Genomic DNA, 57323 nt, shown 5'->3' on the forward strand with positions numbered 1-57323 from the left:
CATTGGCGCCATCGATAATGACAGCCGGAGTGGCAATCCCGATACGAAATTTGTGGAAGACGCCATCGCCGCTTTGCAACAGGGTAAAGAACCCGATCCAGCCACGACCAAAGCAGTTGGCTGCGCGGTCAAATGGAAAAGCACATAAGCGTGCATTCGTTCAATCCACCAACGGCAACAGCAAACAAAACCGGGTGCCCCGCTCCTGCTCACTATCGAATGTGAGGAGTCCGCGTTGTGCAAGCGCATACTCGTTGCAAAGAAATAATCCAAGCCCAATGCCACGCTCGTTGTTTGTACCGTACGTGGACCGTGTCTTTAACGAAAACAAACCCGCCTGTTGTTCCTTGGGTATACCGATTCCGTTATCTTCGACAACAATCTGGCAATAGGTGTCAGACTGCGTAACAATGACCCGGATAAGCCCGCCCGGCAGTGTAAACTTAATGGCATTGGCAACGAGGTTTCGGACGATCAATTGAAGCATATCGCGATCTATCAGCGCGTGCAGCGCACCGTCGATGTCAGCGCCCAGCGTAATGCCCTTCTGGCTGGCATAAATCTTTTGAATATCAATAACTGGTTGAAGTACATGCTGTATATTATTGCGTACCAGTTCCAAACGGAATCCGCGCAACTGGCTTTGGGACCATACTAACATATTTGAAAGCATTTCTTGCGAGCCGTGCAGCGCATTGGCCAGCCCACGTTCCACCTGCTTTCGCTCATCCGGCGTAAGCCGATCACTGGCAATCAAACGGACGTAGCTATGTAGGGAAGATAAAGGCGCCTGTAGATCATGCGAAATGATGGAAAATAGCTTGAGTTTTTCGTCATTCAATCGCTCGAGTTCAATCGTTTTCTGCTCGGCTGTCCTTTTTTCCTTGTTGTAAGCTTCCTTAAGGTAAAATAGGCTAAAGAAACTGACGACAATACCTGTTCCGTAAGTGAACGCGATATCGATAAATAAGGCCTTTTCATCTGCATAGGAAACCCGAATCAGTTCGGGATGATGATATTCAATCAACAACAAGCTAAATACGACAAGCAGACAAAGCGCCACCCAAAGACCATACAGTTTTTTTGGCGAAACGATGATGATGAGTATAAACGCCAGCATGAATGACAGCAGTGAGGCACCGCGAATCCCTGCGCTGAAGAAATAATTGACTGCAAACAGAAAAACAACCAAGCCCGATGATATCGCTACACTCAGCACCATCCGTCGCTGAAAACGAGCCAGGTAATAGATGTATACAAGGATCAAGGTAAGAACGGCAAAAATGACGGCAGTCGCCTCCAATCCAGAAAAATAGTTGAAGGGAATATTGAAAGCCATAATAAAAATGGCAATCAGGCAAATCGAATTGAATAGCCGGTTTTCCAGGGTCAATATCGCCCGGTTACCGATTAAAAAACTAAGGTATCGACTAATATATCCTGCTACTCTTTGAAGAAGTTTAGAGGTCATCGTACAAAAGTACGCAAAGTAATTGAAGAAATTTTTTATTTCATAGGTTAATGGATGGCAGTCCGACCGATCAAATAAGCGCTTATTTCGAAAGAGATTTTTTTTATAGAATATATAAGTATCGGTTTAAACCACAGTCAATAAATATGACACCGAGCAAACGCTATACGTTGCAATATCATTTAAATATTACGACCTTTGTAACGTAGCGGGTTGGGTAGCTAAGTAGTTATCGGATTCGGACACATTTAAATGCGCAACGGATGGTAACAATAACAGAAAAAGCAAAGCAACGTATCCTTGACATCATGGACAAAGAAAGCTATGATGGTACTTATTTCGTGAGGGTAGCAGTGGAAAGCGGCGGTTGCTCAGGATTAAGTTATAGATTGAACTTCGATAACGAAGAAAAGAAGGGCGACCAGCTCTTTGAAGACAAGGGCATCAAGGTCTGCTTGGATATAAAATCTTACCTGTATTTGGCGGGCACTGAACTGGATTATTCGGATGGCCTCAATGGAAAAGGGTTTGAGTTTCATAACCCCAATGCCTCACGCACATGCGCTTGTGGCGAGAGCTTCGCGGTGTGAAGCTTTTTATCCAGTTATCTTAATGCAAATAAATCGTCTACGCCCAACAGTCTGCGGCAGGTAAATCCTTCGGCATACTTCGCTCCGATATATTTACCGTATTCCCTCGCCCGGCCCTCGATGTATTCCAAGAAATCGGGCTTTGAAATGTAGGTTTCAGGCTCGTCAGACGTATATCCGTCGTTGTAGAACTGGGATTGAAACGCCTTGATCGCACTGATTTTACCCTCCCACTGATCCGTGACGTCCACGACGATATCCGGCTTAATGTAGTAATCCTGGATCAATTGCAGTACCATGCGCGGACGATGTGGGGATTGAGTAACCCGGCCATCAGCGGTTTCTATTTTACGTAGACCTGCTAAAAAGACCGAATCGTTAATGAGATCACCTGCCCGTCCATGGTCGGGATGCCGGTCATACAGCGCATTGGAAATGATGATGTCTGGTCGATATTTGCGTATGGATTGGATGACCTGCAATTGATGCGCGTCGTCATTACGAAAAAAGCCATCGCGGAAGCCCAGGTTTTCCCTGATTGATACCCCCAGCTTCGCGGCTGCATCCTGCGCTTCCACATCGCGGGTTTCCGGTGTTCCGCGGGTACCTAACTCCCCTCGTGTCAAGTCAACGATTCCAACCTTCCTGCCCATTGCCACATGTTTAAGAATCGTGCCTCCACAACCCAACTCGGCGTCATCAGGATGAACGGCAATGACCAAAATATCCAATTTATTATTATTTCCCATAGTTATGTACACAATGATTTCGGCCCAAAATTAACGAAGTATTCAAAAATACCGATAGGCAGGCCGCTCCAGGCTCCGGATAATATTCTCTATTTCGAAATCCTCCTCCGCGTTATACGTGCTTTTGAGGTTATGCCCAAATACGCGGGCAACGGACTGGTAGAAAAAAGCGGTGACCCCACCTCTTAATTCCTTGACCACCTCATAGCTGGAATTGCCTGTTTGACGGTCGATGAGCTTAATCAGTATCTCTCCCTGTGAGATGGTCAGGTTTTTCACTTCCCGATTAAACATGTCTTTGATTTCCTTTTCACAAGCTTTCACCAATCGCTTTTGCTCGCGCCGGTTGCCGGTCACGGCCAAGTCACGATAAAGCTGCTGATACCTGCTCTGCGCGTATTTTGCATACGGCAACACCTTGATTACGTTGTAACGCAGCCTCAGGTAACGCGCCTTATCTTCCGGGCTTTTGAAAATACGTTTGCGCGTCACGTCAACTTCAGGTATCAACATCCATGGCAGGCGCTCTCCCTCCACTTCGGTTGTGGGCACAAGCCGGGGTTGCGGCCGTTGGGCCTGCGATCGCCCGGAAAGCGTATCTTGCGCCATCACGCTACTTACAAGTAACACGGCTCCTACAAATAACACCACTCGGAAGCAACCCATTTTATGCAATATTCAAAATTATCCGTATATTTATATGATTAAACAAAAAGACGAAAAACGCGTCCAATAATCCATTACGGATATACAAACTTAGACAAAGTTGCTTTTATATACAATTTATAATCATGTTAAATAGAAAAGCAACTTTGGCTGTCTCTCCGCTACAACTGAGAGACAACTTTTATGGTGGAAATATAGAAATTATCAACAACAACGGTGATAGGTATGAAGGAATTGGTGATTGATTTAGAGGCAGAGCGCAAAGAAATACGAAAACGGTACCGCGCACTATTACGTGCATGCAAGCCTACATTGCAACGGGGCGACAAGCAGATGATACGTAAGGCATTCGACATGGCTTTGGAAAGCCATAAAGACATGCGACGCAAATCCGGGGAGCCGTACATCTACCACCCCATTGCTGTGGCCCAAATCGCCGCGGAGGAAATCGGATTGGGTACCACGTCTATCGTTTGCGCATTGTTGCACGACGTCGTGGAGGATACGGACATCACCCTAGAAGATATTGAGCGTGATTTTGGCAAAAAGGTAACCCGCATTATTGATGGATTGACCAAAATATCCGGCATATTTGACCCCAATAGCTCCATGCAGGCCGAAAATTTTCGGAAAATGCTACTGACGTTGGCGGATGATGTCCGCGTTATTCTCATCAAGCTGGCCGATCGGTTGCATAACATGCGTACGATGGATTTTATGCCCCGCGACAAGCAGCTGAAAATCGCATCCGAAACGTCATACCTCTATGCGCCGTTGGCCCACCGCCTCGGCCTCTACGCCATCAAGTCCGAATTGGAAGACCTTTCCATGAAATATACGGATCCGGACACCTATAAATTCATTGCCAAGAAGCTGAATGAAAAAAAGGCAGAACGGGAACGTTTCATCCAGAACTTCGTGGAGCCCATCAAGGAAATACTGAATGAGCAAGGGATTAGGGCCTCGGTCTTCGGCAGGCCGAAGTCCATCTATTCGATATGGAACAAAATGCGCAAGAAATCCATCCCTTTCGAGGAGGTATACGACCTGTTTGCCATCCGCGTCATCATCGATTCCGATCCGGAAAACGAGAAAGCCGATTGCTGGAAAGCGTACTCTATTGTCACAGACCTCTATCGCCCCAACCCCGATAGGTTGCGTGACTGGGTTTCATCACCAAAGGCCAATGGCTACGAATCGCTGCACACCACAGTAATGGGGCCAAAAGGCCAATGGGTGGAAGTACAGATCCGCACCGTGCGGATGAATGAAATTGCGGAAAAAGGATTTGCGGCACATTGGAAGTATAAAGAGTCCAATTCCGACAGCGGACTCGACCAGTGGATACAGAAGGTAAGGGAGATTTTGAGTAATCCTGAACCCAATGCCATGGATTTCCTCGACGATTTCAAGATGAATCTCTTTTCGGATGAGATTTTCATCTTCACGCCCAAAGGCGCACTGATCCAACTTCCGCATAATGCAACGGCACTCGACTTTGCGTTTGAGATACACTCCGATCTCGGCGCCAGTTGCATCGGTGCCAAGGTAAACCACAAATTGGTACCCTTGAGTCATAACCTGCAAAATGGCGACCAGGTGGAAATCATTACCTCCAGCAAGCAAACACCCAAGGAGGACTGGCTCAACTTTGTAGTCACAGCGAAAGCTAAATCCAAAATAAAATCGGCACTTAAGGAAGAGAAAAGGCGGGTCGCCGAAGATGGCAAGGAAATCCTGGAACGAAAGCTCAAATCGATAAAAATCACGTACAACACCGAAAACATTAATAAGCTGACGGCCCACTTCAAATTCCCGTCATCGCAGGATCTGTTTTACAATGTGGCCAAGGGAGAGATTGACATCAAAAATCTCAAGGAATTCGCGGCCAATGAAAAAAACGCCGGGCAACAAAATGGGCAGCAATTCAATTCACATATTAGCGGACTGGTTGAAAAAATCAATAAAAAGGATTACGAAACACTCTTGATCGGTGATGACCTGCAGAAAATCGACTACACGTTATCCCCATGTTGCAATCCCATTCCGGGTGACGACGTTTTTGGTTTCATTACGGTGAATGATGGCATCAAAATACACCGAACCAATTGCCCCAATGCGGCCAAATTGATGGCAAACTACGGTTACCGCATTGTAAAGGCGAAGTGGACCTCCCAAAAGGAGCTGGCTTTCCTTACCGGGTTGCATATCGTGGGCATCGATGACGTGGGGCTTGTAAACAAAATCACCAAAGTCATTTCGGACGATTTCAAAGTAAATATCCGTTCCATCATGATTTCCAGTAATGATGGTATTTTTGAAGGATCTATTATGATTTTTGTAAATGATACCGCCCATTTGGAAACGCTCATTAGGCACCTAAAGCAAATCAAAGGAATTACGGGAATCACCCGTTTTGATTCCGCTTAATTGACGGGGTTTACCAACTTGGATATCCAACCAATTATATGTAAATTTGTACGTTTAACTTTCGGATGATGACTCAAACGGAGAATTACCAAACGGTAAAAAAGATTTTCGAAGCGTACCTGGAAAATAAAAGTCTGCGCAAGACACCAGAACGTTATGCGATTCTGGAAGAAATCTATTCCAGAAACGACCATTTTGATGTGGAGTCGTTATATATCCACATGAAAAACAAAAAATACAGGGTGAGCCGGGCTACGGTGTACAATACCCTGGAATTGCTTGTTTCTTGTGATTTGGTAACCAAACACCAATTTGGCAAGAACATGGCACAATTTGAGAAATCATACGGGTACAAGCAGCATGACCACATTATCTGCATCGAATGCGGTAAGGTCGTCGAGTTTTGCGATCCACGGATCCACCAAATCCAAAGCATGGTGGCTGAGCTCTTGAAGTTCGAAATCAAGCACCATTCACTCAATTTGTATGGTGTGTGTAATGACTGCGCTGCCAAAAAAGATCCTGTACGGGATGTGTCTGCCCCGACGAAAAGCGAGCTGGTGGAAACCCATTGAGCGCTGGCCTTGCAGTACCGCCCATCCCATATCCCGATAAGGTGAACTTGATCCCGGCTTTTCGATTTATGAAGCGGAGAATATTAAAATAATGTTAGCTTTGCGGGCGGATATGCTTACCATTTTCTCTAATAATTAATGTTTGTAATTTTTCAACGCTGATAAAACTATGCAAGTTGATGTGCTTCTGGGCCTGCAATGGGGCGACGAGGGGAAAGGCAAAATTGTGGACGTGCTTTGCCCGACTTATGATATGATTGCCCGTTTCCAGGGCGGACCAAATGCTGGACATACCTTGGAATTTGACAATCAAAAATACGTCTTGAATACCATCCCATCGGGGATTTTTAATGAAGCCACGTTGAACCTTATCGGAAACGGGGTGGTCATCGACCCCATCATCCTCAAGCGGGAACTTGATACGTTAAAGAAAAATGGCTTTGACCCGGTTGCCACAGGAAAATTGGTCATTGCCCGAAAGGCTCACCTCATCCTTCCCACCCATCAGCTGCTCGATGCAGCATCGGAAAGCAAAATGGGCGCCGGCAAGATTGGTTCTACCCTCAAGGGAATAGGCCCTACTTACATGGACAAAACAGGTAGAAACGGCCTGCGGGTCGGCGATACGACACTACCTGATTTTATGGATCGCTACCAGCGATTGGTTGAGAAACATAAATCCATCCTATCCCATTATGGAGCGATTCCTGATTTCAGTGAGCGCGAGCAAGCATTTATGGAAGCCGTGGAATTCCTGAAGACCATTCCCCATGTAGACAGCGAGCATTTGGTAAACCAATACCTCAAAGATGACAAACGCATCCTGGCCGAAGGCGCGCAAGGCACGTTACTGGACATCGATTTTGGCTCTTATCCTTTCGTTACCTCCTCTAACACGACTACTGCGGGAGCCTGTACGGGTTTAGGCATCGCCCCCTCAAAGATTGGACGGGTCATCGGCATTTTCAAAGCGTATTGTACGCGTGTAGGCGGTGGTCCCTTCCCTACCGAATTGGAAAATGAAACTGGAGAAAAACTACGCCAATTGGGTCACGAATTCGGTGCTACGACCGGGCGCGCACGCCGTACGGGATGGATTGACCTCCCGGCACTCAAATATGCAATCATGCTCAATGGGGTTACCGATCTGGTAATGACCAAGGCTGATGTGCTGAGTGGATTCGATACCATACAGGTGTGTACCCACTATATCCAAAACGGGGAGAAGATCGATTACATGCCCTATGACATCATCAGTATCGAGCCCGAACCCGTATATGAATCGTTAAAGGGGTGGAATGAGGACTTATCCGGCATTACGGAGCCTGAACAGATACCGCAAACATTACAGGATTATATCGATTATTTAGAACAGCACCTCGGTGTACCCATCACCTACCTTTCGGTAGGACCTGATCGTAAGCAGACGCTGTTATTGAGTTGATATTCCCATGGTATCATTAGCGTGCCATCTTGAGGATGGCGATACGTTTGTCCAAAAAGCACTGCAATGGGCAGCGCAGTTTGATCATGTGTGCTACCTGGACTCCAATGGCTATCGCGATAACTATGGCAATATCAATGTGTTCGTTGCTGTGGGGGCTGCTGCATCATTTTTGTCGGACGGCCAAGATACCTTCACCAAATTGCAGCGCTTCCTCGATGCACACCCCAACACTTGGGTACCTGGATTTCTGGGATATGATTTAAAAAACGAGCTGGAGGACCTTCGTTCCCAACACCCAAATCCTGCTGAATTTCCTGATGCTTATTTCTTTGTACCGCAGTATACGCTTCTTATCGGGCAATATAATGTTGAAATCAAGGGAGCTGATCCCCAGACCATCGTTCAGCAAATCGAAACAACTGAAATAACTGATGAGCCTCTGGGATTTGATGGGCGACTGAAATACCGGATGAATAGATCCACCTATTTTTCGGCCTTTGCAAACTTGCAGCGCCATATCCGTAAGGGAGATATTTATGAAGTGAATCTTTGCCAGGAATTCTTTGCGGAAAAGGCAACCCTCAATCCGTTGGGTGCTTATCGGCGACTCAATGAAGTATCTCCAACTCCGTTTTCGTGCTTTTTCAAATTTGGTGAGAAATACATTTTGTCCGCCTCACCCGAGCGCTTTCTATCTAAAAATGGAACAACCCTGCTTTCGCAACCGATAAAGGGAACGGCGCCCCGAGGTAAAAATGCCGCCGAGGATGAACAAATAAAGGCGACCCTTGCTACGAATCCAAAGGAAATCAGTGAAAATATCATGATCGTAGACTTGGTCAGGAACGACCTTACGCGTAGCGCCCAGCCAGGTACCGTGAAGGCCTCCGAGCTGCTTCAGATACATAGTTTCAAGCAAGTACACCAACTAATTTCAACCATCACCTGCCAGATAGGTGAAGGGATAAGCACTACGGAAACCATCCAAAACACCTTCCCGCCCGGTTCGATGACGGGAGCGCCGAAAATCAGTGCAATGAGATTGATTGACCAATATGAAAACAGTCGCCGGGGAGTCTATTCGGGTGCACTGGGTTACTTCAGCCCGCAGGGCAACTATGATTTCAGCGTGGTCATCCGGACGATGCTATACAACGCCGAAAATGGCTACCTCTCTTTCCATACAGGGGGTGCCATTACCGACAATGCCGATCCAGAAAAAGAATACAATGAGTGTTTGTTAAAAGGGAAAGCGCTGTTTGAAGTACTGAAAAGCCAGTAACCAATACGTGGTTATTACAGTCGGCCTACAACAACCTTTACCATCCGATCATAATCCAGGTATGTATTTGCCAGCCTAAGGATCTCATCCGGTGTGATCGTATTCACAACATTCGTATAGTAGTCGTAGTAATCCAGGCCAAGATTCGAAAAGTAAGCGTTTTTAAATTTATCGGCATGTGAGAACACATTTTCGAGGCTTCCCAATGTCGACCCCATCAGGTAATTGCGTACCAACATCAATTCGGATTCGGCGACCGGTTCCTTACGCAACTTGTTTATCTCTTTCTCGATTTCCGCAAGTGTAGCTGCCGTCACGTCAACGCCGACTTCCGAGGCGATGGTCAAGAAAGCGCCATGTTTGAGCGATGCCAGCCCCGACCCGATGTTATAGGTATAGCCTTTGTCTTCCCTGATATTGGCCATCAACCGGGAGCCGAAATAACCGCCCAACAACGTGTTGAGTACTTGCAAGCCCGGAAAATCCGGATGGGATCGCTGGATGCTTTGGCAGCCCAACCTGATAGCGGATTGCAGCGCATCCGCGCGTTCATCCACGATCAACGATCCGTCGGGGATGATGAGGGGCGATGGCGGAATATCCAACGGCGTAGCTGCTCCGCTGGCCTGCCATTCAACGCCAAAAAGTGACTCCAACCTGAGGAGTACCTCGTCTGTTACCTTGCCAGCAATGATCAAGGTGCCATTTGACGGCTGGTATTGTTGACGAAATAACGTCAAAAGCGCATCACGCGTAATCCGGTCGTAGTCTGACACATCGGGCACATAACCGTACCGCATCGATCCAAATACCGTTTTATTAAACAGCCTACGGGCAACAAAACTATTTTTCTTAAGCGATACTTGCAGCTTTTGCTTGTTGTTGCGGATATAGGTGGTCAGCTCTTTTTCAGGAAAAATGGAATCGGTGAGCACATCTTTCACCAAAGGCAGTAAACGATCCAAGTGCTTGTTGAGGGAAAACAACGTCAATGAGGATTGGTCGTAACCAACCGTCGGGATAAGGAACGCGCCATGGAAATCCACCAGTTCGGCCAGTTGTGCACTGGTATGGGTGGACGTTCCTTCGAGCAATAATTCACAGGCACACGTATTCAACAAGGCATGATGTTCATCGGCCAAAACATTCCCGAAGGCCCATTCAATCCGCACCAACTCCTGCTCTCCGGCATCGAACATAAAAACTTGCAGCCCATTCGGGAACGTGATATGCTTGGGTTCGATCAAATCAAAATCCCTGATTGGGTAGTAAACGGGAGGTGATGTTCTATCTAGCATCTTCTTGGCTTATGTAAATAAGAGTTGACGAATTTTCTTTCCTAAACAGGTGTTGCGCTTGCCGTTGAATATCCGTAGCGGAGACGGCTAGATAACGATCTACCTCGCGATTAAATTCGGCTGCATCGCCAAGTAGTTCAAAATACGCGAGATTCATCGCTTTTTCCAGGATGGCCATTTCGGCAAAAACCAGTGTCGATTCTACCTTGTTTTTCACCTTTTCCAGTTCGTAGGGTTCAATCGGGATGCTGCTGAGCCGCTCCAATTCAGACCAGATCGCGTCCTCGGCTTCCTCCGTACTTACGTTGGGCAGCAGCTTGCCCTCCACCACGAACAGATTCGGATCCAAACTCCCCGTTTGATACGCATTGATCTCGCTAAATAGTTCACGCTCCTTCACCAGCCGGCGATACAGCCTAGAAGATGCGCCGGGTGCCAACACATCGGCAATCAAATCCGTAGCATGGTAATTTTCATCGAGGCGTGCAGGACCATGGAAAGCAACGTAAATCGCGTTCTGCGGCACGCCGGCACGTACCACTTCCCGGCGGGCCTCCCGCTGTTCGGGCTCCGCCGGTAGTTGCCGGAGGTATTTCCCCGTGGCGGGAATCGGGCCAAACCATTTTTCAGCAAGCTGCTTTACCGTATCGGTATCGACATTTCCCGCTACAACCAAGCAGGCATTGGCGGGCGTATAATGTTTTGCAAAAAAGGCTTTGACATCATCCATCCTCGCTTGCTCAATATGCGCAAGCTCTTTGCCGATCGTTGCCCACCGATACGGGTGCATCTGGTAAGCCAACGGTCGCAATCGTAGCCACACATCGCCATAGGGCTGATTGAGATACCGTTGCTTAAATTCTTCGCAAACCACATTGCGTTGTACTTCGAGACTCTTCTCGTTGAATGCCAGTCCGAGCATACGATCGCTTTCCAACCAAAATGCGGTTTCGAGGTTTGCTGCCGGCAACGTGATGTAATAATTGGTGATATCGTTGCTGGTGAATGCATTATTCTGCGCACCCGCGGCCTGCGATGGGCCATCATAGTGGGGAATATGAACAGAGCCACCGAACATCAGGTGTTCAAACAAATGCGCGAATCCCGTTTGCCCCGGATCTTCGTCTCGCGCGCCGACGTCATACAATATGTTGACAACGGCCATGGGTGTAGCCTCATCTTGATGTACCAGTACGCGGAGGCCATTGGCCAATATAAATCGATCGAATGTGACCATCCTTTAATGTGAGTTGGTATCCATATAAAACGTTGTTATTGAGCTAGCCAATCTACCCCCCCTTTGAGCATTGACAAGGTAAACGCTTCGTCGCTATCCGGCTCCGGCTTGAAATCATACATCCATTGGGCGTGTGGGGGCAAGCTCATTAAAATGGATTCGATACGGCCATTGGTTTCCAATCCGAATTTTGTTCCGGCATCATACACCAAGTTGAATTCCACGTACCGTCCGCGCCGAAGATATTGCCACTGTTTCTGCTGCTCGGTATACGTCCGGTGCCGGTTTCTATTGACCAGTTCGGCATAGGTGGGCACGAATGCATCGCCCACAGCACATGAAAAATCAAAAAGATCCTCCCAGGATACCAATGTCTTTTCGGGAGTGAGCCTATCGTAGAAGATACCACCGATGCCGCGTGTCTCCGCCCGATGCTTGATGTAAAAATAGCGGTCGGCAAATGCCTTGAACTCCGCATAGAATGAAGAGCTGTACCGATCACAAATATTTTTGAGTTGCCGATGAAAATAAGACGCATCATCCAGCTGAATATAATGAGGGGTCAGATCGATGCCGCCACCAAACCACCTCACCTTTTCATTTAATTCAAAATACCGGATATTCATGTGAATAATCGGAACAAATGGGTTATTGGGATGGATTACAATGGAAACACCTGTCGCAAAAAAATCTTCGTCATCTACCTGAAATGCATTTTTAATCTGTTCGGGCAACACACCATGTACCGCTGAAAAATTTACACCGCCCCTTTCGATAAACGAACCATTTTGGATAATGCGGGTTCGCCCACCACCACCGCCCTCGCGCTGCCATAGCTCCTCGACGAAAGTTGACCCTCCATCTAGTGCCTCCAGCCCGCGGCATATCTCGTCTTGGAGGATTTTATATCGTTCAGCTATCTGTTGTTTATCCATCATTACATATTTTCGGAGTCTAATAACCCAGGGCCACATCATCCCCGCGGGGATCAGCTCCTCCTTGCAAGCTACCATCAGCCAGTACCCGTATCGCGTCAACCCTGCCAATGGCGTTCCGATTGATCAATTTGTAGCCGGTTTTAGTTAGCGAATGACGAACAGACTGGCTAATGGCATCCTTTTCGACAGCTACCTCGTCTGGCAACCACTGGTGATGAAATCTTGGTGCCGAAACCGCCTCTTGCATATCCATCTCAAAATCCACCACATTAAGGATGGTTTGGAATACCGAGGTCATAATGGTAGATCCGCCAGGCGTTCCCACTACCATAAACAATCCGCCGTCCTTTTCTAATATCGTCGGAGTCATCGAACTTAACATGCGCTTGCCAGGCTCGATGGCGTTTGCAGTACCGCCTATCAGACCATACATATTCGGAGCGCCGGGTTTGACCGAAAAATCATCCATCTCGTTATTCAGTAGAAAGCCAGCACCCGCCACCACGACCTGCGAACCGTAAGAACCATTAATGGTTGTCGTGATGGCCACCGCATTTCCCTCTTCATCGACAATGGAGAAATGCGTGGTTTCCTCGTGCTCGATTTTGGAAAGCTCACCTGCATAGATGTCACTACTGAAGGAAGCATGACTGAAATTCATATTACGCATCCGATCCGCGTTGTATGCGGAATCAATGAGCATCGCTTGGGGCACCTCGTAGTAATCGGGATCGCCGAGGTGTGTAGCCCGATCGGCATATACCCGGCGTTCGGCCTCAATCATCACGCGCATAGTTGAATCCTGTTGGAAGCCCCAATCGGACAACGGATAAGCCTCTACCGATTTGAGCATCGATATCAATGCGATCCCACCGCTCGATGGCGGTGGCATGGATACAACCCGATGTCCGCGATAGCTCGCAACGACGGGCTCCCGCCACTTGGCCTCATAGTTTTTCAAATCGTCATACGTGATGATGCCATTGCCGCTGGCCATCTCTTCAACAATCCGATCGGCGATTTCACCGGCATAAAAACCCGCTCTGCCCTTTTCACTAATCAATACCAAAGTATGGGCAAGTTCCAGCTGCACCAGGGTGTCTCCGGCTGCCCATTCGTCCGCCTTCACGAAGGCTGTCCCCTTGGGGTTATATTTTTCAAAACTTTCCTTTCTGCCGTTGAGTTCCTGCGCCTGCATGGCAGTGATGGCAAACCCATTGCGCGCCAAATGGATAGCGGGTTGTAACAGTATGGACCAATCCAGTTTCCCGTAACGCTGGTGTGCTTTCACCATGCCGTCAACGGCACCAGGTACCCCCGAGGCCAGCTGTCCACGCAAACTAAGGTCGACAATCGGATTGCCATGCTCGTCCAAGTACATATCCCTCGTGGCCGCCGCGGGAGCGGCCTCCCGGAAGTCCAGGGAAGCGAAACCAGCGTCGGCATCGCGATAAACCATAAAGCCGCCGCCACCGATGTTGCCCGCATTGGGGTACACCACCGCTAGCGCAAATTGAACCGCCACGGCCGCATCCACCGCATTACCGCCATCTTTGAGTATCTGCAAACCCACGGCCGATGCCTCGGGGTGCGCAGTAACCACCATGCCACGATGATACGTTGACGAGCGTTTGTTCTCCCGAAACGCGCCGCATGAAGTGATGGCAATCGTCAAAAAGACGGCCAGCAACTGGTATAGCCGGACGCTTCTACCGATAGGTAAATACCTCTTCATTCATTATGTTAGTTTATCAGCCAATAATTTCATTTCTGCCGAAGGTGACCGATGCTGATACAGCACATTATATACCGCATTGCAGATAGGCAGTTCGATATCATATTTCAAGCAAATCTGTTGAATGCAATTTGATGCATGATATCCTTCGGCCACCATATTCATTTCCAACTGTGCCGATTTGGCGGAATAGCCTTTGCCAATCATATTTCCAAAAGTACGATTACGGCTGAATTGAGAATAGGCGGTTACCAATAAATCCCCCAAATAAGCCGATTCTTTGATGTCACGCGCTATCGGGTGAACGACATTCACAAAATGCGACATTTCCCGGATTGCATTTGACACCAGTACGGCTTGAAAATTATCTCCAAACCCTACGCCGCGGCATATGCCGCCCGCCACCGCATAAATATTTTTAAGCACCGCTGCATATTCCGTTCCATAGATATCGTCCGAAACATTGGTTTTAATATAACGGGTGCTAATTAATGCTGCCACCGATGCCGCTACCTCCACACTCTGGGAGGCCACGGTGAGGTATGACAATTTTTCGAGCGATACTTCTTCCGCATGGCAGGGGCCACCGATAACGGCAATATTTTCTATGGGTATTTGGTATTGTTCCTGAAGGTAGTCACCGACAATCTGATTTTCGTCGGGCACAATGCCCTTGATAGCCGATACGACAATCTTTCCCGCCAGCATCTCGGCAGTGACGCCCGTCAAGGCGTCCTTTAAAAAAGCAGCGGGTGTATTCAGGATGACGATATCGCTGTGTGTGATAACCGCACAAACATCTGCGTGGATATTACGTTTAGGGATGTTGATGGTTACGGCGCTGAGGTAATTGGGATTATGCTTGTATGTACGGATATAGTCGGCCGTTTCGCCATTACGCACCCACCAGTGGACCGCTTTATCAACTTCATTATCGCCCAGCATTTTAATCATCGCTGTGGCCCAACTGCCGCTTCCGACTACCCCAACCGTTCGTTTTATTAAATCCATCGCTTACTTAATATACCGATATTGAAAATTGGTAACTGGTCAGCGCTTCTCGAATGCCTGTCGCTAACAAAAAAGCCCCTCAATTGGACATCAAGAGGCTAGTTGGTACGCCAATCAGGATTCGAACCTGAGACCGACGGTTTAGAAAACCGTTGCTCTATCCAGCTGAGCTATTGGCGCATCCAATTTCGGTGCAAATTTAGGTAAATTTGTTAGAATTGTAAACTATTGTCTTCTTTTCTCTATGTAGCGAACAAAAAAAAGCGATTACCGCTGGTTATGTACCTGATTATTTACTTGATTATCGTGCCCACTTTGATTTCAGCCGAAGGCTTTAAAAGAATGCTGTCCTGAGGGGAAATGTCGCCAAATACTTCGGTAAGACTGTCCAATCGGACACCTTCCGTTACAGGGATACGTCTGATTTCTCCAGCATTCCATGTCATGATATAGGTTCCGGACTGTGTGTTCAGCAGACTTTTACCGGGCACCCAATAGGAAGGACTATGGCGCTGTAAGGTTAGTTTTGCCTGTGCATATTCTCCCCCCTGTAATTGGCCCAAGGAATTATTGACGTCAAACTCCAATGTAAGGGAGCGGTTTTGTTGGTCGAGCAATCCAGCCGTGCGGGATAGTACAACACTGAACGTTTTTCCCGGTTGTGAACGCACCGTAAATGTAGCCTGCATATCCTGCTTTACCGACGAGGCGTGTTTTTCAGGCAGGGATAATGTCAAACGCAACCGATGTCCCTGCGCCACCATAAACAATGGCACGTTAACCCCGGTTCCTGCCATCGCACCGACAGAAACATTCCTTTCGGTAATCACACCGTCGAAAGGAGCTGTAATACGAAGGTATTGCTGCAGCTGCGAAGCATGGGCAGCTCCGGCTTTGGACGCTTCATAGGCCGATCTTGTACTTTCCATGGTGCTCTTAGCCCGGTCCAGTTCAATGTGGGCCACCGCTCCTGCTGTTTTAGCAGCATCCACCAAACGGTCATACGCCTGTTTGGCGTACAAGTAATCGCTATGTACCTTTTGCGCCATGGATTTATCAGCAAGGTATTGTTGTTCCATCTCCGGGGCTTCCAATACGGCCAAAAGCTGTCCTTTGCGCACCCGGTCGCCAAGGTCGACATGCAACTGCTTTACAAATCCCGTAACTTTAGCATATACCGCCACCTGTTCATAGGGTTTAAGTTCGGCCGGAATGGATATTTCATATTCGGGGTTGATCAACTGCACAGGAGCCGTGGGGTACGTAGCGGGCTTCACATCCGCGTTCGGCTCTTGTCCTTTTTCCTTCTCGTCTTGAGAACATGCGGCGAACAGGAATGTCAACGTGATCGTCATTGCTAGCAGTACCGCGGAAGTCATATTTTTTGAGATGTGTCGAAACATTGTCGTGTTATTTTAAGTTTTTGCTATATCGTTTGTTGTTCTGAATAATACTTGCTCGCCTTATCATCCGGGTCTAACGACGGGCTGATGATTGAGGTCCTTGACATCAGGGAAGAAAAGAAATGCGGAATCAACACCAGAATGGTTACCGTGGAGGCAATAAGTCCGCCAATAACAGCCCTGCCAAGCGGAGCCACCTGTTCTGCTCCATCGCCCACGCCCATTGCCATCGGCAGCATGCCGGCAAGCATCGCTGCGGCAGTCATCAATATCGGCCTCAATCTGGAAGAAGCTGCCAGCCTTGCCGCATTGGCGGGCTTAAGTGCCAATTGCCTCCGGTGATATTCGGCTTGGTTAACCAGCAGTACCGCGTTCGATACCGACACGCCAAGCGACATGATAATCCCCATGTACGATTGGAGATTGAGCGTACTGCCGGTAAGGACAAGCATGAGCAGACTTCCGGCAATTACCGCAGGTAATACCGATAGAATGATTAATGGCACTTTAACGGACTGATAGTACGCCGATAGCATCAAGAATATGGCAATGACCGCCACGCCTAGACCCGCCAAAAGACTACCCAATGTATCATTCAGCAACTGCAGGGTCCCTGCTGTCCAAACGGTGGTTCCGCGGGGCGGTTCTCCAGCATCTACAATAGCCCGGCCAACCGCTCCCGAAGCCGTGCCCAGATCCTTTCCATATACGTTGGCCACCACGGTTACATAACGGTTAGGTCCCTTACGGTTTACTTGTGCAGGTGTGGTAATCCTACGTATCGTTGCCACATCGTCCAATACGGGGCGGAGGCTTCCTGTTTTCAACGGTAACGAGCGCAATCGCTCTTCCGAGGCCATGATTCCCTCCGGTATCTGCACCTGCGTTTGGAATACCAATCCGGACCCCGGATCTACCCAAAGGTTCTTGTCGGTAAAACGTGTGGATGAAGTAGCCGTGACGAGACTCCGTGTAACGTCCTGCATAGTCAGTCCGAACTGCCCTGCGAGATCACGGTTGACCTCGATTTCCAATGTAGGATAGGCTAGCGCTTCGACAATACGGACATCCCTTAAATAGGGAACCTTTTTTAAGTTGGTCTCAATTTTTGACGCATGAGCAAATGCAGCGTCTACCTGGTTTGCCCCCACTTTTACTTCAATGGGTGTCATAGCTCCTTGCCCCATAATCTTTTCGGTTAGCTCCATCGGTTCAAAATTGAACCGCACTTCGGGATACTTTTCAGCAATCGAATTCCTGATGCGTTCCTTTAGGTCTTCCATCGAACCGACGTAAACATCCTGATTAACGGACACTTGTAGTAAAGCTTCATGTGAGGCACTGGTAAAAAGAAAAATGGGGTTGATCGGAGACGCGGCCGGGTGCACGCCTACAAATGCCGAGGTGATGTTCAACCCTTGATCAGGAACCTGCTTGCCGATATCCTCTGTGATATCCCTGACCAATTGCTCAGTCTTTTCAAGGCTGCTGCCCTGTGGAGCCTGTATACGCAGTTGGAAATCTCCGCTGTTTGAAACCGGCATCACATCGGTGCCGACCACGTTCAACAACATGGCGGCAATGCCCCCCGCTACCATAATGTACACAACGAAAAGTGGAAGTGATTTGGTCGACCATTTACGCATCCGGTAGGAATAATTCACCCGGAACCTTTCAAAGAACACCCGCTTTCTGGGTGCAGTGGTTTCCCTGTTGTGTTTGTTCTTCATCATCCAATTTGCCAGTATCGGCACAAAGGTTTGCGAGGCTAAAAAAGACGCCACCATTGCAAAAGCGACCGCCATGGACAAGGGCATGAACATGTCTTTTGGGATACCGGTCATAATAAAAGCAGGTGTTAGCACCGCAAGGATACAGAGCAATATCAACAGTTTGGGAACGGAGATTTCAAGAAGCGCATCCAGAATGGCGCGCTGTTTATTTTTTCCGATTTCCATATGCTGGTGGATGTTCTCAATCGTTACCGTGGCCTCATCAACCAGGATACCGATGGATAAAGCAAGGCCGCTCAATGTCATGATATTAATGGTCTGCCCAAAAAGGTGCAGTGCCGTAACCGCCGAAAGGATAGCAATGGGAATCGTGAATACCACGATTAGGGCTCCACGGGTGTCTCCAAGAAATAATAGGATCACCAATCCGGTGAAAACAGCACCCAAGATGCCCTCAAGAATCAGGTTTGACAGCGACCGTTCAATGTATTGCGACTGGTCGAACTCGTAACGGACATCCACATCCTCCGGCAGCTGTTCTTTCAGCAAGGGCAGGGATGACTTCAGATTCTCCACCACGTCCAACGTCGAAGCATCCGCCTTTTTGATGATGGGCAGGTAAACCGAACGCTTACCGTTGATTAGCGCATAGCCGACAGTCTGGTCGGCACCATCCATTACGCTGGCAACATCCCGCACATATACCGTATGGTTTTCCCTTGTTTTTACCGGTGTATTCAAAAATTCCTCCGGCCCTTTGGCGATGGAATTTATCGGAGCCATCAGGTTTTCATCGCCAATGCGGATGTTTCCGGCTGGCGAGGGAAGGCTGTTCCTGGCAATAGCTGCCGTGATGTCTTCCGGATTTAACCCGTTGGCCTGCATGGCTTCGGGATCAACATTGATGACAATGGAACGGATATTACCACCGAACGGAGCCGGAGAAGTGATGCCGGGAATTTCAACGAACATGGGTCTTATCCGGGTAATGGCAAGCGTTTGCAACTCATTGACCGAACGTTGGTCACTCTCAAACACAAGTTGGCCAACGGGAAGCGAACTGCCGTCAAATCGTACAACCATGGGAGGAACGGCGCCCGGAGGCAAAAATCCCATTGCTCTTGAAACCGACGTGGAGACCTCACCGGCAGCTTGCGCCATATCAGTTCCGGGATAAAAGGTCAATTTCATGAGGGTTAGTCCCTGCACGCTTTTGAAATCAATGTTCTTTACCCCACTTACAAATAGCAGTACCTTTTGGAACTCATTGGCCATGAAGCCATCCATATAGGATGGCGACAGCCCGCCATAAGGCATGGCGATATACACTGCGGGTAATTCCACTTCAGGAAAAATGTCTATGTTTATTTTTTTTATCGTGCTGTAGGAAAAGAAAGCTATCGCCAATAGCACGACCATGATGGCAACCGGCTTTCTTAATGCAAATCTTATCAGGTTCATGCGTAGTTATTAAAGGTTATTAAACAGAAAATTGAAATCGGCGGTGAGTTCCGCCTCGTAAGCAAGCAGCATCCAATAATCACGCGAGGCCTCGATATAGACGCTTTCTGCCTGTTCCAGCAAACGGCGTATCTGTAGGAGTTCACTCAGCGTGATAAGCCCGCTTTTATACCTCGCCAGGTACATATCGTATGCATCCTGCGATTGCTTTACAGCGAGCCCTGTTTTTCTGAGCTGCTCCTCTTGTTGCTGGATTTTTGCCCGTGATGCAGATACGTCGGCCTGTATGGATTGCTCGTATTGCGAATGGAGTAACTTCGCACTTCTTGCTTTCTTAAAAAGCTCCTCTCCTTTCAGCTTGTTGGTATAGAGATCCGTCATGTTCCAGGTGATGCCGATACCCACAAGCATATTGCTGGTGGAATTGTTAAACCCTGCATTCCAAGCACCCGATACATATCCATTGGGGTTAATACCGGTACCGCGGTAGGCATAGCCCCCTAATACACGGAAAGAAGGCAATGCCGATCTTTTTTGCGCCTCCCCGCTGAGGTTATGGTATCGTGACTGCATGTCTAATGCATCCAATATCGGATGCGAAGGGTTTCCGGTGTTTACTCCCTTTGGCTGATTTACCGCCGGATGACTGAAACGGATGACAGACGCTGTGTAATCAATGGTATCGTCGCCATACAGTTCCGAAAGCTTGATAGCTGATGCCACCCGATACCCCAACCATTTCTCACGTTCACCCAGTGCCTGCACATACGAAGCGGATGCAAGCAGGCTGTCTGCCGCAGGTATTAGGCCAGCCGCCGAAAGACCGGCCGTAATGGCCCGTATGGTGTTGAGGCGATTTACATTTTTTTCCGTCCATGTCAGTTTCGCATGGTGAAATAAAACGGCAATGTACCGTTCGGATAGTGCTTTTTTGAGGTTAAGTAGATAAGCATCCTTTTCGCTTACGGTTTTACGAAACAGGGTAGCTGCGGCCTCGCTTTCCTTGCGCAGCCTTCCAAAAGAAAACAACTCCCATTCTATGGTAGCGGAGCCGAAACTATTGGCTGCCATAGCGCTGCCGGTCAACGCATTGATCTGCCCGCTTACATTGAAGAAACCAGGCTGCGGAAAAAATGCCCCAGCACTACCTTCATAGGTACCATAAGTATGTTGTACCTGTGTTTTTACCTGTGGTAGCATTTCGCTCTTTATTGCGCGTTCATGGAGCTTTGCAGCGTCAATTGCAGAGATTTTTGCACTTACACCGGGATAGTTCCTTTCGACTGTTGGCCATAAACTGCCCAATGTATTCTCCTGTTTTAGCTGTGCATATAATGGAGATATAGCAGCGATAGCAAAGCATGTCATGATGGCGACGAAAATATGCTTTATCATATTCGTATAAAGTTTTTGAGAGGTCGCAGCCGACCTCCGATTGAAATGAAAACAATAGCAATGTTACCTAATGCCACGTCGTAGCAATTAGGAGAAAAGGAAAGTCAGAAGGGTATTAAATGATGAGTTTCTGGTACTGAAGAAAGATGGGTAAAGTACCAGGGATTTTTAGGCTTCCATAAAGGGGATGTGATTGTTCGTTGCGCCAGGTATAACCAGGCAGAAAAAGGAAAGTCACCACGAGAATGGCGATGGGTAACCAGTCATTCGTTTGAAAAGAAGTGGTTGGGGAGATTTTTGTATCCGCAGTTTCTCCTACCACGCATCGTTCTGAGCCGACGACATCGTTTTTTTTAACTAAGCCCTGTTCCGTATTAGCCGGAATACCGGCTAGGCTTTTGATGCTGCTTTTCACCGGACAGGATGTGAGCAATACCAAAACCACGACAATGCATACAAAAAGGCACCGCTGTGAGTATTCCTTGGTATTTGACAATGTCCAGTCCATCAATCCGCGAATTTAGCCTTATTTAGTTAAGGACAAAAAAAACAGCTTACCATTCATATTATTTTTACATTCTAACTATTCCTACATACTATTTTGCCCTAATAGCTTTACGGTGGGACATTCCCCACTGCAATAATTGTTCGGCTACAGGAACGAAAGACTTTCCGTATTCAGTCATGGTGTATTCTACGGTAACAGGTTTGGTGTCGTGGACAATATGTTTGACAAGTCTATTCATTTCTAAATCCTTTAACTCTTTGGATAGCATTTTACCCGAAATGCCGGGTATCCCTCTAACCATTTCCATAAAGCAATTTTTGTCATTAGCTTTTATGGTTAGGTATAGCAAAATCATCAATTTCCATTTTCCGCCCCAAATTTCGATACTATCTCTTAACGCCAACATTGCTTCATTACAATCTTCAGGCGACACATTTTTTCTCGATTTAATCTTCATTATCAATATAGTTACCTTTTGGTAATTAGTTACCAATGGTTAATCCTTTACAAAATTACACGAAATGACCCCGAACTTTGCCCACAAAACAAAATAACATGACAATTACAATTTTTGGAGTAACAGGAAGGATGCAGCAGTTGTTGGTGCAACAAGCTCTTGACAAAGGGTACAGGGTAGTCGGCTACGCACGGACACCTTCCAGAATGACAATTCAACACCCTAATCTAATCCTGAAAAAAGGAACGATGCTTGATAGAACGACAATTGAAGAGGCTATACAAGGTAGTGATGTCGTAATAGAAACAGTGGGTTGCGTGAGCGAGGGAACAAAACTCATTATTCAAGCCATGAAAAAATTCAACGTAAAACGTCTTATTGTCGTTTCAACCTCAAACGCCAGGGACGGCAAAGATTTGCCTGACAAAAAATTCACTCTGCTGCTTGGAATGACGAGAGGGGCATTGAAACTCTTGGGATTGTTCCACAGACAGTATCGTAATGCTGTTTATGAACTTCGTAAGATAGCCGGAATGGTGCGAAATTCTGATTTGGATTGGACGTTGGTAAGAGTTGCAGGGTTGACAAACAAAGCTAAATCCAACGATGTCAAGTCGGGATATCTGGGCCAAGGAATCATCAGTTTTTCTACTTCCCGTGCGGATATGGCGGACTTTCTTTTGCAACAAGTAACGGATAAAACGTACATACGGCAGGCACCAGCGATTAGTAGCTAAACAAATCTAAAAAGCTACTAGCCAAAATAAGCGTCGTGGGCATCTATCCATAGCCAGGGATTGGCTACGTCGCTCACTCCCCGCACACGTGGCCGCAGCCATCCCTTGCTGGGGGAGGCTACAATCAAAATCGAGCCATTCGCTTCGCTTATTTCTTTTTTCATTTTCTGCTTTTGTCTGAGCACACTCACAAAATTCTGAAAACGAAAAAACCCCGCTATTGCGGGGCTTTATTTGGGCTGGCGGAGAGTGAGGGATTCGAACCCCCGGTCCTTTGACAGACAACGGTTTTCAAGACCGCCGCATTCGACCACTCTGCCAACTCTCCGCCGCAAAAGTACAAACTCTGCCACATTTTGCAAATTCAATTGTACTTTTTTTGGTAACACGTACACTGTGAGGGAAAAAAACTTTTATGTTTTTGTCCAATCTGAGAAATCCGTTTGTCATTGGGGTATAAACATCAAAAATTTATTAAAATGGAAACTAGAATTAATGCATTTGAAAAAGGACAAAAAGCGCTAACGACGTTATTCGGGATCGGCAGCTATTTGCGTAAATCTACCATCGACAAACAACTATTGGAATTGGTGAATTTCAGGGTATCACAAATCAACGGCTGCGCCTTCTGCTTGGATATGCATTCCAAAGAATTAAGGGCTGCTGGAGAGACGGAGCAACGCCTCTACGGAATCAGTGCCTGGCGGGAAACGCCGTACTATACCGATCGTGAGCGGGCGGCTTTCGCGTGGGCCGAGGCGGTAACCGCCACGCACGTAGCTGACGAGGTGTATCAGCTAGCTAAATCCCAGTTCTCAGATGAGGAACTGATCGATCTTACCTTGGCCATAACGACCATCAACACGTACAATCGCTTCAATATTGCTTTTGCAACGGTGCCGGGCGGGTACGAAGTCGGCATGTTTGGCTAAAAAGTGTGAAATGAAGAGCTAATTTCCTAGCTTTATCGCACGATTTTAGCACGTATAAACCAATAGGTATGACTGATGAATGAGTTTTTATTGATTTTCCGGAGAGATTTTACCACGGCGGCGGATCAGCCTTCCGCCGAATCGTTGCAGCAGCACTACCGGGCGTGGAAAGAATGGTTCGAAAACCTTGCGGCACAGGATAGATTGGTGGGACCGACTAAGCGATGGGATGGTGCGGGAAAAGTGGTCCGAAACGCCAAAGATGTGACGGATGGCCCCTATGCAGATATCAAGGAGTCTATTGGCGGTATGCTGATCATCAAAGCCAACGACTACGATGAAGCCGCAGAAGTCGCGAAAGATTGCCCGATATTTGCCTTCGGAGGCAACGTCGAAATACGGAAGGCGCTAAGCTGACCTGTACTTCGTGGCCGCATAAGCGTTGCATAGCCAACAACCGACTCCCCTGCCCCTGGCTTGGAGTTGGTTGTTGCTTTTTTTATAGCGCTGCACTCAGCTGCCGCATATTTCCCGTGATGACCGTTTTGTCACCCGCCGTCTTGGCGAGGTCCAGTGCCGTTCTGAAATGGGCCAGTGCCTTCTTATTGTCGACATCGGTATAAAGATGCCCCAATAGTGCATAGTAAAGGTGGCTATCCAACGGCGTTAGCTTCGATGCGGCGTGGATTGCTTCTTGCTTTCCGTTCACTTTGGAAAGGGCGTAGATTCGATTCAGTGCAGCTATCGGTGAGTCTTCGATAAGCAACAGGCTGTCGTAGAGCGCAAGTATGTGCGTCCATTTCTGTACGGTGTCTTCTTTTTTGGTATGCCAATAAGCGATGCCGGCTTCTACATGGTACTTAGATAAGGCTTGCCCCGAGGATGACTGGTTCAGGAAATAACCGCCGCGTTCGATCAATTCCATATTCCATAACGATTCGTCCTGATCGGGATACAGGATGAGTTCACCGCTTTCGGTAGTCCGGGCATCGAACCTGGAAGCGTGAAAACACATGAGTGCCATCAGGGCATTAACTTGGGGGAGATTGGTGGATTCATTTTGTATGAGCAGGTAGACCAGCCGCATCGCTTCCGTACAGAAATCTTTTCGCAAGGCCACATCCTGCGAGGTGGAGTAATAGCCTTCGGAAAACAGGAGGTAAATGGTCTTCAGCACGCTATCAAGCCGATCTACGACTTCTTGCTCAGTGGGATAGGCAATGGCGATATTTTCTTCCTTTAGCTTCTCTTTGGCACGGTTTATCCGCTTATAGATGACCTCCCTATTGGTTAGGTAGGCATCGGCGATCTCATTGACGTTGAAACCGCAAAGCAGGTTGAGCGCTAAGGCAATTTGGGCGGCATGGGGATTGCAGGGATGGCAGACCGCGAAGATCATCGCCAGTTGGCTGTCCGTAATGTTTTTTTCGGAGAGGTCGACCTCGATTTCATAGCCTTGGTTTTGCGCACGGTAAGCCAATTCGGGCGTGATCTTTTGCTCATAGGTATTACTCCGCTTGAAATAATTTCGGGTTTTATTCTTTGCAACCGTATACAGCCAGGCTGTCGGGTTTTCGGGCACTCCTCTGAGCGTCCAAACCTCTGTGGCGGAAAGAAAGGTGTCACTGACAATGTCCTCTGCGATTTCGATATGTTTGATGCCAAACAGGTTACTCAGTACCGAGACAATCTTCTGGTATTCCGTTCGGAACAACCGAGGTATCAATGTTACGACGTCCATATTAAAAAATACCTGGGTAAAGGTACAAAGGCATTTTTAAAGTTTTACGGTGATCTTGTCAAACGAACGAACTAGGCTATTTCGATAGTATGTGTTACCTTTATCTGCTTCAGGAAATAGGTATCGTGAGAGATGACCAATAGTGTTCCGCGATATTCATTGATCGCCGCCGTCAGTATTTCGATATTCTGAATATCCAGGTTATTTGTCGGTTCATCCAACACGATGATATCGGGCGCCCGGTTATCGATCGTCATGCAACAGATGAGCAGTCGCATTTTTTCGCCGCCGCTCAATACGGCGCAGGGTTTTTCCCAGTCGTCCTTCGTAAACAGAAACCGGTGCAGACAGATTTTCAGCTCGTGGTCGGGGCGTGCTTCAGAATTGAATTGATGTGCTTGCTCGACAACAGTTAGCTCATTGGCGATCAACGAGTAATCCTGATCGATATAAATGACCTTGGCATCTGCCCGATGTAGCGATCCGATACGGGGATGGAGGTTGCCCAACAGCACGTTGATCAACGTGGTCTTGCCCGACCCGTTCGCGCCGTTGATGGCCGTGCGATCGCCACTTAAAACCTGGAAGCTCAACGGCTTTTTCCACAGCGGCGGCTGATCACCGTACCCGAAATTTATGTTGTCGGCTACAAGCAATCGCTTGCCTTGGTGAAGCGTTGAATGGCTGATCGCCAGCTTCATTTTGTCGATATCGGGCAAGGCGTCGCGCAGTCGCCCCAGCTCTTCGGATATAGCGCCCGTTTTTTCTGCATGGATCCCCTTCATGCGCGATGTACTTTTTTCCGCGTTGTCCTTCAGGGTTTTCATGACGATGGTGGGAAGCCCAGCCTTTTCTTGCTTTTTCTTACCGCGGGCATCCAGTTTGTGCTGCCGTTCCATGGATTCCCGTGCGGTTTCTTTTGCCTTCCGGAGCGATTTCTCGGTATTCTTAAGCTGTTGGTTCAACGCACCGGTCGCGATCGCCTTCTGCGTAGTATAGAAATCATAGTTGCCGCCATATACCGTTATACCTTGTGGGCCAAGCTCGCAAACCTTATTTAGGCGATTCAGCAATGCCCTGTCGTGGCTGACCACCACCAGGGTATGCCTGCAGGAGGTTACATAGGTATATAGTAGTTCCCTGCCAAGTGAATCCAGATGGTTGCTTGGTTCATCCAACAAAACGATATCCGGCTGGTGTATATCGATTCCGGCAAGGAATACCCTGGCCTTTTGACCGCCACTAAGGGTGCCAAGTTGGTCGCTTAGGGCTATCCCGTCTAACCCCCAATGGGCAAATGCGGCTGCACAGCGCTCTTCGATCATCCAATCATCATCGAGCGCCTCCATGTTCACTTCCGTGGCGTGACCGGCCAAGATTTCCTGTAGCGCATGTAGTTTGTCTGCTACCTGGAGGGCCTGGGCAATGGGTTGGTCATTGAACTGGCCGAAAAGCTGTGGCAGGTAGTAGGGTTTGCTAGCAGCCCGTACCTGCCCGCTCGACGGAAGCAGATGACCAGCCAGAAGCTTTAACAGGGTTGATTTTCCGACGCCATTGTTGCCGATTAACGCAACCTTTTCTTGTTTATTGATGGTGAGATTGATGCCATCAAACAATAAATCACTATTGGGATGGGTGTATGTGACACCTTGTAGGGTAAGCATGATTCCTTTCGTTAAAACGTGAGCAATTGAATAAACCTGAGCCTGCAGGTCTTTTCGCATTCCTGAAAGAAATCAAATCTTACATATACGTGCCTTTTGTTGACGATGCAAAGGTAAGTAAAAATATAATTGCATATAGAAGCAACTTTAGTTAAGTTTGCTCTCCAGCGAAAAAATCAAACAATCCGGTTGCGATTGCGTTGGCCATAACAGACAAACCCATAACGATATGATGACAACTTCTCGTCGCGATTTCCTACAAAAGTTGGCCGTGTCGGCGGCGGCCGTGCCATTCCTGTCGACTGATGTATTTGCTGGTCTACGACCCACTGCGCAGGGCTCTGTGCTACGGGTAGCACTTATGGGGCTCGGGGGCTATGCCTCGCGGGTAGCCGAGTCCATGCAGTCCTGCAAACGGGCTAAAATAACCGGATTGATCAGCGGCACCCCGGCCAAGCTAGATGAATGGGGTGCGAAATACGGCGTTCCCGAAGGGAGCCGGTATAACTATGAAAATTTCGACAAGATCAAGGATAATCCGGATATTGATGCGGTATACGTGATTACGCCAAATGCCCTCCATCACGACCAAGTAATCCGGGTGGCTAAAGCCGGTAAACACGCCATCTGCGAAAAGCCAATGGCGCTCAATGCGGCAGAAGGCGAGGAAATGATAGCGGCCTGTGCTGCTGCCGGCGTGAAATTACTGGTGGGTTATCGGCTGCATTTTGAAGCTAAAACATTGGAAGTGGTGAGAATGCGCAGCGAAGGTGAATTTGGGAAAATCAAATTCTTTCAAGGGCAATGTGGTTTTCGGATCGGCGACCCGAACCAGTGGCGGCTAGATAAGGCGCTAGCGGGTGGCGGTGCGATGATGGATATCGGTATATATGCGATAAACGGGGCTCGCTATATGGTGGGTGAAGAGCCAATTTGGGTAACCGCCCAAGAAACCAAAACGGATACGGTAAAATTTAAAGAGGGGGTGGATGAAACCATTCTCTTCCAATTGGGCTTCCCAAGCGGTGCTGTGGCCTCTTGCTTGTCTACCTACAATATGAATTACCTCGACCGCTTTTTCCTCAACGGCGAAAAAGGGTTTGCTGAGTTACAACCGTCTACCGGGTATGGTCCCATTGAAGGGCGCACGAACAAGGGTAAACTGACACAGCCCCATGTAACCCACCAAACGCAACAAATGGATGAAATGGCGGGCATTATCTTGGACGGCAATGAGCCAGTGGTACCGGTAGACGGCCTCGAAGGGCTGAAGGACCTGAAGGTAATCGATGCGATATACCGGGCTTGTGCAACAGGCGAACGGCAGGAACTGAAGCTAGTTTAGCGATTTGCTGTGGCCCGCACTGATGGCTAGCTACAGGAGCTTGGTCCACTTGCCGGACTTCTTGAAGTACTTGATAGTGCCGTAATAAACAGCCAGGATTAGCAGTATGACAATAAGCCAGGTGTTTCGGGTGGTTGTATCCCACTGCCAATGGGTGTACTTGAATACCAATATCAGCGTGATCGCTAACAGCCAGATCACTTGTGTATTGTACTCCCGCACCAGCCAGCGCCGCCATGAAAAATGCATACCGGAGATGGTTTTCCCCAACCCTACGGGATTGATCAACCACCGATGTACGCGTTTTGAATAGGCGTCGAACTGGCTACCAAACTTGTTTCTCAGAAAATGTTCCTCGGCCAAAACAATGGCTTGGTAAATAAAGAGGAAAAGCGGAATGAAAACCAATACGTATAGCAATGAATTGACAAGGATCCCCACGCCGACCAGCATCAAGATGTTGCCTACATATAATGGATTACGGCAATGCGCAAAGATGCCATTGGTGACCAATTCGTTGGCATACACTTTTTTATCCTTACCACCCCGCACAATGTAGGCCAACGAAATCGTCGCCCCGCGGATAAGCTGCCCCAAAATGGTCACAGTAAGGCCGATAAACAGGGGAAACTTGTAATAGCCAAGGCCAAAGGTCGCCTCGTCGAAAATTGATCGCGACGGAATGAAAAGCGCAAGGTAAAGGAAAATAAAGACGTAATTCCGGTACTTGAAGAAAAAATTGCCAATCTGAATCATTACAACATTAATTTTTTACGGCAATAAATCCTGAAAAATTATACCATTTAAAGAATACTTCCGTATGGCTGAAACCAGCTTCCATTAGCATCTTCATGTTTTCGCTCAGCTTATAGGGAATCAGCACATTCTCCAATGCTTCCCGTTTTTGGGAAATCTCCAATTCGCTATAATGGTTGCGACGTTTGTAATCGTAATAATAGGTAATGAAATTACGGTTGAATAGGCTGTCTTCTGCCAATATCTTTTCTGAAATAAGCAATACGCCACCCGGTTTAAGGCCTTCGTATACTTTCCTAAGCAACCTCTCCCGGTATATCGGCCGTACAAACTGGAGCGTGAGACAAAGGATTACCACCGATGCATTTTCAATTTCGAAATCTTGGTGAAGATCGGCATTTTTCAACTCATACTCCCGCGTAAGCCCGGCCTCTTTGAGCTTCTCCGCACATTTCTGCAACATATCTTTTGAGTCATCTACGCCTACAAAGCGTACCCGCCCATCCACCAGTGGATCCAAGTTGAGGAATGTGGTACCCGTTGAGCAACCCAGGTCGTAAACATTGGTATCTGCAACAGCGAATTCTGCCGCTTGTTCGATGATCATCCGTTGGATTTCGGTATAAAATGGAACGGAGCGCTCCACCATATCATCAAATGCATTGGCTACGGTTGCACCAAACTTGAAATCTGAGGGCTTTTTGATCACCTCATTGAATACATCGTCCTTTTTCTTTGTCATAAAGTTCCTAGGCTACACACCTCAGTGATTGAATGGCGACCAAAGTAGCCGCGAAATCTGGAAAGAATCTGGAAAGAATGCGCAAACGTCAATGCTCTTCCTTAAAATATACCTTGTAGTAATTCATGCCCTTTTCGTCGTCGTAACCCTTTTCGATATACTCCCTTTTGCCATGTACGTAGATGTGGAAGTTTTTATCCAATTTCAACACACTTTTATAAGTAGCCTGAGCTTTTTTCACGGCTCCACTTGAGATATCGAACTGTTCACCAAAAGGAGATTCATAGTCCGTTTCAAATTGCTGGCGATAACTGTCAAAGAGCGTAGCTGCCTTCGGGTTGCCCAACACTTCTTCTTCGAATTCTTGCTTTTTGAATGTTTCATGTTCCTTGAAGTAATCCATAGAGCGGTTTAGCAGGTCAATTTTATCGGTGCGTTCCAATTCAAACGCGTCATCCAGGCCTTCATTCACGAACTGCTTATATACCTTCAGGAAATTGCCCGTTTTGTTGAAGCCGTCGTTGCGTACGCGCACACCTAGGAAATCATCTTTCCAATATACGGCCTCCTGCTGGCGGTTGGTCTGGTCAACGACCAGCACCTTATATCCTTGGTCGCTTTCCGTATTGATGATAAGACATCCTTTATCCAATTTGTTGATATTGATCGCTTCTTGCTCATACCCCAGATGAAACATCCCCTGGGCGGGAGAAACTTTAAGAAAAGGCTCCTTGGTCTCTGATTTAAATATCCCGATAGCATCGTGGACCTCCCCTTCCAGTTGCACATCACGGAGTTGCACTACATAGAGTTCGCCCCCCTTGATATTGGGATGGTTGGATGCCTCAAAGAGGTGCTTGCCGATTTGCTGCCCGAATGCCTGAAAATCCAATTCGCCTTCAAAAAATGATTTACAAAAATGGTAGATCTCATTCAACGCCAGCGTTTCGCTGGAATGGAATAGCCGATATACCTCATTGAGCTTGGCAAATGGGCTGAGGAAATAATGCATCAATAAGGTGGCCAATAGCTCATCCTCCAAAACGAAGGGCGATTCACTAAGTACATAGAATTCGTCATTCTGCTTATTGCCTACGCGATGAATAGCTAATTGTTCGATAGTAGCGTCTGTATGGTAAAACATGTTCTTAAATGGGTTAATGCATTTCAATGATATAGTTGGATGGCCGCTTCGAAGGTGTGGCAATGCGCATCGACAATATCTCGGATCTGAACGGAATAGCCGCCGCCCATACTCACCTGCACAGGCACTCGGGCTGCGTGACAATAGCCGAACACCAATTCATCCCGCTTCCGGCAGCCCGCCTTGGTTAACGCCAGCTTGCCCAGCTTGTCGGTCGCAAGCACGTCAACCCCAGCCTGATAAAACACAAAGTCGGGCTGAACGCGTTCGAAAATCAAGGCTAAATGATATTGCAGCAACTCAAGATAAGCCTCGTCTCCCACTCCGTCGGGCAGCCCGATATCTACGTCAGACCGTTCCTTGCGAAAAGGGAAATTCCGCTCGCCGTGCATGGAAAATGTAAACACGCGCGGTTCCTCCTCAAAAAGCTGTGCTGTACCATTGCCTTGATGAACATCCAAATCGATGATCAACACGCGCTGGCGAATGGCGCTGTTGAGCAGCCAGGCCGCTGCTATCCCCTGATCGTTGAGCAGGCAAAACCCCTCGCCCCAGTCGCGCCCGGCATGATGCGTACCTCCAGCTACGTTAAATGCCACGCCGTGCGTTATCGCAAATAGGCACCCATCAACCGTGCCCTTTACAATACGTAATTCACGTTCCACCAATGGCGCGGAAAGCGGAAATCCGATACGCCTAATCATGGCAGGAGACAGGGCTACGTCAAGCAATTGGCGACAATACTCCGGCGCGTGGGCTTGGACAATGGTCGCTAAGTCTGCCGGCTCGGGCTCAAAGAAGCTGGATACCGGTACCGTTCCACGATGCAATAGTTGCGCAGGTATCAGATCGTATTTTTCCATCGGAAAGCGATGGCCCGCTGGCAACGGATGCGAATAACTGGGATGGTAAGCAATCTTGAGCAATGGACCACACGTTTGATTCGACGAAGATAGCAATTGAGTACGCCTTTTTCATACAAAGTTGTTTTATTGAGATAAAAATTCCATTTTTGGGAGTTAACAAAGATGTGATAAGCCGAACCATGGATAGTACACCAACACTCCCTATTTTATCAGCCGAAGAACAGCGTATACTGGGCTCGCTGATGGAAAAATCAAAAACCACCCCTGAATATTACCCGCTCACCCTGAACGCGTTGGTTGCAGCATGCAATCAGAAAACATCTCGGAAACCTGTGGTGAATTACGATGACAGTACGGTTGTCGCCACATTAGACTCACTCCGGAAAAAGGGATTGGTATCAACGGTTGTGGGCGGCTCCAGCCGGGTTACTAAGTACAAACACAATTTTGCAATCGTATTCCCGGTGGTTCCGGCCGAGGTGACCATCATATGCCTGTTGCTATTGCGCGGACCACAGACGCCGGGCGAACTGAATACGAACTCGGGAAGGATGCACGAATTCGAATCATTGGAGGAAGTGCAATCACTTTTGGACAACTTAGCCAATGCGGAATCTCCATATGTAAAGCAACTGCCCAAGCGACCGGGACAAAAAGAAGCCCGGTATATGCAGCTGCTGGGGGGAGGCACCATCCCGGACGAAAGCGACCTGGAGCTCAGTGATGGGAGCACATCAGCCGAACTGGCCAACCGAGTTACCAAACTGGAAACGGAATTGGCCGCCCTGCGTGCCGAATTTGACAAATTGATGCAGGAATTATCATAATTATGATGTACCGGAAGCGCACAAAAACTAAAACCAGTTAATCGTTGTTATATTTACGGAAGTTATCGATATCAACCCAGTAGTTATGGAAACAAAACCAGTAACATACACCCGCATACTCATCGCAACAGATGATAGCGAGTGTTCAAAAAAGGCGTTGCAGCATGGATACGGACTTGCCAAACTGATGGAATCGTCTGTGGCATTGATTCACGTAATCGAACCTGCCGCGCCGACCAATTATGGTGCCGATCCGCTGATGGGGCAACAACCGATCATCATCCCTGAAACCACGGAAATGCAGGAAGAAAATTCCAAAACCATGTTGGATGAGATCAGCAAAGGTCTTCAAGATGTGAAAGAAGTGTTTACGTTCAGCCGAATAGGCAACCCAAAGCAGGAGATACTTACCGTAGCCAATGAATGGGCGGCCGATCTTATCATTATGGGCACCCACGGCCGAACGGGGTTTGATCATTTTATATCAGGCAGCGTATCCGAAAGCGTAACACGCAGAGCACCTTGTCCGGTATTGGTAGTGCCCGGCAAATGTTAAATAAGGGCAAGTTCATAAACCACTAAAAAGGCCCTCCGTCGATTGAAAGAGGGCCCCTTTACATATTTTTCGAGAAACGCAGCCCCTTGCATCACTCCCCGTGCAGCCACGCCTTTTTGGCTAACAGCTCTTCTTCCGTTTCACGGATATCTTCGTCATCCACACAACAGTCTACCGGACATACCGCGGCACACTGCGGCTCGTCATGAAAACCCACACATTCCGTGCATTTATCGGAAACGATGTAATAAACTTCATCGGACAAGGCGACTTGTTCTTCGTCCGCATCAAGCGTCGTACCGTCGCCGAAATCAATAACGCCGCTCAGATTAGTACCTTCAGCAAACCGCCAACTCACCCCAGCATCGTATATTGCATTATTCGGGCATTCCGGCTCGCACGCCCCACAATTGATGCATTCATCTGTTATCTTAATTGCCATCTAACTTCTACGAAATATAATTAAAATAAAAAAACCTACTTTTGCAACTTGATGTGAAAAAGTTCACTACAAAACTAGTCGTCTTTTTGTTACCAACCAAATTTGGTCACAAATATACAACAAATCTCGTGTATTACAGCTCTTAAGATTCATATTTTGACAAAGAAACAACGTATAGAAGCTTTCGTTCAACTTGGGAAATACCTCATTTCCGGCAACCCGCACCTACGGCAAATCATCGAATCCGCCCAATACCATAACCCGTGGTTTACATTGCCCAATGTCCAGAAGGCGGTGAATGCGATTGCATTGAATTTATCGGAAGATCGGCTGCAAAAATGGCTGGCCCCCTACCCCTTTGATGATGAGTCGAATAAAACCGTTGGACTCGTCCTAGCCGGAAACATCCCGCTAGTTGGCTTCCACGACATCCTGTGTGTGCTTTGTGCGGGCTTTAACGTACAGGTAAAGCCCGCAACAGACGACCCTACAGTTACCGCACACCTACTTGAAAAACTTCAGGATATCAACCCTGCCTTTGCTTCCGAGATCCGTATTACTGAGCGGCTTAAGGATTTCGATATGGTAATCGCCACCGGCAATGATAACAGCGCCCGGTACTTTACGTATTATTTCGGCGAAAAGCCGCATATCATCCGGAAAAACCGCAACAGTGCAGCGGTACTGACCGGCAAGGAAAATGCACACGACCTCCAACAACTGGGTAACGATGTGTTTGACTATTTTGGCCTCGGCTGCCGGAGTGTCTCTAAGCTATTCGTACCCCAGGACTATGACATTTCGGTATTTTTTGATGGCATATCTTCTTTTCGCGATTGCATCAATCATCACAAATATGCCAATAATTACGATTACAACAAGTCCATTTACCTCATCAACGGCAATCCACATTTTGACAATGGATTCTTGTTGGTCAAGCCCGACGAACGGATGGCTTCGCCATTGGGAGTACTGCACCTCGAGGAATACCGAGATGCGGACTCGCTGACTAAGCGGCTGAACGCACTGCACGACCAGCTACAATGTGTAGTCAGCAGCGATCAATTGGCGATTGCTACACCGCAAGTCGACTTCGGGCAAAGCCAGCAGCCCGCGCTCAACGACTATGCGGACGGTTTGAACACGTTGGATTTTTTGGCCAAACACCGATAACCCCTTTATCTTTCACGTAATTAATACTAACTTTGCACACCATGTATCTGATCAAAGTTAAGGGTGTGGCCAAAATACCGGATTATGTCCAACTGCGTGACGATGCCTTCACTTTGCTTGCTTACTTCAGGGTAGACCGCCCTGACAAATCCTTGGAAAAATTAGGGCTGGGCAATAAAGCAGTGTACATTATGGAAGTTGTCAGGGAAATGCCTTTCGGACAAATTAAAAAAATAGAATTGTAAAACATTATGATAGGCGATACGGTAATCACACTCAAAAACGTCGATATCTACCAACCCAAGCATCTCGTACTTGCTAATGTTAACCTGAAAATCGATAAGGGCGAATTTGTATTCCTAATCGGCCAAACCGGGAGTGGCAAGAGCAGCCTGTTGAAAATCATCTATGGTGAACTACACATTGCCAGTGGTGAAGGGATGGTTGCCGGCTTCGACTTAAAAAAACTCAGTGAACGAGAAGTACCTTTCCTGCGTAGAAAATTGGGCATCGTTTTCCAGGATTTCCACCTACTCACGGACCGTACCGTAGAAAAGAACCTGGAATTTGCCCTTCGCGCCACGGGTTGGAAAGACAAAAACCTAATCACCAACCGGATGCTGGACGTGCTCGAAAAGGTAGGCCTCCGCTCTAAGCTCAAGAAAATGCCTCATGAACTATCCGGTGGTGAGCAGCAACGCGTGGTCATTGCCCGTGCTTTGCTCAATAATCCCGAAATTATCCTGGCCGATGAACCTACCGGCAACCTGGACCCCGAGACCTCTGAAGAAATCGTTTTGTTATTGAAAGAAATCAGTCGATCCGGAACTGCAATCCTAATGGCCACGCATGATTACCAAATCATCCGTAATATGCCTTCACGTATCATCAAAACGGGAGATGGCGCATTGCAAGACAATGTGTCAATATAAGCCTGCTTACATGGCGAAAGCTAGCGCTAATGCGCCATTTTGTAAGCATGGCGCGCCGCGAAACTGACAGGGTGACGGAGTTTCATAGCTGGCAATGAAATTGCGTGACCGAACTACGGTTGACAACAACAGGATGACAGCTATGGCAAAAGACAAGAACAAAAGAAATTACGATAACAACGACATAATGGGAGAAAAAGAAGCTGCTGCGCAGGAAATCCAGACGGCCGACGATGCCCAAATCGAAAAAGAAATTGATCCTGCGGCTGATGAGCCTACAGAAACACAACGATTGACTGCCGAATTGGCTGCGGCCAATGACAAGTATATGCGCTTATATGCTGAGTTTGATAATTACAAGCGCCGGATTGCAAAGGAGCGCGTCGAACTCATGCAAACCGCCGGCAAGGAAATCATTGCCAACCTACTACCGGCAATCGATGATTTCGACCGGGCGTTAAAGGCCTTTGAAACCGCTACTGAACTCGCTCCGTTGCAAGAGGGCGTGTCTTTGGTTGGCCAAAAGCTGAAGACCATCCTTACCAACCAGGGATTGAAGGAGATGGAATCGATAGGAAAACCGTTCGATGCAGAGTTGCAGGAAGCGATCACCAACGTACCGGCTGCCAGTGATGACCTGAAAGGCAAGGTAATTGACGAAATCGAAAAGGGCTACTTTTTACATGGTAAGGTGTTGCGCCATGCCAAAGTCGTTGTAGGCAGTTAACAGACAAGCAAGCATGGCAAAACGAGATTATTACGATGTATTAGGTATTTCCCGCAACGCCGATCAAGCCGAGATAAAGTCGGCTTATCGGAAATTGGCTATTAAGTACCACCCAGACAAAAATCCAGACAACAAAGAAGCCGAAGAGAAATTTAAGGAAGCTGCTGAAGCTTATGAAGTACTCAGCAACTCCGAAAAGCGGCAACGCTATGACCAATTTGGCCATGCCGGTGGTGCTTCAGGTGGTTTCGGTGGCGGTGGTATGAATATGGAAGATATATTCAGCCAATTTGGAGACATCTTCGGCGGCGGCGGCAGTCCGTTTGAAAGCTTTTTCGGTGGTGGGGGCCAACGTGGTGGTCGTCGTGTCACCAAAGGATCCAACTTACGTATCAAGGTAAAACTCACCCTGCACGAAATCGCTAAGGGTGCCGAAAAGAAAATCAAGGTAAACAAGCAAGTGGTATGTTCCACCTGCGACGGCAGCGGCGCCAAGGATAAATCTTCATTCCACACCTGTCGCACCTGCGGCGGCACGGGTGCTGTACGACGGGTTACCAATACCATTTTGGGCCAGATGCAAACAACCAGCACTTGCCCTACCTGTAATGGCGAAGGCGTAGAAATATCCGCGAAATGTACGGCATGCCATGGCGACGGACTGGTGCGTGGTGAAGAAACAATCAGCATCAACATACCTGCCGGCGTAAGCGAGGGCATGCAGTTATCCATGAGTGGAAAAGGAAATGCCGCCCCGCGTGGCGGGGTACCCGGCGACTTGATTATCCTTATTGAAGAGCTACCACATGAAAGCCTGAAAAGGGACGGAACAAATGTTATCTATGACCTGTATGTCAATTTTGTCGACGCGGCATTGGGTACTAGCGTAGAAATCCCCACCATAGACGGCAAAGCGAAAATCAAAATTGAATCGGGCACTCAAGGCGGAAAAATACTGCGACTAAAGGGAAAAGGCGTGCCTGAGGTCAACTCCTACCATAAAGGTGACCAGCTCGTGTATGTCAATGTATGGACGCCTAAAGCGGTATCGTCAGAAGAGAAAGATCTGCTCGAACGCCTGCGCAACTCTCCAAATTTCAAACCCCAGCCCGGCAGGAATGAAAAAACCTTTTTTGAACGAATAAAGGAATATTTCGAATAATAAGAGCATCGCTCCTTTAATCATATTGAGCTAAGCACCACAGTGCTTAGCTTTTTTTGTATGAACTTATGCAGACTGACATTTAATGTCAAAAAGTCAATATGAAATAAGACAACATGGCGCGGCACGTTCAAACGGTTCAAAAAACGCAATAAACATGTTAGTTAATAGCGCAATCATCGTAAAAAAAAGCTTGATTTAAGCACTGAACCTATCCATTAAGCTCGTCCAATCAAAAGCGACACCGGGATGACAAAACGGACCATTTGGTGACAAACTTTGGCATTTGTATTGCATAACTGACTTCATAAGTCAAATAGTTCAAATGCAAAAAATGAGGACTGGATGACAATAATTTTAACTAAATTTTTAATAACATCATGAAAAAACTATTTTTAACTTTAACAGCAGCCGTAGCAGTAACATTCGCAGCTAATGCACAAACCGAAAAAGGAAAGACTATCCTTGGCGGAAATGTGTCGTACGATTACACCAATGTAAAAGATGTTGACGGAAGTGTTCAGGGTTTTTCTATCTTACCTAATGTCGGCGTATTTGTTAGCGACAATGTGGCGGTTGGATTGGGAATAGGCTACGCTTGGAATCAGGAAGATGATGGCACTGAGAAAGCTAAGCTTGGGCAATTCGTGGCCGCTCCGTATGCCAGACTTTACAAAGGCGACGGCGACTTTAAGTTCTTCGGTCAAGTATCCGTTCCAATGGCTTGGGGCAACTCCAAAGTCGATGATACGAAAATTTCCAAATCAGAACATTACGGTGTTGAATTGGCACCAGGCTTTGCGTACTTCCCTACCGACAAGATCGGCATTGAATTTTCCGTACGAGGCTTGTATTATCAAAATGCCAGCACTACGCCTGAAGGCGGTAGCAAAACCAGCACCAACTCATTTGGTTTGAACGCCAATTCATTGGCCCCGAAAATCGGTGTCCAGTTCTATTTCTAAGAAATAGACACAACGGATAAAAAAGCGCCTTGGCCAACCGCCAAGGCGCTTTTTTTATATAAATTAAAGATAAGCTAATGCTTTCTTACCCGAGTTGTTGTTGTCCGTCGTTTCGCCTCGCAGAATAGAGACTTGAACCAAAAAAGAAAGGTTTCCAAACGGGGAGAATGGAAACCTTTACTAACCAATTATAAACCTAAATTATGAAGCTGCAAAGGTACTATTTATTTTACACTTTGCAAATTATTTTAACTTATTTTCAAAAACCCCACACAGTAAACAACCAATCGACATAAAGTGCTTTATACCAATCCTATACACAACTATTTATCGGTCTACCTCTCCCAAAACAATATCTATGGAACCTAATATCGCCACCAAGTCTGCAATCAGCACACCTTTCGCCAATTCCGGCAACACCGAAAGGTTGTTGAAACTTGGTCCCCGGGCTTTCACCCGTTTAGGGATATCGGTCTTTTCCTGAGTAACAAAATAGAAACCCAGTTCGCCCTTCGGGTTTTCGGCCCTCACATAATAATCCTGGGCTTTCAAGTTGACCTTTTTGGGCACGAGTGCACGCGGATCAAAATCTGCCGTGCGCTTCAGTTCCTTGGTCAACAGCGCTAAGCATTGCTCGATAATCCGTACGGACTCCCTAACTTCATCTACCCGCACCTTGAAACGGTCCCAGCAGTCGCCCAAGCGTCCAGCCTGCCCCTTACCCACCGGAATATCAAACTCAAGCTCGGGATATACCGAATATCCATCTGCCCTTCGTAAATCCCACTTGATTCCGGAGGCGCGCAACATGGGTCCGGAACAACCATAGTTGATGGCAACGTCGGCGGGCAACATACCAATATTTGCGGTTCGCGAAATAAAAATCTGGTTTTCGGTAAGGAGTTCATCCAATTCTATCAATTTCGGCTTGAAATATCGGATAAATTCGATGCAACGTTCCTCGAAGCCTACGGGCAGGTCGTAGAATAAACCACCTACCCAGATGTAATTGTATAGCATCCTTGATCCCGAAGCCCACTCCAGCATGTTCATGATATGCTCCCGATCCCGGAAACACCACATAAATGGCGTAAATGCTCCAATATCGATACCGTATGTACCTATCGCAATCAGGTGCGACGCGATGCGGTTGAGTTCACATACCAGTACGCGGATGTATTCGACCCGTTTAGGAATTTGCTTATCGATACCCAGCATACGCTCTACCCCCATTACAAAAGCATGGCTATTATTCATCGAAGCCAAGTAATCCATCCGGTCGGTAAACGGAATAGTCTTCCCGTAATTCATCGATTCCGCATGTTTCTCAAAGCAGCGGTGCAAATAGCCAAGATGTGGGATGACTTCCTTGACGATTTCCCCATCAGTAATCAACTGCAACCGCAACACGCCATGGGTAGATGGGTGTTGGGGCCCCATATTGATAATCATCTCCTCCGCTGCTATCGACTCCAACCGCGCTTCATGCGCCCGTTGTGCTTCTTGATAAAGGTTGTTCGCTACCGCTGGCATAATGTTCGCTTCTTTATTTAATCGCTATTCCATGGTATGCTTCAGCTTCCTTATAATCTTTGCGCAAAGGGTATCCTTCCCAGTCATCCGGCAATAATATCCGCCTTAGGTCGCGATGTCCTTCAAAATAGATTCCCACAAGATCAAATGCTTCCCGTTCGTGCCACTCCGCTGTTCGCCATACCTCGCTCACCGTGGGTATGACGGGAAGATTATCCAATTGCCTGTCATTTTGCACAATTACCTTAAGGGTAAGCTGCTGATTATACGGTATTGACGCTAAGTGATAAACAACGGTAAAGGTACCTGCCGTCACCCCATCATCCACCGCGCTGATACAGGAAAGGAAATCAAAATAGGTTTCTTGGTGATCCCGAAGAAACAAGCATACCTGCGGTAGGGCTTCCTTGGCTACAGTCAGTGCCGGCTGCAACACCGACTGTTCGTCAGCGATTACTATCTCCAAGCCAAACGCTGCTTCCAGTAATTCCCGTATACGTGCTATCGTTTCCATATGGTTAAGGATTATAAGGATTAGGGCGCTAGTCTTGTTATGTTCCAACCTCTTTCAAACCGCCTGTAGACCAATCGATCATGGAGTCTGCTTGCCCTTCCCTGCCAAAATTCCAAGGTATCGGGTAAAAGCCTATATCCGCCCCAATACGCTGGCCGTGGAATTGGTTCAATAGCTTTATAACGCTTCTCCAATTCAGCCAATTGTGTATCCAGCATCAGCCGATCAGGAATCTCTCGGCTCTGCGGGGAAGCGATGGCGCCCAATTGACTTCCTTTGGGCCGGGAGTGAAAGTATGCATCAGAATGCGCTGCGGACATTTTCTCCACGCGCCCCGTTACGCGCACCTGCCGCTGCAATTCCGGCCAGAAAAACAGCAAAGCCGCATAGGGATTTTCAGCCAATTCCGCTCCTTTCTGGCTTTCGTAGTTAGTGAAAAAACCGAAACCAGTCTCATCCAAATCCTTCAACAGTACAATTCTTGAAGATGGTCGACCAGAGGCCGATACGGTAGACAACGTCATCGCATTGGGCTCCATGACCTTTTTGTCTATCGCGTCGTCAAACCAATGCCGGAATTGCTCAATAGCATCTGTAACGACTTCATACTCACTCAACTCCCCCATTCGATACTCTGCCCGGATGGCTGCGATATCGGTTTGCTTCATTCGCTATTTCTTGTAATAGGTCATGGCCTCTGGTATCAACTTTTGGATATTGTTTATCCGCCGTGCATCGCTGGGGTGCGTACTGAGAAATTCAGGCGGGGCACCTCCACCCTGGGCTTGCTTTGCCTGAGCCATACGCTCCCAAAACCCGATCGCTTCATTGGGATTATAGCCGGCCATAGCCATAAAGACCAATCCCAACCGGTCGGCTTCGCTTTCTTGGTTGCGTGAATAATTCAGTAACGCAAGTTGCCCCCCTAGCCCGTATGCCGTGTTGAGCACCGATCGGGTTGTGCTGGATTTTTCTGAAGTGGCTACATCCACGGCTACTCCCCCTGCTTGCGCGATAATGGTTTGTGACATGCGCTCAGCCGAATGTTTCGCGATGGCATGGGCTACTTCATGCCCCATTACCGTAGCCAGCCCCGCTTCGTTTTTGGTAACGGGCAGTATGCCGGAATAAACCGCCACTTTCCCGCCAGGCATGCACCATGCATTGATTTGGTCCTCTTGTATCAAGTTAAACTCCCAGTCGAAATTGTACTGGTCACCGTATCCGTTTTCTTGCAGGAAACGATTCACGGCTCCTGCAATGTTTTTACCTACACGCTGCACCATTTGTGCTTGCGACGTGCTCTTGACTACTTTGGTCTTCGAATCGTTGAGTAAATCCTTATACACCAGCGCTGCTTGTTGCTGGATTTCGGATTCATTGACTAGACTCAACTGTCTCCGTCCGGTCAACGGCACGGTCGCGCACGATGCAATGACAACAAGGGTCAATAATAAACAGGAACTTTTAACGAATGCGTTCATGATATTTAAAATTAAATGCGATGGTCAATATCCACTACGCCTACATAAAGCAATATATATGCCGAATTCGCAGCGCTATTCCTTGGCCCTTTTACCAAATAAATAAACCTTCGATTCCTTACCTTTCAGTAAACGTTCTATATTTTTCTGATGGGTGATCAGAATCAATACGCAGATACACATGCCGTAAAGCAGCACCGACTTTACCGATGTATGAAACAGAAAAACAATGCTGAACGGAAAAGCAAATCCGGCACTGATGGAACTCAGCGATACATACCGCGTAAGGAGCAGCACGACAAGGAAAACGGACACACATACCAATGCGGCTTGGAAATGCACAGCCAGTATCATCCCAAACAGTGTAGCGACCCCTTTTCCACCCCTGAAGCCCGCAAAAATCGGAAACAGATGCCCTACTACCGCAATTACGCCCAAAGCTAGTTGATAATTAACAAATTGAGCAGCCGCTTGTGGACCGGTAACCGAAGGACCGATAAAATAAGCAAGATTAGTAGCCGTCCACCCTTTTAAGATGTCGATAAGCATTACGGCTACACCAGCCTTCGTACCGAGTACCCGGAAAGTGTTCGTGGCTCCTGCATTGCCGCTGCCATACTCCCGAACGTCCACGCCGTAAAAAGACTGGCCCAGCCATACCGCCGTGGGTATGGAGCCAAAACAATAGGCTAACAGGACAGCGCCGATCAAATAAATCGATATCATGAATTGCAAATTAACGAAAAAGAAGCAAAAAATAACACCTACTTTATTTAATCGACGACTTTTGCCTTTAAGCTCATATCCAAACTTTTTACGGAGTGCGTAAGCGCACCGATAGAAATATAGTTCACTCCCGCTTCTGCATAGTCACGGACATTTTCGTCGGTGATACCTCCAGATGCTTCCGTCACAAACCGGCCATTGATAAGTGCCACGGCTTCGCGCACCTGCTCGGGCCTGAAATTGTCCAGCATGATCCGCTCCACATTACCCACCTCCAACACCTGCCTGACCTCTTCGAGGTTCCGTACTTCTACCTCGATCGCTATGGGACGATCCAATGCATGACGATATTGATTTGCCCGTTCAATTGCGTTCTTAATTCCACCGGCGTAGTCCACGTGATTGTCTTTGATCAACATCATATCATACAAACCGAAACGGTGGTTTACGCCCCCCCCAATTGCCACAGCCTTTTTTTCCAAAAATCGAAGCAATGGAGTGGTTTTACGGGTATCCAACACCTCGGTACCTGTCCCTTCCAAGATAGCCGCAATCCGACGCGTGGTCGTCGCGATCCCACTCATGCGTTGCATGATGTTGAGTACAAGTCGTTCCGCAACCAAAATACTATGAATGTTTCCCTTCACCCGCAACGCAATGTCTCCCGTCTGAACAACTTGGCCATCGGTGACCATTGTAGTTATAGCGAGCGCTTCATCCACCTCGTGGAATACAGCAACTGCCTCTTCCAAGCCAGCGATGACACCTTGTTCCTTGATGATCAATTGGGCTTCGCCAACCTTCCCCTCGGGAATGGTAGACCGCGAAGTATGATCCCCGTCACCTACGTCTTCAGCAAGCGCAGCCGCGATAAAATGCCTCAGCTGCTTATTTTCTTCATGAGTCATTGGTCGTCGATAAAAAAGCTTACATGGTACACCAAGCCCGTTACGTCAGCTCGGATAAGTACATAAGCAATGCCGTTAAAACGCCGCTAAGATGGCTATTTAAAACAAAAAAGAAAGAATAAAAATAAAAATCGGATATGGGTGGTTAGTAAATTGGTTCAACGCGAAACTCGGTAACCTGAAACGCATTATCATTATTCGTCAGTTTGTAAGAAACCCGAAATGTATCCTTGGGGGTTTCAAGATTGAGTACCACGTACCTAAAATTGGGGTTTGAATCCAGTCGATGAGCGATTTTAACACTCGTAGGGGTGTTTTTCCCAAAGAAATCGCGCAGGATAATCTCCGCCTGCACGCGCGAGTAAATCCCTTCATCATTCAGCAAAGTCATGCTCACCGTAGACGAAAAATACTTAGACAGCTCCTTGGTATTTCCGCCTTTGATACACGATGCAATGTCGTCAATTACGTCATTGATATTAGCAAGGCACATTGTCATAGCTAAACACATTACTCCAGCCATCCCTGCTTTTCTGATCAATCTGATTCCCTTCACGTTCACTGTAGTTGTTTATTCAAATGTCAATTCTATTTTGGTAGCCAACAATATTATCGCTTTTGTCAGTAAAAAAGTGTAGATTTTTTTCTACAAAAGCTTTTTTTCACCATGCTTCTCGTTCACCGGACAACGTATAGCTAAAAACATGCCATCTTTTCCCTATGCCCAAAGCCCGCGCCTCCGTGAATCCGATTCCATGAAAATGCGTATATTTGCCCTGTGAACAACGAAAAGAAAATAGCGCTAATAATCTTAGATGGTTTAGGTTATGGCAAAAAGGATCAATCCAACGCTGTACTGGCTGCAAGCACCCCTTATTTAGATCAGTTGCTATCCCACTACCCCAATGCCAAACTAGAGGCCTCTGGAGAAGCTGTGGGTCTTCCGGCGGGTCAAATGGGCAATTCCGAGGTCGGCCACATGAATTTAGGCGCCGGAAGAGTGGTTTACCAAGAGCTTGGAAGAATTCACAAGGCGGTTGCCGATGGTGAGCTGGACGTAAACGAGACGTTACAGGAAGCTTTTCGGTATGCGAAAACCGCGAATAAGCGCGTGCATTTTATAGGGCTATTGTCTGATGGTGGAGTGCATGCACACACCAAGCATTTAAAGGGATTATGTAATGCGGCGAAGAATGCTGGATTGGCAAGCGATCAAGTGTTTGTACATGCATTTTTAGACGGTCGCGATACCGACCCTCGTTCCGGGATCACATATATTACTGATATCGAGCAATTTCTAACCACAAGTGTAGGAAGACTTGCTTCGGCCATTGGTCGATACTACGCCATGGATCGCGACAATCGATGGGAGCGGGTCAAACAGGCCTACGACCTCTTGGTAAACGGCGTTGGAACGCCCACACAAGACCTTGCCCAAGCCATCCAGCGTTCGTACGATGCCGGTGTTACCGATGAGTTTGTAAAACCCATCCTAAAAACAGACAACAATGGATCCGCTATTGCAACCATCCAAGATGGCGACGTAGTGATTTGCTTTAACTTCCGCACAGACCGCGGCCGTGAAATCACGATCGCACTCACGCAACAGGATTTTCCTGAATACGATATGCATCCGTTAAACGTACGTTACCTTACCATGACGACCTATGACGAAACGTTTAGGCATGTCGGTGTTCTGTTTCTTAAAGATAACCTTAGTAATACGCTTGGCGAGGTGTTGGCAGCGGGTACCAAAACACAGACCCGGATTGCCGAAACCGAAAAATACCCGCATGTGACGTTCTTCTTTTCCGGTGGACGTGAGCAGGTATTCGAAGGCGAGAACCGTATCCTCATCCCTTCTCCGAAGGTGGCGACGTATGATTTGCAGCCGGAAATGAGTGCTCAACGTGTTGCAGATGCCATCTGTGCCGATATGACCGCCAATAAGCCTGACTTCATTTGCCTCAATTTCGCGAATCCGGATATGGTAGGGCATACCGGTGTGTTCGACGCCGTCGTCAAAGCCGTTGAAACGGTTGACCGTTGCACGAAACAGGTTGTGGAATGTGGGCGCCAAGTAGGCTATACGTTCATCATCATCGCTGACCACGGAAATGCGGAATTCATGATCAATGATGACGGGTCCGTCAACACGGCACACACCACCAATCTAGTACCTTGTATCCTTATTGATGACGATTATCAAGCGATATCTGATGGCAAGTTGGGTGACATCGCACCCACTATCTTAAAGATCATGGGATTGCCCATCCCACCGGACATGACAGGGCATACGTTGATTTGATGCCGTATCCTAATGACCCAGCACCATCATATCCGACGTATGTGCCTCACCTGTGTGATTTTAGCATGGGGCGCCTCGTCCTGCAATGGGCCCAATAGCGCGTCCGTAGTCGGTTCTTCAACATCGTATTTCAGTTTGGTCGACTACTTCGACCGCGAAGCAACACGGCTGCAACAGCTCGCCCCTTCAATTGTCAAAACCGTAGCCAAAAATGGCGAACAGGAAAGTAAGGAAATCCGCATCATAGATTGGAGGGAAGAATTCGCGTTATTTATCGACGCTGACATCAACAAGCCTGCTTGGCAAAACAGTTACCATGTAGACAGCTCCAACGTATCGGCGGTAATCTATAAAAGCATAGACCCCAAATTGCGTACCGCTCAAATCACCGTCGAGAAGCAGGAAGACGGATCGGTTACGCACATTCAGATTATCAACAAAGTTAGCAATATGCTCTACCATACGGATGAAGAGCTTGACTATTACCCTGATTCCTTATACCGAATTGTCAAACGGCAAGGGGTGCGGGTCATTGGCGAAAGTGACTACACGGTGATAGGCAAATGGAAATAAAAAAGGCTATGGCATCAACCTGCCATAGCCTCTAGATTCGCCTACACCAATCAATTATTTCAGGTTATCGCGATAGACTTTAGCCTTTCTGATTTCCGTTTGAATATCCTTTTTCCCTGGGGTCATCGCCAGCACCTGTTCAAAATCCACAATGCTTTTATCGTACGCCTCAGTTGCAACCACTTTGTCGTAGTTGGCCGTACCCGCCGTTCCCCGCAAAATACCTAAATCCCGATAGGCAATACCTCTATTTTGATAATATTTTACATCGCCGTTATTTAGATCGATGGCTTTCGTATAATCTGCAATCGCCGTATTCAGCATCTTCTCCCGGTTGCCCGAACTGATCTTGGTCTCGGTTTGAACAGCAAGGATATTATTGGCCTTCCCCCGGTAATAGTATGCAGACTCATGGTCGGGCCGCAATTGGATGACTTTACCAAACGCATCCAGCGCTTTCCTATACTCTCCGATTTGATAATGCGAATACCCTAACATATACATGACATCCGGATCGCCAGCCTCGGCAGGAAGCGCTTTCTGCAAGTGGGTGGCGGCGGCCTTAAAATCACCATCAATCAGTGCTTTCTGCCCCAGCCGTACGTGGGGATTGCTGGGAGCGGTTTCCGTTGTTTGCGCTTGTGCTACTAATGTAGTGAAACACAGCATCCCGACTACAATACCACAGTTAAGCTTGTTAAAAAACATGTTTAAATAATCTCGTTTCATCACTATTAAATTATACAAATCCTTTATGCATTACCGGTTGCACGCGGCTCGGTAAGTCGCTAATATTTCCCACTACTGCAATTTCCGTGCTACAAACATAGCGATAAGCTTCGCTCCCTGCAACACCACCGTCACGGAATTTTAACTTTAAACTCCAAAACGATTATTTTATTATTTTAAGAACTGCGTTTTATCGCAAAACATACTATATTAGCGATAAATCCATATGCAACTAATCAATGTACGCAGTGCAACCGGCCTTCTTGTTCCCAAGCTGACTTTTTTGCAGTATGTATACCTTAATAATATTACTTAACAGCGAAATAGCAAAGAAGTTTACTATTGGCATAGGCATTGCAATTACTTAATAGTTATACATAGTTGAGTTAGCACAGAGTTCATGGCTGCCAATATGGCGCCACATCATAGACGAAAAGATATTCATGAGCAATTTTGATCCATTTGATTTTAACCAGGCAATCCCTATCATAAATGAAGATACTGAATTCTTCCCCTTGTTGAGCCAACAAGATGAAGATGAGATGAGCAATGCCGATCTTCCCGAATCACTTTCTATTCTCCCCCTACGAAACACCGTGTTATTCCCCGGCGTGGTCATTCCGATCACAGTAGGCAGGGACAAATCCATTAAATTGGTAAAGGAGGCATACAAAGGCGACCGCATTATCGGTGTGGTGGCGCAAGAGAACATGACGATCGAGGACCCGACGTTTGAGCAACTCTATCAGGTGGGCACCGTAGCCATGATTATCAAAATACTGCAGATGCCCGATGGCAATACGACTGTTATTATACAGGGCAAACAGCGTTTCAGATTACGTGGCCTTATTCAAAACGAGCCCTACATCAAAGCGCAGATTGAACGCTTCGAAGAGAAAAAACACAAAGCGAATCGGGAGTTCAATGCGTTGATTTCTTCCATCAAAGAGATGGCCTTGCAGATCATTCAGCTTTCCCCGCACATACCCAGCGAGGCAGGCATTGCTATCAAAAATATTGAGAGCCCGGCTTTTCTCATCAATTTCATTTCTTCCAACCTCAATGCCGATCTCGAATTCAAGCAGCAATTGCTGGAAATCGCTGATTTAGACAAACGAGCATCCAAAGTACTCGAACAACTCAATGTAGAACTTCAACTATTGGAGCTCAAGAACCAAATACAGAATAAGGTAAGGGGTGATCTTGACAAACAGCAACGGGATTATTTCCTTAACCAGCAATTGAAGACCATCCAGGAAGAATTGGGCGGCAACACGCCCGACCTGGAAATGGAAGATCTGCGCAAACGTGCTCGGACAAAAAAATGGTCTAAAGAGGTCAATGAGCATTTCGGCAAAGAACTTGACAAACTGGCCCGCATCAATCCTGCCGCGGCCGATTATTCGGTACAACTCAATTACCTGGAATTGATACTGGAGTTGCCGTGGAATTATTTCACGAAAGACAATTTCGACCTTGTTCGTGCCAAGCGTGTTTTAGATCGGGATCATTATGGGTTGGAAAAAGTAAAGCAGCGTATCATCGAATACTTGGCAGTATTGAAGCTAAAACATAACATGAAGGCCCCCATCTTATGCCTGGTTGGCCCACCGGGGGTGGGAAAAACATCACTGGGCAAATCCATCGCGAAAGCACTCGGGCGAAAATATGCACGTATGGCGCTGGGCGGGATCCGCGATGAAGCTGAAATCAGGGGCCACCGCAAAACCTATATCGGTGCAATGCCGGGACGTATCATCCAATCATTGAAGAAAGCCGGCACGTCAAATCCGGTGTTCGTACTCGATGAAATCGATAAGGTAGGGAGTGACTTCCGGGGAGATCCCTCTTCTGCGTTACTTGAAGTGCTCGATCCTGAGCAAAACAGCGCGTTTTATGACCACTATGTGGAGCTGGATTATGACTTATCCAATGTGATGTTCATTGCCACAGCTAATTCGTTGAGCAATATACAGCCCGCGCTGCTAGACCGCATGGAGATCATCGAAGTTAACGGCTACACCATTGAGGAAAAAATTGAGATCGCGAAGAAACACCTCATTCCGAAACAGCGGGAGTCACACGGGCTCCAGGCAAAAGATTTTTCCGTTCGATCCAAAGTCATCGAGAAAATCATCGACGAATACACACGCGAATCGGGCGTACGCGGTTTGGAAAAGAAAATCGGTTCTATTGTTCGCGGAGTGGCTACCCACCTGGTGATGGAAGACCCGCTTCAGAAACCAATCGATGCCACAATCGTAGAAAAAATCCTCGGTGCGCCGATATTCGACAAAGAATATTATGAAAACAACGAAGTAGCCGGCGTCGTTACCGGACTCGCGTGGACACAGGTTGGTGGTGATATCCTCTTTATCGAATCGAGTCTGAGCCCCGGAAAGGGCAAATTGACATTAACGGGCAATTTGGGCGAGGTGATGAAAGAATCGGCAAGCATCGCTATGGCCTATCTCCGTGCAAATGCCAGCGAATTCGACATTGATTACCGCGTCTTCGACAAATGGGACGTCCACGTCCATGTGCCAGCAGGCGCCACGCCTAAAGACGGTCCTTCAGCTGGCATCACCATGCTTACCGCATTGGCATCGAGTTTTACGCAACGTAAAGTAAAGGAAAAGCTGGCCATGACAGGCGAAATCACGCTGCGTGGCAGGGTGCTGCCAGTAGGTGGCATCAAAGAGAAAATTTTAGCTGCCAAACGGGCCAATATCAAAGAGGTAATTCTTTCTAAAGCAAATCGAAAAGATATTCTGGAAATCAAGGAGGATTATATCCGTGACCTCACATTCCACTATGTTTCCGAAATGCACGAAGTTGTCAATATCGCTTTGCTGAAGCAGCAGGTCAAAAAGCCTAAACAACTGCTACAGGATGAAGTATAATGCCAGACCCCATCGTCCTTTTGTTTATATAAATTAATTATTATCTTAGCTTCATGCTTACAGAATCGCTGATTATCTTGGCGTTAATCCTCTTGAATGGCATTTTGTCGGCTTCCGAAATTGCCATCGTATCAAGTCGGAAAGCCCGTCTACAAGTGCTCGTCGACCGGAAGAACGCCACAGCCAAACAAGTACTTAAACTGAAGGATGCCCCCAACCAATTCCTTTCCACCGTACAGATCGGCATCACACTTATTGGCATTCTGACAGGTATTTTCGGCGGGGCCACGATTGCGCAACGCTTGGACGTTTACCTATCGGAGGTACGCTGGCTTGACGGCTATAGCTCCCAAATCTCGGTTTTGATTGTTGTTATCGCGATTACTTTCCTCACCTTGGTATTCGGGGAATTGGTACCGAAACGCATTGGCTTGGCCATGCCCGAAAAATATGCAATGGTCGTGGCATTCCCCATGAAGTTCCTCAGCAAGGCGGTGGCACCTTTTGTGTGGCTGCTAAGCATGACCACCGAGGGTGTAGTTCGCTTGCTCAATATCAAGACTTCCCAAAATGCGGTTACAGAAGAGGAAATCAAAGCGCTTGTGGACGAAGGTGCTGACATTGGTGCCATCGAGCACATCGAGCACGAAATTGTGGATCGGGTTTTCAGTCTTGGTGACAAAAGGGCCACCAACTTAATGACCCACCGCAGTAACATCGTGTGGTTGGATATCAATGACGGGTATGAGGTGCATCGCAGTACCATATTAAAGAACGGGCATACGGTATATCCGGTATGTCAGGGTGGGTTGGACAATATTACGGGCGTAGTGCATATTAAATCGCTGCTTAACCAATACTTGATCGAACAGCCTATTCAACTCCAAGAGCTAGCCCAGCCGCTTAACTATGTGCACGAAAACAGCTCGGCATATAGCATCCTGAATAAGTTCAAGACGTCCAGAATACATCAGGCAATTGTCCTTGATGAGTATGGATCATTGCAAGGCATCGTCACGATCAACGATATTCTAAGCAGCCTCGTTGGGGACATCTCGGATGGCGATACCGCCGAAAAGCCGGAAATCATTGCGCGTGAAGACGGGAGCTTGTTGATCGACGGTCAATATCAGCTAGATGACCTCTTCTCGGCACTCAATATCGACGCTTCCGACGAGGAAGAAGATGAGTTAAGCAGTATCAATACCATTGCAGGACTTATCCTGCTTAAGTTGGGCAATATGCCCACCCCCGGCGAGCGCATGCGGTGGAAGGATCATGAGTTTGAAGTGATGGATATGGACGGTAATCGGATAGACAAGGTATTGGTGACCTACTTAGGCTAGCTAATAATTCCTTTTTCCAGCAATTCATGCTCCATCTGCTGCTGTAGCGCCAATGCTTCTTCCCGGGCTTTCTCAGCAAAATCGGTTCCTTTGGAGGCATAGATAATGGAGCGGGTTGCATTGACAAGCAGCCCGCAGTCGGTATTCATGCCATATTTACAGACCTCACTCAAGCTTCCTCCTTGCGCCCCTACCCCAGGCACCAACAGAAAATGGTTTGGTGCATGTTTACGGATGGTAGCAAAAGCTTCCCCGCGCGTGGCACCTACCACATACATCAGATTGGTTACATCACCCCACGTATTGGTCTGCCGAATAACCTGCTCGAAAAGCTGCTGCCCATTTACATCCCGGCCAACTTGGAAATCCAATCCGCCTGCATTGGAGGTAAGCGCCAAGACGATCCCCCATTTGCCGGAAAATTCAAGAAAGGGTTTGACGGAGTCGTGCCCCATATAGGGAGCAATTGTAATGGCATCAAATCCCAGTCCTGACGTTTGCTGCTCAAAAAAGGCCTTCGCATACATCTTGGAAGTATTGCCGATATCCCCACGTTTTGCATCGGCGATACTCAGGCAGTCTTTTGGAAGCGCAGCCCATGTTTTCTGTAGACTTTTCCATCCGGCTACCCCCCTGCTTTCGTAAAACGCGATGTTAGGTTTATAAGCCACGCACAGATCGGCAGTTGCCGCAATAATTTGGCGATTGAATTCAAAAACAGGATCTTCATGATCAAGAAGGTGCTGTGGTATTTTATCGATGTCGGTATCAAGGCCGACGCACAGGAAGGACCGCTTGGTTTTAATTTGATGGATAAGTTCGTTCCGGGTCATAGCGGGATATGCTTTTCGTTCCCGCAAACCTAAGACAAAAATCGTTGTTAAAAAATAAAAACCTTATATTTACTCGGTAGTAATGGCCTCCATATTTATAACACGCAATGTCCCCGCGCTCATCAAACAATCGTTGGTCGACGAGGGACATACACTTTCCGAGTGGACAGAAAAACGGGATCTCACCGCTGACGAATTAATTCGACATGCTCAACGTTGTGATGCATTGTTCAGCGTCGGCGCGAATCAAATTAACAAATCGTTCCTCAATGCATGTAAACATCTGCGTGTCATCGCATTATGCAGTGTAGGCTATGACCAAGCAAATGTTACCGAAGCTACCAAACTCGGTATCCCCATCGGCAACACGCCGGGCGTACTGAGTAAAGCAACTGCCGACGTGGCGTTCCTGCTGATGCAGAATGTAGCCCGTAAAGCCATCCACAAACACAAGGAAATCCTACGCGGAAATTGGGGCTTTTTTGATCCCATGGCCGATCTCGGCATAGAACTACAGGGTAAAACCCTTGGAATATTCGGCTTAGGTCGTATCGGCTACGAAATGGCCAAGAGTTGCCGCGGCGCTTTTGACATGCGAGTTATCTATCACAACAGAGGGCGCAACGAAATGGCCGAAACGGAATTGGATGCCGGCAGCGTATCGTTTGAAGAGTTATTGCAACAAAGCGATGTACTGAGTGTACATGCTAACCTCAACAAAGAAACACGTGGGCTGTTTAATCGTGATGCATTCTCCAAAATGAAAGCATCAGCCATCTTTATCAATACCTCGCGGGGATCTTTGCACAATGAATCGGACCTTAGGCAGGCCCTTGAAAGTGGTACGATTTGGGGAGCAGGATTGGATGTAACCGCCCCGGAGCCGATGGCTCCCGACAACCCGCTGCTTCTGCTACCCAATGTGGCCGTCCTTCCGCACATCGGCTCGGCAACAATCGAAACACGGATGAAGATGATGCAGTTGACCGTCGAAAACCTAATTGCCGGACTGGCCGGTAAGCGTCTGCCCTACTGTGTGAATCCCGAAGTCTATGAAGGGTAATTATTCTGCAATCAGCTTATTGATAAAATCCGCTACTTCGGGGCGACTGTAATCCGCCATTCCCTCGTGTTTAGTTGCGATCTGCCCCTGCTTATCAAGTATTAGGGTGGTCGGAATGGCACCCCCAAGCCAATGATCCGGAATATCACCCGAAGGTACATGAACAGGCAGGCTTAGCTTCTTGCTGTCCATGAATTGTTTGGACTTTTCATACTGATTGTCTACATCGACCATTACGAAAACGATTTGCTCGTTATCTTTAAATTGTTGGTAAAGCTTATCGATAGATGGCATTTCAGCGATACAGGGCGGACACCACGTGGCCCAGAAATTAACAAACACTACTTTCCCTTCTTGGTTAGCCGCGTCAATACGGTTTCCTTCGCCATCCGAAAAAAACACGGACGGCTTTCCTGCTACGCTTGCCGATGCCTTTTCCGGATTTTCGGCCACACGTTCCAAATCCGGCTTGAACAGGCCGATTTTCATTAAGCCGCGGCTCACCCAGGCCTTCGTATCCGGACTGAACAATAAGACGACAACAAACGCGCCTAAAACAACGGTGAGGATCGTGGAAATTTTAACTTTCTTCATATCAGCAATACAGTGCACAAAAAACAAAGGTAGGCAAAAAACAGCTCATTTGTCTCATAGCTCACCCTCTACACCCAAGCCAAATAGGGCAAAATCATATTTAACGGGGTCGTCCGCATCCAATAGCCTCAGGTTGCCCGTCAATTCACAGGCCGTTTTCCAATCGGATTGCTTTCGTTGGATCAGCCCCAATGTACGCGCCACCCGCTCTACATGTACGTCACAGGGACAAACCAATTGAGACGGTACCATTCGCCGCCATAATCCGAAATCGACTCCGCGATCATCTCGGCGGACCATCCAGCGCAAAAACATATTCAACCGTTTACATGCCGAGTTCTGCAATGGCGAACTGATATGCTTTCGGGTACGTAGCGGGTAATCCGGAAGGCTAAAGAAATAGGTACGGAAATGGTTCAACGCTTGTGCGATGTCAAAAGTTGAATCGGTTAACGCTCCCAAATAACAAGCGGGTGATGAAGGAGCGCCGACCTCGGGCACTACGGGAAAATCATCCACGTATTCCGTTCTAAATTCGCGGTTTACCGTGGGCGGAATAAAAGCATCTTCCAATGAGTCGTACCGGGCATAATGCATACGGAAAAAACTAACAAAGTAAAGCAGGTCGGTATCGTTAAACGTGCGGTGCTTGAATCCCAGCAACGACTTGAGATCGCCTGCCTGGTGATTCTTAATAAAATCAAACGGTGAGCCTTCCATACGATGAATCAGCTCGTTACACTTGTTGATGATGGTTTTCCGTTGGCCCCAAGCCAGCACAGCCGCGAAAAAACCCGCAATCTCCACGTCCTGTTTGCACGTAAACCGATGGGGAATACAAATGGGGTCATTTTCGATAAAGCCCGGCCGGTTATATGCGTCTACTTTGCGGTCCAGAAAACCCTTTATGTCATGCTGCCGATCGGCAAAGATCCCCTCAATCTGTGTCATTTACGTTCCACCACATTAGCCCAACGCCTGCGCTAAATCAGCCAACAAGTCGTCGATATCTTCTACACCTACGCTGATGCGGATCAGGTTGTCTACCACCCCCACTTTTTCCCGCACGTCTTTCGGAATCGAACCATGCGTCATGGTAGCCGGATGGTTGATCAACGATTCTACGCCACCCAGTGACTCTGCCAATGTAAATACCTTAAAAGACGACGCGACCTTGAATGTATCTTCGAGCGACGCGTCTTTGAGCACGATGGATACCATCCCGCCAAAATCACGCATCTGCTTTTTCGCAACAGCGTGCCCGGGGTGGTCTTCAAAACCAGGCCAATAAATTCTATCGATTCTTGGATGTTTTTTCAAGTATTCAGCCACCTTGCGGCCGTTTTCACAATGGGCTTTCATGCGAAGGTGCAAGGTTTTTATCCCACGCAATACCAGGAAGCTATCTTGCGGCCCTGGTGTACCACCGCAGGCGTTATAGTAAAAAAACAACTGATCATACAATTCCCTGTCGTTAACGACTAAAGCTCCCATCACCACATCGGAATGCCCGCCGATATATTTGGTTACCGAGTGCATCACGATGTCGGCCCCCAGATCCAGCGGATTTTGCAAGTACGGAGATGCAAACGTATTATCAACTGCAAAAAGCACGTTTGCGGCCCTGGCCACCCGCCCAATCGCTTCAATATCTGCTAGCTTTAAGGTAGGGTTTGTTGGGGTCTCAATCCAGATCAAACGGGTATTATCGTTGATCTTTGCCGCGATGTGGTCGGGTTCTGATGTATCGACAAAATGGAATTTTATACCGTAATGCGCAAACACCTTGGTAAAGATCCGGTACGATCCACCATACAGGTCATCCCCGGTAATCACTTCATCACCGGGTTTAAGCAGCTTCAGCACCGTTTCCGTCGCCGCCATTCCGCTGGAAAAAGCCAGTCCGTGACTACCGTTTTCTAACGCAGCGACACAGTCCTCCAAGGCTTTCCGAGTAGGGTTGGTACCCCGTGAATACTCATAACCCTTATGGTCGCCCGGCGCGGCCTGTTGATACGTAGATGTTTGGAAGATGGGGGTCATCACCGCGCCCGTTGTCGGGTCAGCGTGTTGTCCAGCATGGATGGCTTTTGTCGCAAACTTATATCCCATGATTGTCAAAAAATTTAAATCGAAGTAACGGGGTAAAGTTATCAAACTTTAGCGAGTAAACGAATTCACAGTGGTGGAATGCCAATCAAAATTGCAGTGGAGAAGGATAGCTAAACTGGTAAGCCAAATCACTTATCAGCCGCTTTGGCGACACGACCTTGGCTGTTTTGTCAGTTTCCGAATACCCCAGTGGCAGGTCGTAGCCATACGCGGCGGCAGAAGCTTCAATCACATCCTTCTTCAGTGGATGTTCAGGGCAAACGAGATTGTAGGTTTTACCTTGCGATTCTTGCGCAATCATTGCCCGAATAACGCCATAAACATCGACTACATGCACGGAATTGGCGGTTTGATAGCCGATATCACAGATTTTGCCGGCGAAGTATTTCGCCATAATACGATCGAGTCCAAACAATCCGCCCAATCGCAGCACGTTCAAATTGGGGTATGCAGTTTTAAGCTTGGATTCTCCCAGCAGAAGCTTATTATCTAGTACCTTGTCGGAAAATGTGTCTTCCGCAATGGTGGCGCTCACCTTGGGATAAATACCCACCGAACCGAAAAAGAACGATTGGCGGAATGTCATTCCCGCCAAAAAAG

At 47.6% G+C, this 57323-nt stretch carries 57 protein-coding genes and 2 tRNA genes (2 of these 59 only partly in view); 23 read left to right on the forward strand and 36 right to left on the reverse strand.

What is annotated here, in order from left to right; genetic code table 11:
- A protein-coding gene (locus tag IEV98_RS14985; RefSeq protein WP_188506840.1) for a thioredoxin family protein crosses the window boundary here: on the forward strand, positions 1 to 148 show its final stretch. 467 nt of this gene lie to the left of the window's left edge; the window shows 148 of its 615 coding nt (coding positions 468-615); its start codon lies off the left edge, out of view; the stop codon is at positions 146 to 148.
- A 12-nt stretch (positions 149 to 160) separates the two neighbouring features.
- On the opposite strand, the gene IEV98_RS14990 is transcribed toward IEV98_RS14985, so the two are convergent.
- Entirely contained in the window at positions 161 to 1339 is a 1179-nt protein-coding gene (locus IEV98_RS14990; protein ID WP_188506841.1) for a sensor histidine kinase, read from the reverse strand.
- A gap of 395 nt (positions 1340 to 1734) precedes the next feature.
- On the opposite strand from IEV98_RS14990, the gene IEV98_RS14995 reads away from it, so the two are divergent.
- Entirely contained in the window at positions 1735 to 2061 is a 327-nt protein-coding gene (locus IEV98_RS14995) for a HesB/IscA family protein (protein WP_188506842.1), read from the forward strand.
- A 14-nt stretch (positions 2062 to 2075) separates the two neighbouring features.
- Here the strand turns inward: IEV98_RS14995 and bshB1 are convergent, their stop codons facing one another.
- Both bshB1 and IEV98_RS15005 read right to left on the reverse strand, forming a co-directional pair.
- The gene (bshB1, locus tag IEV98_RS15000) at positions 2076 to 2810 is read right to left on the reverse strand and encodes a bacillithiol biosynthesis deacetylase BshB1 (RefSeq protein ID WP_188506843.1); all 735 of its coding nucleotides are present in this window, start codon (positions 2808 to 2810) and stop codon (positions 2076 to 2078) included.
- A 42-nt stretch (positions 2811 to 2852) separates the two neighbouring features.
- On the reverse strand, positions 2853 to 3476 hold the full coding sequence (locus IEV98_RS15005; protein WP_188506844.1) for a DUF4294 domain-containing protein: 624 nt from the start codon (positions 3474 to 3476) through the stop codon (positions 2853 to 2855).
- A gap of 225 nt (positions 3477 to 3701) precedes the next feature.
- On the opposite strand from IEV98_RS15005, the gene IEV98_RS15010 reads away from it, so the two are divergent.
- From IEV98_RS15010 to IEV98_RS15025, 4 genes are all read left to right on the forward strand, one after another.
- Positions 3702 to 5906: a RelA/SpoT family protein gene (locus IEV98_RS15010; protein ID WP_188506845.1), complete on the forward strand. Its 2205-nt coding sequence runs from the start codon at positions 3702 to 3704 to the stop codon at positions 5904 to 5906.
- Between the two features lie 68 nt (positions 5907 to 5974).
- A complete protein-coding gene (locus IEV98_RS15015; RefSeq protein WP_188507206.1) occupies positions 5975 to 6481 on the forward strand; it encodes a Fur family transcriptional regulator in 507 nt (168 codons plus the stop codon).
- Positions 6482 to 6650: 169 nt separating this feature from the next.
- Entirely contained in the window at positions 6651 to 7925 is a 1275-nt protein-coding gene (locus IEV98_RS15020) for an adenylosuccinate synthase (RefSeq protein ID WP_188506846.1), read from the forward strand.
- A 7-nt stretch (positions 7926 to 7932) separates the two neighbouring features.
- Positions 7933 to 9210 carry an anthranilate synthase component I family protein gene (locus IEV98_RS15025; protein ID WP_188506847.1) on the forward strand — a complete coding sequence of 426 codons (1278 nt, stop codon included), beginning with the start codon at positions 7933 to 7935 and terminating at the stop codon, positions 9208 to 9210.
- 14 nt (positions 9211 to 9224) lie between these two features.
- Here the strand turns inward: IEV98_RS15025 and IEV98_RS15030 are convergent, their stop codons facing one another.
- The 11 genes from IEV98_RS15030 to IEV98_RS15080 all read right to left on the reverse strand — a co-directional run bounded on the left by IEV98_RS15030 (position 9225) and on the right by IEV98_RS15080 (position 22386).
- Positions 9225 to 10508 (reverse strand): M16 family metallopeptidase, encoded by a 1284-nt coding sequence (locus IEV98_RS15030; protein ID WP_188506848.1) that lies wholly within the window; start codon positions 10506 to 10508, stop codon positions 9225 to 9227.
- On the reverse strand, positions 10498 to 11745 hold the full coding sequence (locus tag IEV98_RS15035; RefSeq protein ID WP_188506849.1) for a M16 family metallopeptidase: 1248 nt from the start codon (positions 11743 to 11745) through the stop codon (positions 10498 to 10500). Before IEV98_RS15035 ends, IEV98_RS15030 begins: the two co-directional genes overlap by 11 nt.
- 35 nt (positions 11746 to 11780) lie before the next feature.
- Positions 11781 to 12683 (reverse strand): oxygen-dependent coproporphyrinogen oxidase, encoded by a 903-nt coding sequence (gene hemF / locus IEV98_RS15040; protein WP_188506850.1) that lies wholly within the window; start codon positions 12681 to 12683, stop codon positions 11781 to 11783.
- 16 nt (positions 12684 to 12699) lie between these two features.
- Positions 12700 to 14418, reverse strand: coding sequence for a gamma-glutamyltransferase (gene ggt / locus IEV98_RS15045; RefSeq protein WP_188506851.1), 1719 nt, complete (start codon positions 14416 to 14418; stop codon positions 12700 to 12702).
- A 3-nt stretch (positions 14419 to 14421) separates the two neighbouring features.
- Positions 14422 to 15429, reverse strand: coding sequence for an NAD(P)H-dependent glycerol-3-phosphate dehydrogenase (locus IEV98_RS15050; RefSeq protein WP_188506852.1), 1008 nt, complete (start codon positions 15427 to 15429; stop codon positions 14422 to 14424).
- A 103-nt stretch (positions 15430 to 15532) separates the two neighbouring features.
- Positions 15533 to 15609 (reverse strand) — tRNA-Arg (locus IEV98_RS15055).
- A gap of 113 nt (positions 15610 to 15722) precedes the next feature.
- Positions 15723 to 16832 (reverse strand): efflux RND transporter periplasmic adaptor subunit, encoded by a 1110-nt coding sequence (locus tag IEV98_RS15060; protein ID WP_188506853.1) that lies wholly within the window; start codon positions 16830 to 16832, stop codon positions 15723 to 15725.
- Between the two features lie 23 nt (positions 16833 to 16855).
- Positions 16856 to 20026 (reverse strand): efflux RND transporter permease subunit, encoded by a 3171-nt coding sequence (locus tag IEV98_RS15065; protein ID WP_188506854.1) that lies wholly within the window; start codon positions 20024 to 20026, stop codon positions 16856 to 16858.
- A gap of 9 nt (positions 20027 to 20035) precedes the next feature.
- Entirely contained in the window at positions 20036 to 21421 is a 1386-nt protein-coding gene (locus IEV98_RS15070) for a TolC family protein (RefSeq protein WP_188506855.1), read from the reverse strand.
- 115 nt (positions 21422 to 21536) lie between these two features.
- On the reverse strand, positions 21537 to 21929 hold the full coding sequence (locus IEV98_RS15075; protein WP_188506856.1) for a hypothetical protein: 393 nt from the start codon (positions 21927 to 21929) through the stop codon (positions 21537 to 21539).
- Between the two features lie 88 nt (positions 21930 to 22017).
- On the reverse strand, positions 22018 to 22386 hold the full coding sequence (locus IEV98_RS15080; RefSeq protein WP_188506857.1) for a winged helix-turn-helix transcriptional regulator: 369 nt from the start codon (positions 22384 to 22386) through the stop codon (positions 22018 to 22020).
- Positions 22387 to 22484: 98 nt separating this feature from the next.
- Here IEV98_RS15080 and IEV98_RS15085 point away from each other — a divergent pair, with 98 nt between their 5' ends.
- On the forward strand, positions 22485 to 23123 hold the full coding sequence (locus IEV98_RS15085) for an NAD(P)-dependent oxidoreductase (protein WP_188506858.1): 639 nt from the start codon (positions 22485 to 22487) through the stop codon (positions 23121 to 23123).
- Positions 23124 to 23140: 17 nt separating this feature from the next.
- Here the strand turns inward: IEV98_RS15085 and IEV98_RS15090 are convergent, their stop codons facing one another.
- Together IEV98_RS15090 and IEV98_RS15095 are read right to left on the reverse strand one after the other, a co-directional pair.
- A complete protein-coding gene (locus IEV98_RS15090; RefSeq protein WP_188506859.1) occupies positions 23141 to 23287 on the reverse strand; it encodes a hypothetical protein in 147 nt (48 codons plus the stop codon).
- 76 nt (positions 23288 to 23363) lie between these two features.
- A tRNA-Ser gene (locus IEV98_RS15095) sits at positions 23364 to 23451 on the reverse strand.
- Positions 23452 to 23602: 151 nt separating this feature from the next.
- Here IEV98_RS15095 and IEV98_RS15100 point away from each other — a divergent pair.
- Positions 23603 to 24055, forward strand: a complete 453-nt coding sequence (locus IEV98_RS15100; RefSeq protein ID WP_188506860.1) for a carboxymuconolactone decarboxylase family protein — start codon at positions 23603 to 23605, stop codon at positions 24053 to 24055.
- A gap of 75 nt (positions 24056 to 24130) precedes the next feature.
- Positions 24131 to 24472, forward strand: coding sequence for a YciI family protein (locus tag IEV98_RS15105; protein ID WP_188506861.1), 342 nt, complete (start codon positions 24131 to 24133; stop codon positions 24470 to 24472).
- Positions 24473 to 24554: 82 nt separating this feature from the next.
- On the opposite strand, the gene IEV98_RS15110 is transcribed toward IEV98_RS15105, so the two are convergent.
- Together IEV98_RS15110 and IEV98_RS15115 are read right to left on the reverse strand one after the other, a co-directional pair.
- Positions 24555 to 25796 (reverse strand): RNA polymerase sigma factor, encoded by a 1242-nt coding sequence (locus IEV98_RS15110; RefSeq protein ID WP_188506862.1) that lies wholly within the window; start codon positions 25794 to 25796, stop codon positions 24555 to 24557.
- 71 nt (positions 25797 to 25867) lie between these two features.
- Positions 25868 to 27460: an ABC-F family ATP-binding cassette domain-containing protein gene (locus tag IEV98_RS15115; protein ID WP_188506863.1), complete on the reverse strand. Its 1593-nt coding sequence runs from the start codon at positions 27458 to 27460 to the stop codon at positions 25868 to 25870.
- Between the two features lie 229 nt (positions 27461 to 27689).
- On the opposite strand from IEV98_RS15115, the gene IEV98_RS15120 reads away from it, so the two are divergent.
- A complete protein-coding gene (locus tag IEV98_RS15120; RefSeq protein WP_229738782.1) occupies positions 27690 to 28805 on the forward strand; it encodes a Gfo/Idh/MocA family protein in 1116 nt (371 codons plus the stop codon).
- Between the two features lie 30 nt (positions 28806 to 28835).
- On the opposite strand, the gene IEV98_RS15125 is transcribed toward IEV98_RS15120, so the two are convergent.
- The 4 genes from IEV98_RS15125 to IEV98_RS15140 form a co-directional block, all read right to left on the reverse strand.
- On the reverse strand, positions 28836 to 29561 hold the full coding sequence (locus tag IEV98_RS15125) for a methyltransferase family protein (RefSeq protein WP_188506864.1): 726 nt from the start codon (positions 29559 to 29561) through the stop codon (positions 28836 to 28838).
- 7 nt (positions 29562 to 29568) lie between these two features.
- Positions 29569 to 30303, reverse strand: a complete 735-nt coding sequence (gene cmoA / locus IEV98_RS15130) for a carboxy-S-adenosyl-L-methionine synthase CmoA (RefSeq protein WP_188506865.1) — start codon at positions 30301 to 30303, stop codon at positions 29569 to 29571.
- A gap of 88 nt (positions 30304 to 30391) precedes the next feature.
- Positions 30392 to 31447, reverse strand: coding sequence for a nucleoid-associated protein (locus IEV98_RS15135; protein WP_188506866.1), 1056 nt, complete (start codon positions 31445 to 31447; stop codon positions 30392 to 30394).
- Between the two features lie 23 nt (positions 31448 to 31470).
- Entirely contained in the window at positions 31471 to 32373 is a 903-nt protein-coding gene (locus IEV98_RS15140) for a histone deacetylase family protein (RefSeq protein WP_188506867.1), read from the reverse strand.
- A 119-nt stretch (positions 32374 to 32492) separates the two neighbouring features.
- On the opposite strand from IEV98_RS15140, the gene IEV98_RS15145 reads away from it, so the two are divergent.
- Together IEV98_RS15145 and IEV98_RS15150 are read left to right on the forward strand one after the other, a co-directional pair.
- Positions 32493 to 33140: a YceH family protein gene (locus tag IEV98_RS15145; RefSeq protein ID WP_188506868.1), complete on the forward strand. Its 648-nt coding sequence runs from the start codon at positions 32493 to 32495 to the stop codon at positions 33138 to 33140.
- A gap of 85 nt (positions 33141 to 33225) precedes the next feature.
- Positions 33226 to 33696, forward strand: coding sequence for a universal stress protein (locus tag IEV98_RS15150; RefSeq protein ID WP_188506869.1), 471 nt, complete (start codon positions 33226 to 33228; stop codon positions 33694 to 33696).
- A 91-nt stretch (positions 33697 to 33787) separates the two neighbouring features.
- On the opposite strand, the gene IEV98_RS15155 is transcribed toward IEV98_RS15150, so the two are convergent.
- Positions 33788 to 34138, reverse strand: a complete 351-nt coding sequence (locus IEV98_RS15155) for a 4Fe-4S dicluster domain-containing protein (protein ID WP_188506870.1) — start codon at positions 34136 to 34138, stop codon at positions 33788 to 33790.
- 156 nt (positions 34139 to 34294) lie between these two features.
- Here IEV98_RS15155 and IEV98_RS15160 point away from each other — a divergent pair, with 156 nt between their 5' ends.
- From IEV98_RS15160 to IEV98_RS15185, 6 genes are all read left to right on the forward strand, one after another.
- On the forward strand, positions 34295 to 35311 hold the full coding sequence (locus IEV98_RS15160) for an aldehyde dehydrogenase family protein (protein ID WP_188506871.1): 1017 nt from the start codon (positions 34295 to 34297) through the stop codon (positions 35309 to 35311).
- 41 nt (positions 35312 to 35352) lie between these two features.
- Positions 35353 to 35556 (forward strand): fructose-6-phosphate aldolase, encoded by a 204-nt coding sequence (locus tag IEV98_RS15165; protein ID WP_188506872.1) that lies wholly within the window; start codon positions 35353 to 35355, stop codon positions 35554 to 35556.
- A 6-nt stretch (positions 35557 to 35562) separates the two neighbouring features.
- Positions 35563 to 36243, forward strand: a complete 681-nt coding sequence (locus tag IEV98_RS15170; RefSeq protein WP_188506873.1) for a cell division ATP-binding protein FtsE — start codon at positions 35563 to 35565, stop codon at positions 36241 to 36243.
- Between the two features lie 187 nt (positions 36244 to 36430).
- Complete coding sequence (locus tag IEV98_RS15175; protein WP_229738783.1) at positions 36431 to 36970, forward strand: nucleotide exchange factor GrpE; 540 nt, start codon at positions 36431 to 36433, stop codon at positions 36968 to 36970.
- A 13-nt stretch (positions 36971 to 36983) separates the two neighbouring features.
- Positions 36984 to 38132, forward strand: a complete 1149-nt coding sequence (gene dnaJ / locus IEV98_RS15180; RefSeq protein WP_188506875.1) for a molecular chaperone DnaJ — start codon at positions 36984 to 36986, stop codon at positions 38130 to 38132.
- 380 nt (positions 38133 to 38512) lie between these two features.
- On the forward strand, positions 38513 to 39097 hold the full coding sequence (locus tag IEV98_RS15185) for an outer membrane beta-barrel protein (protein ID WP_188506876.1): 585 nt from the start codon (positions 38513 to 38515) through the stop codon (positions 39095 to 39097).
- A 327-nt stretch (positions 39098 to 39424) separates the two neighbouring features.
- On the opposite strand, the gene IEV98_RS15190 is transcribed toward IEV98_RS15185, so the two are convergent.
- The 7 genes from IEV98_RS15190 to IEV98_RS15220 all read right to left on the reverse strand — a co-directional run bounded on the left by IEV98_RS15190 (position 39425) and on the right by IEV98_RS15220 (position 44761).
- Positions 39425 to 40549 carry an NADH-quinone oxidoreductase subunit D gene (locus IEV98_RS15190; RefSeq protein ID WP_371870674.1) on the reverse strand — a complete coding sequence of 375 codons (1125 nt, stop codon included), beginning with the start codon at positions 40547 to 40549 and terminating at the stop codon, positions 39425 to 39427.
- Positions 40550 to 40643: 94 nt separating this feature from the next.
- The gene (locus IEV98_RS15195; RefSeq protein ID WP_188506878.1) at positions 40644 to 41144 is read right to left on the reverse strand and encodes an NADH-quinone oxidoreductase subunit C; all 501 of its coding nucleotides are present in this window, start codon (positions 41142 to 41144) and stop codon (positions 40644 to 40646) included.
- Between the two features lie 20 nt (positions 41145 to 41164).
- Positions 41165 to 41812, reverse strand: coding sequence for a pyridoxamine 5'-phosphate oxidase (gene pdxH / locus IEV98_RS15200; protein WP_188506879.1), 648 nt, complete (start codon positions 41810 to 41812; stop codon positions 41165 to 41167).
- Between the two features lie 3 nt (positions 41813 to 41815).
- Complete coding sequence (locus tag IEV98_RS15205) at positions 41816 to 42628, reverse strand: M48 family metallopeptidase (RefSeq protein WP_188506880.1); 813 nt, start codon at positions 42626 to 42628, stop codon at positions 41816 to 41818.
- A gap of 75 nt (positions 42629 to 42703) precedes the next feature.
- Positions 42704 to 43354: a glycerol-3-phosphate 1-O-acyltransferase PlsY gene (gene plsY, locus IEV98_RS15210; RefSeq protein WP_188506881.1), complete on the reverse strand. Its 651-nt coding sequence runs from the start codon at positions 43352 to 43354 to the stop codon at positions 42704 to 42706.
- A 47-nt stretch (positions 43355 to 43401) separates the two neighbouring features.
- Positions 43402 to 44262 (reverse strand): carboxylating nicotinate-nucleotide diphosphorylase, encoded by an 861-nt coding sequence (gene nadC / locus IEV98_RS15215; RefSeq protein WP_188506882.1) that lies wholly within the window; start codon positions 44260 to 44262, stop codon positions 43402 to 43404.
- A gap of 145 nt (positions 44263 to 44407) precedes the next feature.
- The gene (locus IEV98_RS15220; RefSeq protein WP_188506883.1) at positions 44408 to 44761 is read right to left on the reverse strand and encodes a DUF4783 domain-containing protein; all 354 of its coding nucleotides are present in this window, start codon (positions 44759 to 44761) and stop codon (positions 44408 to 44410) included.
- Between the two features lie 279 nt (positions 44762 to 45040).
- On the opposite strand from IEV98_RS15220, the gene gpmI reads away from it, so the two are divergent.
- Together gpmI and IEV98_RS15230 are read left to right on the forward strand one after the other, a co-directional pair.
- A complete protein-coding gene (gene gpmI / locus IEV98_RS15225; RefSeq protein WP_188506884.1) occupies positions 45041 to 46570 on the forward strand; it encodes a 2,3-bisphosphoglycerate-independent phosphoglycerate mutase in 1530 nt (509 codons plus the stop codon).
- A gap of 12 nt (positions 46571 to 46582) precedes the next feature.
- A complete protein-coding gene (locus tag IEV98_RS15230; RefSeq protein WP_188506885.1) occupies positions 46583 to 47143 on the forward strand; it encodes a hypothetical protein in 561 nt (186 codons plus the stop codon).
- 54 nt (positions 47144 to 47197) lie between these two features.
- Here the strand turns inward: IEV98_RS15230 and IEV98_RS15235 are convergent, their stop codons facing one another.
- The gene (locus IEV98_RS15235) at positions 47198 to 47851 is read right to left on the reverse strand and encodes a tetratricopeptide repeat protein (protein WP_229738784.1); all 654 of its coding nucleotides are present in this window, start codon (positions 47849 to 47851) and stop codon (positions 47198 to 47200) included.
- 464 nt (positions 47852 to 48315) lie between these two features.
- On the opposite strand from IEV98_RS15235, the gene lon reads away from it, so the two are divergent.
- The gene (gene lon, locus IEV98_RS15240; protein WP_188506887.1) at positions 48316 to 50775 is read left to right on the forward strand and encodes an endopeptidase La; all 2460 of its coding nucleotides are present in this window, start codon (positions 48316 to 48318) and stop codon (positions 50773 to 50775) included.
- A gap of 53 nt (positions 50776 to 50828) precedes the next feature.
- A complete protein-coding gene (locus IEV98_RS15245; RefSeq protein ID WP_188506888.1) occupies positions 50829 to 52121 on the forward strand; it encodes a hemolysin family protein in 1293 nt (430 codons plus the stop codon).
- Here the strand turns inward: IEV98_RS15245 and pyrF are convergent.
- A complete protein-coding gene (gene pyrF, locus IEV98_RS15250; RefSeq protein ID WP_188506889.1) occupies positions 52118 to 52954 on the reverse strand; it encodes an orotidine-5'-phosphate decarboxylase in 837 nt (278 codons plus the stop codon). The two genes, IEV98_RS15245 and pyrF, sit on opposite strands and share 4 nt — an antisense overlap.
- Before the next feature lie 82 nt (positions 52955 to 53036).
- Between pyrF and IEV98_RS15255 the strand changes: the two genes are divergently transcribed.
- Positions 53037 to 54017: a 2-hydroxyacid dehydrogenase gene (locus IEV98_RS15255; RefSeq protein ID WP_188506890.1), complete on the forward strand. Its 981-nt coding sequence runs from the start codon at positions 53037 to 53039 to the stop codon at positions 54015 to 54017.
- Here the strand turns inward: IEV98_RS15255 and IEV98_RS15260 are convergent, their stop codons facing one another.
- From IEV98_RS15260 to IEV98_RS15275, 4 genes are all read right to left on the reverse strand, one after another.
- The gene (locus IEV98_RS15260; protein ID WP_188506891.1) at positions 54018 to 54611 is read right to left on the reverse strand and encodes a TlpA family protein disulfide reductase; all 594 of its coding nucleotides are present in this window, start codon (positions 54609 to 54611) and stop codon (positions 54018 to 54020) included.
- Positions 54612 to 54665: 54 nt separating this feature from the next.
- A complete protein-coding gene (locus tag IEV98_RS15265; RefSeq protein WP_188506892.1) occupies positions 54666 to 55562 on the reverse strand; it encodes a TIGR02757 family protein in 897 nt (298 codons plus the stop codon).
- A gap of 15 nt (positions 55563 to 55577) precedes the next feature.
- Positions 55578 to 56723 carry a cystathionine gamma-synthase gene (locus IEV98_RS15270; RefSeq protein ID WP_188506893.1) on the reverse strand — a complete coding sequence of 382 codons (1146 nt, stop codon included), beginning with the start codon at positions 56721 to 56723 and terminating at the stop codon, positions 55578 to 55580.
- Between the two features lie 85 nt (positions 56724 to 56808).
- A protein-coding gene (locus IEV98_RS15275; protein WP_188506894.1) for a Rossmann-fold NAD(P)-binding domain-containing protein crosses the window boundary here: on the reverse strand, positions 56809 to 57323 show its 3' portion. The gene runs 274 nt beyond the window's last position; 515 of the gene's 789 nt are visible here — the last part of the coding sequence; its start codon lies off the right edge, out of view; the stop codon is at positions 56809 to 56811.

It is taken from the genome of Parapedobacter pyrenivorans, from assembly GCF_014636865.1.
GTDB classification, from domain to species: domain Bacteria; phylum Bacteroidota; class Bacteroidia; order Sphingobacteriales; family Sphingobacteriaceae; genus Parapedobacter; species Parapedobacter pyrenivorans.

Excerpts from the sequence above, each read along its gene's own strand:
- IEV98_RS15075 (WP_188506856.1), bottom strand. The coding sequence starts at position 21,929 with ATGGACTGGACATTGTCAAATACCAAGGAATACTCACAGCGGTGCCTT.
- IEV98_RS15255 (WP_188506890.1), top strand. The coding sequence starts at position 53,037 with ATGGCCTCCATATTTATAACACGCAATGTCCCCGCGCTCATCAAACAA.
- IEV98_RS15165 (WP_188506872.1), top strand. The coding sequence starts at position 35,353 with ATGTATCTGATCAAAGTTAAGGGTGTGGCCAAAATACCGGATTATGTC.
- IEV98_RS15005 (WP_188506844.1), bottom strand. The coding sequence starts at position 3,476 with ATGGGTTGCTTCCGAGTGGTGTTATTTGTAGGAGCCGTGTTACTTGTA.
- IEV98_RS15125 (WP_188506864.1), bottom strand. The coding sequence starts at position 29,561 with ATGATTCAGATTGGCAATTTTTTCTTCAAGTACCGGAATTACGTCTTT.
- IEV98_RS15235 (WP_229738784.1), bottom strand. The coding sequence starts at position 47,851 with ATGTTTTTTAACAAGCTTAACTGTGGTATTGTAGTCGGGATGCTGTGT.
- IEV98_RS15120 (WP_229738782.1), top strand. The coding sequence starts at position 27,690 with ATGATGACAACTTCTCGTCGCGATTTCCTACAAAAGTTGGCCGTGTCG.
- IEV98_RS15060 (WP_188506853.1), bottom strand. The coding sequence starts at position 16,832 with ATGTTTCGACACATCTCAAAAAATATGACTTCCGCGGTACTGCTAGCA.
- pyrF (WP_188506889.1), bottom strand. The coding sequence starts at position 52,954 with ATGACCCGGAACGAACTTATCCATCAAATTAAAACCAAGCGGTCCTTC.
- IEV98_RS15070 (WP_188506855.1), bottom strand. The coding sequence starts at position 21,421 with ATGATAAAGCATATTTTCGTCGCCATCATGACATGCTTTGCTATCGCT.
- IEV98_RS15270 (WP_188506893.1), bottom strand. The coding sequence starts at position 56,723 with ATGGGATATAAGTTTGCGACAAAAGCCATCCATGCTGGACAACACGCT.
- IEV98_RS15035 (WP_188506849.1), bottom strand. The coding sequence starts at position 11,745 with ATGGTCACATTCGATCGATTTATATTGGCCAATGGCCTCCGCGTACTG.
- lon (WP_188506887.1), top strand. The coding sequence starts at position 48,316 with ATGAGCAATTTTGATCCATTTGATTTTAACCAGGCAATCCCTATCATA.
- IEV98_RS15170 (WP_188506873.1), top strand. The coding sequence starts at position 35,563 with ATGATAGGCGATACGGTAATCACACTCAAAAACGTCGATATCTACCAA.
- IEV98_RS15015 (WP_188507206.1), top strand. The coding sequence starts at position 5,975 with ATGACTCAAACGGAGAATTACCAAACGGTAAAAAAGATTTTCGAAGCG.
- IEV98_RS15135 (WP_188506866.1), bottom strand. The coding sequence starts at position 31,447 with ATGTTTTACCATACAGACGCTACTATCGAACAATTAGCTATTCATCGC.
- IEV98_RS15190 (WP_371870674.1), bottom strand. The coding sequence starts at position 40,549 with ATGATTATCAATATGGGGCCCCAACACCCATCTACCCATGGCGTGTTG.
- IEV98_RS15090 (WP_188506859.1), bottom strand. The coding sequence starts at position 23,287 with ATGAAAAAAGAAATAAGCGAAGCGAATGGCTCGATTTTGATTGTAGCC.
- IEV98_RS15110 (WP_188506862.1), bottom strand. The coding sequence starts at position 25,796 with ATGGACGTCGTAACATTGATACCTCGGTTGTTCCGAACGGAATACCAG.
- bshB1 (WP_188506843.1), bottom strand. The coding sequence starts at position 2,810 with ATGGGAAATAATAATAAATTGGATATTTTGGTCATTGCCGTTCATCCT.
- IEV98_RS15100 (WP_188506860.1), top strand. The coding sequence starts at position 23,603 with ATGGAAACTAGAATTAATGCATTTGAAAAAGGACAAAAAGCGCTAACG.
- IEV98_RS15175 (WP_229738783.1), top strand. The coding sequence starts at position 36,431 with ATGGGAGAAAAAGAAGCTGCTGCGCAGGAAATCCAGACGGCCGACGAT.
- IEV98_RS15265 (WP_188506892.1), bottom strand. The coding sequence starts at position 55,562 with ATGACACAGATTGAGGGGATCTTTGCCGATCGGCAGCATGACATAAAG.
- plsY (WP_188506881.1), bottom strand. The coding sequence starts at position 43,354 with ATGATATCGATTTATTTGATCGGCGCTGTCCTGTTAGCCTATTGTTTT.
- IEV98_RS15080 (WP_188506857.1), bottom strand. The coding sequence starts at position 22,386 with ATGAAGATTAAATCGAGAAAAAATGTGTCGCCTGAAGATTGTAATGAA.
- cmoA (WP_188506865.1), bottom strand. The coding sequence starts at position 30,303 with ATGACAAAGAAAAAGGACGATGTATTCAATGAGGTGATCAAAAAGCCC.
- IEV98_RS15150 (WP_188506869.1), top strand. The coding sequence starts at position 33,226 with ATGGAAACAAAACCAGTAACATACACCCGCATACTCATCGCAACAGAT.
- IEV98_RS14990 (WP_188506841.1), bottom strand. The coding sequence starts at position 1,339 with ATGGCTTTCAATATTCCCTTCAACTATTTTTCTGGATTGGAGGCGACT.
- ggt (WP_188506851.1), bottom strand. The coding sequence starts at position 14,418 with ATGAAGAGGTATTTACCTATCGGTAGAAGCGTCCGGCTATACCAGTTG.
- IEV98_RS15105 (WP_188506861.1), top strand. The coding sequence starts at position 24,131 with ATGAATGAGTTTTTATTGATTTTCCGGAGAGATTTTACCACGGCGGCG.
- IEV98_RS15065 (WP_188506854.1), bottom strand. The coding sequence starts at position 20,026 with ATGAACCTGATAAGATTTGCATTAAGAAAGCCGGTTGCCATCATGGTC.
- IEV98_RS15050 (WP_188506852.1), bottom strand. The coding sequence starts at position 15,429 with ATGGATTTAATAAAACGAACGGTTGGGGTAGTCGGAAGCGGCAGTTGG.
- IEV98_RS15020 (WP_188506846.1), top strand. The coding sequence starts at position 6,651 with ATGCAAGTTGATGTGCTTCTGGGCCTGCAATGGGGCGACGAGGGGAAA.
- nadC (WP_188506882.1), bottom strand. The coding sequence starts at position 44,262 with ATGACTCATGAAGAAAATAAGCAGCTGAGGCATTTTATCGCGGCTGCG.
- IEV98_RS15155 (WP_188506870.1), bottom strand. The coding sequence starts at position 34,138 with ATGGCAATTAAGATAACAGATGAATGCATCAATTGTGGGGCGTGCGAG.
- IEV98_RS15220 (WP_188506883.1), bottom strand. The coding sequence starts at position 44,761 with ATGACAATGTGCCTTGCTAATATCAATGACGTAATTGACGACATTGCA.
- hemF (WP_188506850.1), bottom strand. The coding sequence starts at position 12,683 with ATGATGGATAAACAACAGATAGCTGAACGATATAAAATCCTCCAAGAC.
- IEV98_RS15115 (WP_188506863.1), bottom strand. The coding sequence starts at position 27,460 with ATGCTTACCCTACAAGGTGTCACATACACCCATCCCAATAGTGATTTA.
- IEV98_RS15085 (WP_188506858.1), top strand. The coding sequence starts at position 22,485 with ATGACAATTACAATTTTTGGAGTAACAGGAAGGATGCAGCAGTTGTTG.
- IEV98_RS15145 (WP_188506868.1), top strand. The coding sequence starts at position 32,493 with ATGGATAGTACACCAACACTCCCTATTTTATCAGCCGAAGAACAGCGT.
- IEV98_RS15260 (WP_188506891.1), bottom strand. The coding sequence starts at position 54,611 with ATGAAGAAAGTTAAAATTTCCACGATCCTCACCGTTGTTTTAGGCGCG.
- IEV98_RS15030 (WP_188506848.1), bottom strand. The coding sequence starts at position 10,508 with ATGCTAGATAGAACATCACCTCCCGTTTACTACCCAATCAGGGATTTT.
- IEV98_RS15245 (WP_188506888.1), top strand. The coding sequence starts at position 50,829 with ATGCTTACAGAATCGCTGATTATCTTGGCGTTAATCCTCTTGAATGGC.
- IEV98_RS14995 (WP_188506842.1), top strand. The coding sequence starts at position 1,735 with ATGGTAACAATAACAGAAAAAGCAAAGCAACGTATCCTTGACATCATG.
- IEV98_RS15230 (WP_188506885.1), top strand. The coding sequence starts at position 46,583 with ATGACCCAGCACCATCATATCCGACGTATGTGCCTCACCTGTGTGATT.
- dnaJ (WP_188506875.1), top strand. The coding sequence starts at position 36,984 with ATGGCAAAACGAGATTATTACGATGTATTAGGTATTTCCCGCAACGCC.
- IEV98_RS15195 (WP_188506878.1), bottom strand. The coding sequence starts at position 41,144 with ATGGAAACGATAGCACGTATACGGGAATTACTGGAAGCAGCGTTTGGC.
- IEV98_RS15205 (WP_188506880.1), bottom strand. The coding sequence starts at position 42,628 with ATGAACGCATTCGTTAAAAGTTCCTGTTTATTATTGACCCTTGTTGTC.
- pdxH (WP_188506879.1), bottom strand. The coding sequence starts at position 41,812 with ATGAAGCAAACCGATATCGCAGCCATCCGGGCAGAGTATCGAATGGGG.
- IEV98_RS15010 (WP_188506845.1), top strand. The coding sequence starts at position 3,702 with ATGAAGGAATTGGTGATTGATTTAGAGGCAGAGCGCAAAGAAATACGA.
- IEV98_RS15025 (WP_188506847.1), top strand. The coding sequence starts at position 7,933 with ATGGTATCATTAGCGTGCCATCTTGAGGATGGCGATACGTTTGTCCAA.
- IEV98_RS15185 (WP_188506876.1), top strand. The coding sequence starts at position 38,513 with ATGAAAAAACTATTTTTAACTTTAACAGCAGCCGTAGCAGTAACATTC.